Source organism: Rhodoferax sp. (assembly GCF_013297935.1).
Taxonomy (GTDB): Bacteria; Pseudomonadota; Gammaproteobacteria; order Burkholderiales; family Burkholderiaceae_C; genus Allorhodoferax.
The window spans coordinates 1-57,076 of the sequence record NZ_JAAFIX010000001.1 but is presented as its reverse complement, the minus strand read 5'-3'; the positions used below and the strand labels follow the sequence as shown (position 1 = coordinate 57,076).

Below are 57,076 nucleotides of genomic sequence, written 5' to 3'. Positions count from 1 at the left end.
GCGGCTTTTGCGGTGGAGGCGGGGCAGTCGCGCATCCTGCCCGCGTGAGGGTCAGGCGGCCAGCACTTAGGCGGCCAGTACTTCCAGCAGGCGGTCCAGGCCGCCTTCGTTGATGGCTACTTGGGCTTGCGCCCGCACTGCCGGCTTGGCGTGGTAGGCCACGGAGAGGCCTGCGGCACCCATCATGGGCAGGTCGTTGGCACCATCGCCCACGGCAATGCACTGCGCGGGGCGAATGTTCATCAGCGACGCCAACTCCAGCAGCGTGCGGCGCTTCTCGGCACCATCGCAGATGTCGCCCCAGGCCTGCTGGATCAGCCCGCCGGTGAGTGCGCCATGGTCGATTTCCAAGGCATTGGAGCGCATGAAGTCAATGCCCAGCAGCTCGCACACATGCTCGGCAAAGTAGGTAAAGCCGCCACTGACCAGCAGCACCTTGAGCCCGGCCTGCTTACAGGCGGCCACCAGCGCGGCGGCTCCGGGGTTGAGGCGCAGGCGCTGGGTTTTGACGCCCTCCAGGTCGGCCAGCGTCACGCCCTGCAGCAGCGCCAGGCGGCGGCGCAGGCTGTCTTTGAAGTCGGTAATTTCGCCGCGCATGGCGGCCTCGGTAATGGCGGCCACCTCGGCCTTGCGGCCCACCGCATCGGCAATTTCGTCAATGCACTCGATGTTGATGAGCGTGGAGTCCATGTCAAACGCAATGAGCTTGTAGTCGGCAAGCTTCAGGGCGGCGGGCAGGTTTTGGACGACAAGGCCGGGGGAGAGTTCGGTGCTGGACATGGGGTGATTTGCTATTATTTTAGTAGCTGCTTGCGCAATAAATACGAGGGCTAGAGGCTTACTTGATGCTTAAACGGCCGCTGGCTCCACCTTGGGCTGCCCCAAGGACCGCAGAATGTCGCGCACCATCTGGGCCCGGTCTTTGACCTCGGGCAGCTCGCGCTCAATGCGCAGCTTCTCGTTGCCGGCCAGTTTGATGTGCTTGTTTTTCTGGATGAGCTCGATGAGCTTGATCATCTCCACAGGCGGGTTCTTCTTGAAGGTGATGTGGATCACGCCCGGCGCGGCATCTACCTTGAGCACGCCGTAGGGCTTGGCGATCACCCGCAGGCGGTGCACGTCGATCAGGGTTTGCGCTTGCGCGGGCAGCTTGCCGAAGCGGTCCACAATTTCTTCCAGCAGGTTGTCCACCTGGTCGGTGTTTTTGGCCGTGGCCAGCTTTTTGTAGAACGACAGGCGCAGGTGCACATCGCCACAGTAGTCGTTGGGCAGCAGGGCGGGGGCGTGCAGGTTGATCTCGGTGGTCACATTGAGCGGGCTCAGCAGGTCCGGCTCCTGGCCGTTTTTGAGGCAGCGCACGGCCTCGGACAACATTTCGTTGTAGAGCTGGAAGCCCACTTCCAGCATGTTGCCGCTCTGGTTTTCACCCAGCACCTCGCCAGCTCCGCGGATCTCCAGATCGTGCATGGCCAGGTAGAAGCCGCTGCCCAGTTCTTCCATCTGCTGAATGGCGTCCAGGCGCTGTTGGGCGTGTTTGGTCAGGCCTTCCAGGTCGGGCACCATCAAGTAGGCATAGGCTTGGTGGTGGCTGCGCCCCACGCGGCCGCGCAGCTGGTGCAGCTGGGCGAGGCCGAACTTGTCGGCACGGCTCATGACGATGGTGTTGGCGCTCGGCACGTCAATACCGGTCTCAATAATGGTGGAGCACAGCAGCAGGTTGAAGCGCTGGGCCACAAAGTCGCGCATCACCGCCTCCAGCTGGCGCTCCGGCATCTGGCCGTGCGCCACGGCAATGCGGGCTTCGGGCAGCAGCTCTTCGAGCTTCTGGCGGCGGTTCTCGATGGTTTCCACTTCGTTGTGCAAAAAGTAGACCTGCCCGCCGCGCTTGAGCTCGCGCAGCACGGCTTCGCGGATCACGCCGTTACCCTCGGTGCGCACAAAGGTCTTGATGGCCAGGCGGCGCTGCGGGGCGGTGGCAATCACGCTTAAATCGCGCAGGCCTTCGAGCGCCATGCCCAGCGTACGCGGGATAGGGGTGGCCGTGAGCGTGAGCACGTCGACCTCGGCGCGCAAGGCCTTCATTTGCTCCTTGTGGCGCACGCCGAAGCGGTGCTCTTCGTCAATGATGAGCAGGCCCAGGTTGGCGAACTTGGTGTCCTGGCTGAGTAGCTTGTGGGTGCCCACCACAATGTCCACCGTGCCGTCGGCCACGCCTTTGAGGGCGGCGGTGATTTCTTTGCCGCTGCGAAAGCGGCTCATCTCGGCAATTTTGACCGGCCACTTGCCGAAGCGGTCTACCAGTGTCTGGTAGTGCTGCTCGGCCAGTAGGGTGGTCGGAGCCAGAAAAGCGACCTGCTTGCCCCCGGTCACCGCCACAAAAGCGGCGCGCAAGGCCACCTCGGTCTTGCCGAAGCCCACATCGCCGCAGACTAGGCGGTCCATGGGGCGGGGAGAGATCATGTCCTGAATCACGCAGTGAATGGCGGCTTTCTGGTCGGCCGTTTCTTCAAAGCCGAAGTCGTTGGCAAAGGTCTCGTAGTCGCCGGCGCTGTAGCGGAAAGCGTGGCCCTCGCGCGCGGCGCGGCGGGCGTAGATGTTGAGCAGCTCGGCCGCGCTGTCGCGCACCTGCTCGGCGGCTTTGCGTTTGGCTTTTTCCCACTGGCCGCTGCCCAGGCGGTGCAGGGGCGCTTCGTCGGCGCTCACGCCGGTGTAGCGGCTGATCATCTGCAGCTGGCTCACCGGCACATAGAGCGTGGCCTTGTCGGCGTACTCCAGGTGCAAAAACTCTTGCAACTCGGGCTCGCCTGCCGCGTTTTTGTTGCCCATGTCCATATTGATCAGGCCACGGTAGCGCCCGATGCCGTGCGAGCTGTGCACCACCGGGTCGCCCACATTGAGCTCGCTCAGGTCTTTGATCAGCGCTTCTACATCGCTGACTTGCTCCTGCTTTTTGCGGCGGCGGGTGGTGGGGCCGGCGGCAAACAGTTCGGTCTCGGTGATGAGGTCAATGCCCCTCTCCAGCCAGCTGAAGCCTTTGGTCAGGCCCGAGGTGGCAATGCCGATGGGCTCTTTGCTGTCCAGAAACTTCTGCAGGCTGTCAAAAGCCGGCGGGCTGAACTGCGAGGCGCGCAAAAAGTCCAGCAAGCTCTCACGACGGCCATCACTTTCGGCCAGCACCAGCAGGCGCTGCTGGGTGTTGCGGGCGTGGGTTTTCAGGCGGCAGAGCGGGTCTTCGGTACCACGCTCTACCCCCAGCTCTGGCAGGGGGCTGAGCTCAGAAAACTCGGTGCCGTCAGACTGGGCGCGCAGGGCGAGCTGGGCGTGTTCGTTGGCCTTGGCATAAAACTGCTCGGTGGCCAGAAACAGGCTCTCGGGCGGCAGCACCGGGCGCTCGGGGTCGCCGTGCACCAGGCGGTAGCGGTCTTTGGTGTCTTGCCAGAAGCGCTGAAACGCCGGCTCCAGGTCGCCGTGCAGCACCACGGTGGCGTCGGCCCCCACGTAGTCAAACACGGTGGCGGTGTCGTCAAAAAACAAGGGCAGGTAGTACTCGATACCGGCAGTGGCCACGCCCGAGCCGATGTCTTTGTAAATGCGGCTCTTGGTCGGGTCGCCCTCTAACAGCTCGCGCCAGCGGCTGCGGAACTTGGCGCGGGCCTCGTCGTCCATGGGGAACTCGCGGCCGGGCAGCAGGCGCACTTCAGGCACGGGGTACAGGCTGCGCTGGCTGTCGGGGTCGAAGGTGCGGATGCTGTCGATCTCGTCGTCAAACAAATCCACCCGGTAGGGCACCAGGCTGCCCATGGGGAACAGGTCGATCAGCCCGCCGCGCACTGCGTATTCGCCCGGGCTCACGACTTGTGTCACATGGCTGTAGCCGGCCAGGGTGAGCTGGCTCTTGAGTTTTGCCTCGTCGAGCTTTTGCTTGACCTTGAACTCAAAGGTGTAGCCCGCCAGAAAGCTGGGCGGCGCCAGCCGGTACAGGGCGGTGGTGGCCGGCACGATCACCACATCGGCCCCGTTGTCTTTGTCCCGCTGGCTGATGCGCCACAGGGTGGCCAAGCGCTCGCTGATCAGGTCCTGGTGCGGGGAAAAGGTGTCGTAGGGCAGGGTTTCCCAGTCAGGGAAGAGAGCACAGCGCAAGTCGGGGGCGAAGAATGAAATCTCGTCCATCAGGCGCTGGGCATCGCTGGCGTCCGCCGTGATCACCGTCATCGGCTTGCCCGCCGCCTTGTCGCGCGCACCGAGGCGCGCCAGCAACATGGCATCGGCAGAGCCGGTAGGGCGGGGCAGGGTGAATCGTTTGCCGGGGGTGAGCTTGGGGAGATCCATGAATCTGTGTAGTGCAGTCGGGGCAGCCAAAATAGGTGCAGCCGCCTGACGGGGCGGCTGGCATGCAAGACAACCCTGCACCGGAATAAACCGGCGAAGGGCTGGAGTGCAACCCTGAGATTTTAGAATGCTCCCTCGCACCATGAACCACACACAACCAATATCCCCCGCCCCGCCTGAAACCGCAGCGTCTCTTGCCCGGCAGCCCCGAGCCGGCGCACCGGGCCCGGCGGCAGCGTCGCCCCGTTTGTGGGGCTTGGTGCCCTGTGCAGGCAGTGGCAGCCGCTCGGGCGCTATGGGCCCGAAGCAATACACCGTGCTGGGCGCGCAAGCTTTGGTGCTCCACACCTTGGAGGCGCTCACCGCCGTAGACCGGCTGGCCGGGGTGCAGGTGGTGGTGTCTGAGGGCGACCCTTTCTTTGACACGGCACCGCCGCTGGCAGGTGCTCCTGTTTTTGTAGCTGACTGCGGAGGTTCTACGAGGGCTGGGAGCGTTTTGAATGGTCTTTCTGCGCTGCTGGAGCAAGGCGCGCAGCCTCTGGATTGGGTGCTGGTGCACGATGCTGCGCGTTGCCTGATCACCGCAGCGGATGTCCAGCGTTTGATAGATGCCTGCCAGGACGACCCGGTGGGCGGCCTGTTGGCCCTGAAGCTGCCAGACACCCTCAAACAGGAGCACGGTGGCCGGGTGGCCGCCACGCTGGACCGAAGCGACAAATGGCTTGCGCAAACCCCGCAGATGTTTCGTATCGGCGCACTGCAAGCCGCCTACCTGGCCGCTGGCGACGCCGTGACCGATGAAGCCAGCGCCCTCGAGTTTGTGGGGCAGCACCCCAAACTGGTGGAGGGCAGCGCGCAGAACTTCAAAGTGACTTATCCGCAGGACTTTGCATTGGCGGTAGCGGTGCTGGCGGCTCGTGCTAAGTCGGCCCAAGGTGCGTAAAGATGAAGTGGTTTTTCTTACTGTCTCTGTTTATGTTGGCAGCGGCACTGAATGTATTTGCGATGCAAATTGACGCAGGCTTGCTGCCTCAGATGTTTACTTTTGTCTGCGTCAACATCTTCGCACTCTCGCTTTTGTCCATCTGGGCTGGCGCTTATGTGGTGAGCGCGCGCCGACAAGGACTTTTTGTCTTTGGGCACGCCGGTGTGTACCTGGCCGGGGCTTTGGGGCTTGTCGGGCTTGGCGTGCATATCTTGTATGTCGAGTCTTGCAATTTCTTGGTCGTTGGAGCCAACGAAAGGCGTGGGCTGATAGCCCGCGTTGCTGAGTGGACTGTGGATACGCCGTGGTGTCCTGCATTGGGTGCTACTTTGATTGGCGCCGGTTTGTTGACAGGCTGGCCGAGTGTGAGACTCGTGCTTTCTTCTATCAAGGTGCGTTTTGAGCCTTGACGTCCGTTCGCTCCGTCAACTTTTCACTATTGTTTTTATAGCTAGTCGCGCAAGTTTTACATGGGCTAGAGGCATATTTCTTCTCAAACAGGTAATGCAGTATGAACATCCGCATCGGTGAAGGTTGGGACACCCATCAACTGGTCGAAGGCCGCAAACTCATTCTGGGAGGTGTCGAGATCCCTCACACCAAGGGCTTGCTGGGCCACTCGGATGCGGATGCCTTGTTGCACGCCATCACGGACGCACTGCTAGGAGCCGCGGCGCTGGGCGACATCGGCAAGCACTTTCCCGATACCGACGCGCAGTACAAGGGCGCGGACTCCACCGTGCTGCTGGCCAAAGTGGCGACTGATGTTCGGGCTCTGGGCTACCGCATCATCAACCTCGACAGTACCGTCATCGCGCAGGCACCCAAGCTGGCGCCGCACATTCTGGCTATGCGGGAACGCATCGCTTTTGTGTTGGACCTGGACATAGGCTGTGTGAACGTCAAGGCCAAAACCGCGGAAAAAATGGGGCCGGTCGGAGAAGGCCGGGCCATGGAAGCTCGGGCCGTGGTGTTGTTGGCCAGCGCCTGAAGGCGGGGCCGCCCGGTCAAAAGCGGGTAGCCCGCTGCAGGCGCAGGTTGGCAGACAGGCCGCCGGAGGTGGAGTTGGCCAACTGGAAGGTGCCGCCCATGCGCTGCATGGTTTTTTCGACAATGGCCAAGCCCAAGCCCGCTCCGTTGGCGGCGGTGCGCGCAGCTTCGCCCCGGAAAAAAGGCTGAGTCAGTTGGTACAGCTGTGAAGGAGCAACGCCCAGCCCGCGGTCGCGCACTTTCATCAAGACCCATTTGTCCCGGGCAATCGCGGTGATGGTGATTTCAGCAATGCCGCTGTGCACCGACTTTCCGTAACGGCGGGCGTTTTCCAGCAGATTGGTGATCACACGGCCGAGTTCAACTTCATCGGCGTGGACCATCAGGTCTTCTTCCATGTCGACCTTGATGTTGACATCGGGCAGCTTGCGCATGGAGTAAATGCAGCTGTCTACAACGTCGCCCAGTACGACCGGCGTCAGCGCTGTCCGGTCAGGGCGGGCGTAGTCCAGAAACTTGTCAATAATGGCATCGAGCTGGCTGATGTCCGCGGCCATGTGGGCGCGGGCCTCTTCACTGTTGACGCTCATTTCTGTTTCGAGACGAAGCCGCGCCAGCGGAGTGCGCAAATCATGGGAAATGCCGGCCAACATGAGTGCGCGGTCTTGCTCCACTTTGGCTAACTTTTGGGCCATGCGGTTGAAGCCGATATTGACTTCGCGGATCTCGCTGGTGTTGACGTGCTCGTCGAGCTGGCTGGCGCTGAAGTTTCCCTCGCGCATGCGGCTGGCGGCAAAGGACAAGTCTTTCAGCGGCCGGTTGATCAGCCCGGCAATCAGGGCCGCACCGGTGAGTGACAGCACCGCCGCCACCGCGAGCCAGATCAACCAGGTGGTTCCGCCGGCAGGGTTGAATTTAGCATGGTCGGTTTGCAGCCAGTAGTCGTCACCATCAATCACAAAGCTCACCCACAGGCCGGGCTGCCCGTTCAGGCTGCTTGCTACCAGGGTTGATTTGCCCAGCCGGGTACCCAGTTCCTGCACCACTAGGCGGCTGAAGGCGTCGTTCTCCTGCGACTCAAACGCGTCGTCCGGCTCGCGGGGCAGTATCCGCAGGCCTTCTTCCTCTTTCATGGTTTTGATGAGCGAGATGCGTGCAATGCCATCGGCGTACACCAAGGCTGCCCGGCTGAGGTTGACCTGTGAGGCGAGCAGTTGCGCTGTCTGCACCGCCCGGGGCTCAAACTCCAAGGCCCGCAGGGTTTGCAGCCAGGCAAGAATGCTGCCGATCAGCAGAATAGAGAGCAGGAAAAAGGTGCGCCAAAACAAGCTGACCTGCGAGAAAGGCTTGCGCCAGCCACTGGCCGCGTCGCCGTCGAGGTCCGCCGGGCCGCTGGCATCAAAATCCGGTATTTGGGTAGCTTGCAAAGTGCGGGTGCGCGGTGGTTGACCGCGGTTCAGGTGGTGGTTTCTTCCGGAACGAACACATAACCCACGCCCCACACGGTCTGAATAAACCGTGGAGTGGCCGGATCGGTTTCGAGGAGTTTGCGCAAGCGGGACACCTGGACATCAAGGCTGCGGTCAAACGGCTCGAACTCCCGGCCCCGCGAAAGCTGGGCCAGCTTTTCGCGCGAGAGCGGAATTCGCGGGTGCCGCACCAGGGCTTTGAGCATGGCGAATTCGCCGGTGGTCAGCGTGATTTCCTGATCCGCTTTTTTCAGGGTCCTGGCGCCCAGATCAAAGGCAAATGTTCCGAAACGGACGATCTCATGCTCACTGGAAGGTGCTCCAGGGGCCTCCTGGGTAGGCCGTCTGCGCAATACCGCATGGATGCGGGCCAATAACTCGCGGGGGTTGAACGGTTTGCCCAGGTAGTCGTCTGCACCGACCTCCAGACCCACTATGCGATCGATGTCCTCGCCTTTAGCGGTCAACATGATTACCGGGGTAAGGTCATTGGCTGCCCGCAGGCGCCGGCAGATAGAGAGCCCGTCTTCGCCGGGCATCATCAAGTCCAGAACGATCAAGTCTGCGGTTTCCCGCAACATGATGCGGGTCAGCGACTTGCCATCTTCAGCCAGAAGAACTTCGAACCCTTCCTGGGTCAGGTAACGCCGCAGCAAATCGCGGATGCGCGCGTCGTCGTCTACCACCAGGATTTTGTTGGGTCGGTTGTTCTGGGTTTGCATGGCGTCCTCTCATTTGTAACAGCGCTGATTCTGCGGTCTGCGTTAGTGAAACGCTGCACGCAGGCCACTGCTTTGACACTATGTTACAAATTCATGGGCTCCGGGGCGCGTTTGTCGGGCACTTCGCTGGAAGATGGGCGCATCGCCACTCTGAGAGCATGGATATGTGCCCCACTGGATGGATTGTCGGGCTGTTGGCGGGCGCAATGTCTGGCGCCTTGTGGGCGGCACCCCCGGCAGCTGAAAACAACGAGGTGCCTGTGCCTTCCCGGTCAGACCAAGCGGCTAACGGGAAGCGTCAGGCACTCAAGGCCGCGCTCCAAGGGGCCGGTGATAGCGTGGCCGTGACGCCGATCGGCCTGAATGCTGCGGCGCGGCAACAATTGCGACAACAATTGAAGGCCCAAAACTAGCCTCGAAAACAAGCTGAAAAGCCCCCCACGGCGCCCGGCAAGTCGACATAATGATCTGGATAAATATTCGGGGGGGGGCGACGTTTGGGTTTCCTTAACGTTTTTGGTAATCGGGGCGATCCGTGACTGGCAGTCTGGTTCAGAGTGCCGGGCTGATGCTTGCTATCAGCCTGTCCTATAGCTTCATCATCCGGTCTCTGCGGCGCAGACCCGACTGGTCCCATGCGGCAGTCGGTGCCCTGTTTGGCCTGCTCGGAATGATCGGCATGCTGAATCCTTCCACGATGTCCTCGGGACTGGCCGTCAGCACAGTTCCTGTCGTATTGACCGTGGTGGCCGCAGTCTCCAACCCGTGGAGTGCCGTTTTGTCGGCCATTTTGGTGCTGGCGATGGAGGCCCACTTGCACACGGTGACCGCTACCTCTGTGGCGATGGTGCTGATGCCGGTGTCCCTCGGACTCCTATATCGGCGTGGAGGCGCCTCCTTGCCCAAGCCTTGGCAGGCTTATGCATTGGGCGTATTTGCAGTAACGTCCCAAGGGCTGTCTGTTGGCATGATGTTCCTCCTGCAGGCCCGTGCCTCTCCCCTTTTGGAGGCTGAAGCCGTGACCGTATGGGGTGTGCATGCGTTGGCGGCCTGGGTTCTTGCGCGTATTGTTTTGGATGCTCAAGACCGCTTGAACAGCGAAAACGCCTTGCGGATGCACGAGGCCCGTTTGCGCGCCACGGTCAATGCGATTCCCGATTTGTTGTGTCTTTTGAGTCGGGATGGACATTTTGTGGAGGTGCTCAGTGGACCGGATGGCAATGTTGCCCTGCCGCACGCGAGTTTGCAGGGGCAGTCTCTGCATCAATTGCTATCGCCGGATGAGGCGGACCGGTTGGTGGAGCAGATCAGCAACACACTGCAGTCAGGTCAAACTTTGAATTTTGAGTATGAACTCCCCTTTCCCGGAGGGGGGCGTCGGTTTGAAGGACGTACCCACGCTTTGGACGGCGACCATGGCGATGAGCCTCTGGTCGTACTGCTGGCCCGGGACGTGACCCATCGACACGCTGCGGCCGAAGCCTTGCGCACCTCAGAACTACGCTTTCGCAGTTTGTTGCAAAACATGGATGCAGTAGCGGTTCAGGGATTCAGTCCAGACGGTCGTATCAGTTACTGGAATCGAGCCTGCGAATCGTTGTATGGCTACCCGGCGCAGGACGTTCTCGGCCACAACTACCTCGATGTGCTGGTGCCGGCTGAGAACCGCAGGGACATGAAGGACCTACTAGATCGCATGTTGGCGGGACAGGAGTCACTTGCCCCGAGGGAGATGTATCTTCTGCATCGCAGTGGTCGTGAGATACCAGTGTTGTCCGGGCATGCGATGGTGGATGCCGGAGGAGGGCAAAAAGAGTATTTCCGGTTCGATATCGACCTCACTGAACGCAAGCGCACCGAGGCGGAGCTGCGGGTTGCTGCCACCGCATTCGAGGCGCAAGAGGGCATGATGGTGACCGATGCACAGCGCAAAATCCTGCGCGTGAATCAAGCCTTTACCCGGATATCCGGCTACGAAGACTCGGAGGTCATCGGCCAGACGCCTACGATGTTCAGTTCCGGCTGGCATGACAACGCATTTTATGAGTCCATGAATTTGTCCCTTGCCAAGACCGGTACGTGGGAAGGGGAGATGTGGAATCGTCGCAAAAACGGGGAAATTCAGCCGCAGTGGCTCCACATCACCGCGGTAACCGACGAATCCGGTGCCGTGACGCATTTCGTAGCCACTGCCACAGACATTACCCAGCGCAAAGCGGCAGAAGACCAGATCCGGCAACTCGCCTTTTACGACCCGCTCACCGGTTTGCCCAACCGGCGGATGTTGCTGGACCGGCTTCGCTATGCCTTGGCCTCCAGCGCACGCAGCCAGCGCTGGGGCGCCTTGCTGTTCATTGATCTGGACCATTTCAAAACACTGAACGACACACTGGGCCACGACAAGGGCGATATGTTGTTGCAGCAGGTGGCCCACAGGATTCAGGATACGGTGCGGGAAGAAGACACCGTAGCCCGACTCGGGGGAGATGAATACGTGGTCATGCTCGAAGGGCTTGACAGCGAACGGGAAGCTGCTGCCTTGCAGGCCACCTCAGTCGGTGAAAAGATCATTGCCAAGCTGAACTGGCCGTACCAGTTGGCAGGGCACGAGTACCACAGCACACCCAGCATAGGGCTGACGCTTTTCAGCGGGCATGAGGTGGAGGTCGATGAGCTTCTCAAACAGGCAGATCTTGCCATGTACCAAGCCAAGAGCGCTGGTCGCAATGCCTTGCGATTCTTTGATCCGGAGATGCAACGCGCGGTCACCCAGCGCGCTGAGTTGGAGTCCGATTTACGGCTCGCCATTCTGTATGCGCAATTTGAGCTGTACTACCAAGCACAGGTGGATGCCAGCGGTCGGGTTATCGGTGCAGAGGGTTTACTGCGCTGGCACCATCCGACCCGGGGTATGGTCTCGCCGGCAGAGTTCATCCCGGTGGCAGAGGAGTCGGGTCAGATTCTTCCACTGGGCAGTTGGGTATTGGAGGCTGCCTGTGCCCAACTGGTCGATTGGGCGCGCGACCCAGAGTCTGCGGATCTGACGCTGGCGGTCAATGTGAGCGCGCGTCAGTTCAAGCAGCAGGATTTTGCCGAACATGTACTGGGGCTTCTGGATTACACCGGTGCGAACCCCACACGCCTCAAGCTCGAGCTGACTGAAAGCCTGCTTGCCGACAACCTGGATGATGTGATCGTCAAAATGTCCGCATTGCGTGCTCGTGGGGTGGGCTTTTCTCTGGATGATTTCGGCACTGGCTACTCGTCTTTGGCCTACCTGAAGCGACTTCCGCTGGACCAACTCAAGATTGACCAAGGGTTTGTGCGGGATGTCTTGACGGACCCCAATGACTCTGCGATTGTGAAGACAATTCTCGCGCTCGGAAACACGCTAGGAATGAAGGTGATCGCTGAAGGTGTGGAGACACTGGCGCAAAAGGAGTTTTTGATGGAAAACGGCTGCAATAGTTTCCAAGGGTACTGGTTCAGTCGCCCCTTGAGTGCGCAGGACTTTATGGTCTACGTGCACGGTCGGCAGGGAGCGCATACCCCGTGACCACGAGCTCTAACCTTGCCCAGCGACTGCATACCCGCCGGATCCGGATGCTCTTGTGGGTGAGTGTGGGCTTGATGGGAACCCTAGGTTGTGTTTGGTTTGTCATTTTCGGTCTGCTCGGGCGTTGGGATATTGCGTTTCTCGAACTGGGTTTGTTGGTGACCGGAATCGCAGCAGGTGTCTTGACGCACTGGCGACGCACCCGCTTGGCGTGGATGCTCGTGGTGCTGGTGGGCTACGTCACCCTGTGCCTGTTTTCTGTATTTTTTGATGCTCCTGACGCAGTGGCACCTCGAACTTCACATCTGTATTTGCTGGTACTGACCCTGGCCACCATGCTGGTGTTTCGTGACGAAGCTCCTGCTCTACGCTGGAGTTTGGTGGCCATCATGCTGATGACCTTTGTGGCTTTTAGCAGCTCCAACTGGTCCGGGTCCAGTGAGTTGTCCATTGGAAAAGACCTGCGCAAGTACGGTTCCTGGGTCAACGCTTCAACCGCCATGTTCGGGTTGGTGGCCTTGGTACACATCATGCTTACCGAGTGGGTGGAGGTCGGTTCGCTGGAGCGTGGCATTGCGCAAGCCCTCGAAAAGCAGGAGTTTTTTTTTGCTCTATCAACCGCAAGTCCATGCTGATGGCACCGTGGTGGGCGCCGAGGCCTTGTTGCGTTGGAAGCATCCCAAGCTCGGGCTGGTATCACCCGCCGACTTTATTCCGGCAGCCGAACTGTCTGGGCAAATTCTCCCGCTCGGTGCCTGGGTGTTGCAGGCGGCAGGGCAGACCTTGGCCCAATGGGCGCAGACACCGCTATTGTCTGCCCTGGCCCTGTCGGTCAACGTGAGTGCCCGGCAGTTTTTGCAACCTGATTTCGTGGATCAGGTGGCCTCCACAATGCGCCAGTTTGATATAGCCCCTCAGCGGCTCAAGTTAGAACTGACCGAAAGCACCCTGATCCACGACATGGACGATATTGTCCGGAAAATGCACTGCCTGCATGCCCTTGGCGTGGGCTGTGCCCTAGATGATTTTGGCACAGGCTTCTCGTCCCTTAGTTACCTCAAGAGGTTGCCATTGGATCAACTGAAAATTGACCAAGCCTTTGTGCGCGATGTCCTCACTGATCCGAGTGACGCGGCCATTGCGCGTACTGTGTTGCAGTTGGGGGAGAGCCTTGGCCTGTCGGTGATTGCCGAAGGGGTAGAGTCGACGGGACAACGTGATTTTTTACTGGAGAACCATTGCAGGCTTTTTCAGGGCTACCTGTTCAGCCGACCTTTGAGCCTTTCGGATTTTGAAGCCTATGTGGCCCATCGCACACCTGAGATACTTGACGCATCAGGCTTTATGCAGCGCAATTGAGCGCGCGCCTTCTGATTGACACCATGCCTGAAACCCGTACACCCTCTCCCACAGATTCTCTTCCCCGTTCGCGCCCACCCGCTGCCCAGTTACTGGGCCGGTTTGAACTTCTCAAAATTCTGGGCAAGGGCGCCCAAAGCACGGTCTGGCTCGCATTCGACCCGCGTTTAGAGCGTGAGGTTGCAGTCAAGGTGATGCGGCCCGAATCGGGCGTCGACGGCCAAGCGGTGGCTCAGTGGCTGCAAGAAGCCCGCAATGTCGGCCGCGTGACCCACCCCAATATCGTGCCGGTCTATGAGGCTGATATTCACGAAGCCCAGCCTTACCTGGTGTTTGAATACATCGCGGGCAGCACCCTCGACCAACATGTCCGCCAGCACGGCGCCTTGCCCGCAGCGCAGGCGGTAGCACTCATGATGGATGTGCTGGATGCGGTAGCGGTCGCCCATGCGGCAGGTGTTATCCACCGGGACTTGAAACCCTCCAACATCGTGATCGATGCGGGTGGCCGCGCGCGGGTGATGGACTTTGGCATCGCAGCCCGCATCCGCGACGCCCAGAGCAAAGAGCCTTACCCTGATGCGGGGGGCACTATCGGCTACATCTCGCCGGAGGCCGCCAACGGCGAGGCACCGAGCGCGTCGATGGACATTTTTTCTGCCGGACTGGTGTTGGCCGAAATGCTGCTGGGGCGCCAGCTGCTCGCAGAAGCCGACCCTTACCGCGCCATCTACCGGGTAACCCACGAGCAGCTGGAGCTTCCTAAAGTAATGCCCGCGGGCGTGGACGACCAGTTGCGCGCCATTGTGCTGCGTGCGCTGGCCAAAGAGGGGAAGCAGCGCTTTGTGAGTGCGCGGGTATTCCAGAGTGAACTGGAGCTGTGGGCCAAGTCCCTGCAGGGGGGGCCTGCGGCGAGCGAGGCTGGCAGCAATGCCACGCTGGAGTTCTTGCTCCGTCGCATGCGCCACAAGAGTGATTTCCCGGCGCTTTCGGACTCGGTGACACGTATCCAGAGCATGGCGAACTCCGACAAGGAGAGTGTGGGCAGCGTTACCAATGAGATTCTCAAAGATGTAGCACTGACCAACAAGCTCTTGCGCTTGGTCAACAGCGCCCATTACGCGAGAGGCGGCAGCATCAGCACCGTATCGCGGGCGGTGCATTTGGTGGGTTTCAACGGTATCCGCAACATGGCGCTGAGCCTGGTGTTGCTGGAGCACATGCAAGACAAATCGCACGCAGCCCAACTCAAAGAAGAGTTTTTGCGCTCGCTCATGGCAGGCTCCATTGGCGGCGAGCTGTGCCCAGTGGCCCGTGACAGCGAAGAGGCATTTATCGGTTCGCTATTCCAGAACCTCGGCCGCCTGCTGGCGCAGTTCTATTTCCCGGAAGAAGCGATGAGCATCCGCACGCTCACCCAATCTGCACGCGAACCGAAAACTGAGGCGGCGGCGTCTCTCAGCGTCCTCGGGCTGAGCTATGAGGATTTAGGGCTGGGTATTGCCAAAAGTTGGGGTTTGCCTCCCGGCATCCAGCGTTGCATGCGAAAGCCCCTGGGCGCGCCGCCACCAGCCGTACCGACGGAGGTATCAGAGCGCGTCCGCTGGATTGCTTTGGCTTCCAATGAAATAGCCGATGTGTTGCTACGCAGCGATGCCAAGGACGTGAACGACAAAGTGGCGGCAATCGCAAAAAAATACGCACAGGTCATGGGTAGCAGCAGCAAGCTGGTGCATGAAGCCACGGCCAAAGCAAGGCAAAAGCTGGTCGACCTGGCCAACGCCATGGACATTCATGTGGCACCTGGTTCAGCGGCGGCCAAGTTGCTCCAACTCCCGGTGGAGTTGGTCAGCCAGGCAGCCACATTGCGAGCGGAGACCGACGGCAATCTCGGAAGCTTTGCGCTGCAAGCCACCCAAGCAGCGCCCCTGGAGGAGCCCGGCGCGCCACCCGCCAGAAGCATGGCAGTGGCAGAAACCTTGTCCGCTGGTATTCAAGACATTACCAACGCCATGGTCGACGATTTCAAGCTCACCGACGTCTTGCGCATGATTCTGGAGACCATGTTCAGGGCGCTGGAGTTTGATCGCATTATTTTCTGCATGCGCGACGCCAAAACCGAAATGATGACCGGCCGCTTCGGGTTGGGGCAGGGGGTGGAGACCCACATCAAGGGCTTCAAGACCCACCTCAAGGCGACCACCCCGGACTTGTTCGGCGTGGTCTGCACCAAGGGCGCAGACACCATGATCAGCGATGCGGCCGAACTGCGCATCGTGCAGCGCCTGCCGGAGTGGTACCGCAAAGGCCTCAACGCCCCGGCCTTCTTGCTGCTGCCCTTGCAGATCAAAGGCGCGCCTTTCGGCCTCATTTACGCCGACAAGCTCAAACACGGCGCACTGGAGCTGGATGAAAAAGAACTGGCTTTGCTGCGCACCCTGCGCAACCAGGCGGTAATGGCCTTCAAGCAGTCGAGCTAAGGCAGCGAGCCGTAAAAACAAAAGCCCCGGCAGGTGACTGACGGGGCTTTTGCTATCAAAAGCATAGCTACTTGCTCATATAAATATTGGGCTAGAACCCGATTTGAAATAGATTACTGCGCGGTCCAACCACCATCCATGTTCCACGCTACGCCACGCACATTGTTGCCGGCTGGGGAGCAGAAGAACACCGCCAGGGCACCCAGCTCTTCGGGGGTGGTGAATTGCATGGAAGGCTCTTTTTCACCGAGCAGCTGTTTCGTGGCGTCGATGTTGCTGATGCCCTGGGCGGCGGCTTTGGCATCCACCTGCTTTTGCACCAGCGGTGTCAGCACCCAGCCGGGGCAAATGGCGTTGCAAGTCACGCCGGTGGTGGCGTTTTCCAGCGCCGTGACCTTGGTCAGGCCCACCACGCCGTGTTTGGCCGCCACATAGGCCGACTTTTCGGCCGAGCCCACCAGCCCGTGGACCGACGCCACGTTGATGATGCGGCCCCAGTTGTTGGCCTGCATGCCGGGCAATGCCAGGCGGGTCGCGTGGAAGGCGCTACTCATGTTGATGGCGATGATGGCGTCCCACTTTTCGATAGGGAAGTTCTCCACCCGCGCCACATGCTGGATGCCTGCGTTGTTGACCAAAATGTCCACGCTGCCGAACGTGGCCTTGGCGTGCTCAATCATGGCCTCAATCTCGGCGGGCTTGCTCATGTCCGCACCGTGGTAGCTCACCTGGACACCCAGCGCTGCAATTTCGGCCTTGGGGCCTTCGACATCACCAAAACCGTTGAGCACGATGTTGGCGCCCTGTGCGGCCAGCGCCTTGGCAATACCCAGGCCAATGCCGCTGGTGGAGCCGGTAACGAGGGCGGTTTTACCTTTCAACATGCTGCTTCCTTCACAAAGTGGTGGGGGGATTCCATTAGGATGTGGTCATTATCAAACGAGTGATTGCACCATGGCTGAACCTACGCTGAATTACGTACCCTGCGCTGACGCCAACGGCCCGCGCCGCATGGCGTATTGGCAGTGGGGCGCGGCAGACGCCGCTCACACCGTGGTGTGCGTGCATGGCCTCTCGCGCCAGGGCCGCGACTTCGACGTACTGGCACAAGCCTTGGTAGAGCGCGCTACCCAGCCGATCCGTGTGGTGTGCCCTGATGTGGCCGGACGCGGCCGGAGCGACTGGCTCCAAGACCCTGCAGGCTACGGCGTGCCCACCTATGCGGCCGACATGTTGGGCCTGCTGGCACACCTGAAACCGGCTACTTTGGATTGGGTGGGCACCAGCATGGGCGGGCTGATCGGCCTGGCGGTGACGGCACATGCCGCGTCCGTGGGGGCGAAGGTGCGCAAACTCGTGTTGAACGATGTGGGCCCGGTCATTCAATGGTCGTCGCTGCAGCGCATCGGGACCTATCTGGGCCGCTCGGTAAGCTTTGAGGGTGTGCAGCAAGCGGCAGACGCCATGTGGGCCATATCCAGCAGCTTCGGGCCGCACACGCCTGCCCAGTGGCTGGAGTTGTCCCGCCACATGGTCAAAACCCTGCCGGACGGTAAGGTGGGCCTGCACTACGACCCTGCCATTGCGATTCCCTTCCGCGCGGTGACCGAGGAACTGGCGCTCGCCGGCCAGGCCCAGCTGTGGCAACTGTATGACGCTATCAGCGCCGACACATTGTTGCTGCGCGGCGCGGAGTCCGACCTTTTGTCACCCGAGACGGCATTGGCCATGACGCAGCGTGGCCCCAAGGCCCGCCTGGTCGAGTTTGCCGGTGTAGGCCATGCCCCGACCCTGATTGCCCAGGACCAACAGGACGCGGTGACTTCTTTTTTGCTGGGGTAAGGTCCCCGGCCTTGTGAGTGTTTCATGAAAAGTTTGTACGCCGAGCACCAAGCTTCGGCCCTGCCGCAAGTCATTGCGGCCACCGCCGACAGCCTGCCTGAGCAGGCCGGTGCCCTGCAACGCGCGCGCGCCTTTGCAGAGCCCTTGTTGGCCACCGCCAGCCTGGATACCGGAGAAAACGTGTTGCAGCACGCTGATGCGGTCTCCGCCATTCTGCGCACCATCGGCGGATCCGAAGCCATGCAGGCGGCCGGCTACCTGGTGTATGCCTGTGAGCACCTCAATAAGCCGCATGAAGTGATAGCCAAGGCCTTTGGTGACAACTTTGCCGATCTCGCCTTGGAGACCACCAAGCTGGTGCGCTTGCAGCGCATGGCCCGCTTGGCGCACCAGTCTGCCAGCCACAGTGGCAATGCGGCCCCCATGGCGCAAACGGCCGCCGCCCAGACGGAGAGCGTGCGCAAGATGTTGCTCGCGTTTTCCAAAGACTTGCGGGTCGTCATGCTGCGGCTGGCCTCCCGGTTGCAAACGCTGCGCCATTTCGCCGCCACCAAGCTGCCGGTGCCGCCGGGGCTGGCCTCCGAGGCCTTGCAGGTGTTTGCGCCATTGGCGAACCGCTTGGGCATCTGGGAAATCAAGTGGGAGATGGAGGACTTGTCTTTCCGCTTCCTGGAGCCTGATACCTACAAACAAGTCGCAAAGCTGCTGGACGAAAAGCGGGTGGAGCGCGAAGCCTCGGTCGAGCGCCTGCGCCAGCAGTTGGCCGACGACTTGGCGGTGCAGGGAGTGCGGGCCACCGTGCAGGGCCGCCCTAAGCACATCTACAGCATCGTCAAAAAAATGCGGGGCAAGTCGCTGGGCTTCGATCAGGTGTACGACATCCGGGCGCTGCGCATCGTGGTGCCGTCGGTGCCTGACTGTTATGCCGCGCTCAGCTTGGTGCACACCGCCTTCACCCCGGTGACCGAAGAGTTTGACGACTACATTGCCCGACCCAAGCCCAACGGCTACCAGTCGCTTCACACGGTTGTGCGCGACAGTGGTGGCCAGCCCATTGAGGTGCAAATCCGCACCCAGCCCATGCACGACCACGCTGAGCACGGTGTTGCGGCCCACTGGGCCTACAAAGAGGCAGGCGCCAAGGGTTACGGCGGCAGTGTGACCGCCGCCGGCGAGTACGACGCCAAGATCGCGGTACTGCGCCAGCTACTCGCTTGGGAGCGCGATCTCTCGGGCGCCCATGTCACTGCCGAAGGGCAGGGCATGTTTGACGACCGCATTTACGTGCTCACCCCCGACGCTGCCATTGTGGAGCTGCCCCAGGGCGCCACCGCGGTGGACTTTGCCTACAGCGTGCACACCAATCTGGGCCACCGCTGCCGGGGCGCCAAGGTGGACGGCGCCATGGTGCCGCTGAATACGCCCCTCAAAAACGGCCAGACTGTGGAAGTGAGTGCCGTGAAAGAGGGCGGCCCCTCGCGCGACTGGCTCAACCCCGAGCTGGGCTATCTGGTCAGCCACCGGGCGCGCGCCAAGGTGCGGGCCTGGTTCAATGCGTTGGCGATGGGCGAAACCATGGCCAAGGGCCGCGAGGCCGTAGAAAAGCTGCTGCAGCGCGAAGGCAAAACCGCCATCAAGCTCGATGATCTCGCCAGCCAGCTGGGCTTTAACAATGCCGACGCGTTGTTTGAAGTGGTGGGCAAAGACGAGTTTTCGCTGCGCAACATCGAACTCCTGCTGCGCCCGCCCGAGCCCGCCAGCACGCAAGACGACTACATGCCGCTCAAAAAGCCGCGTGGAGTATCGGGTGGCAAGGGTGGGGTGCTGGTGGTGGGCATTGACTCGCTGATGACCCAGCTGGCCAAGTGCTGCAAGCCCGCACCGCCGGATTTGATCAGCGGCTTTGTGACCCGCGGCAAGGGCGTGAGCGTGCACCGGTCTGACTGCTCCAACCTGCGGAATATGGTGCAGCGCAGTGGCGACCGTTTGATCGAGGTGGAGTGGGGCCTGCCCCAAGGCAAAGACGGCAATGTGTACCCGGTGGATGTGGCTGTAGAAGCCAACGACCGCCAGGGCCTGCTGCGCGATATTTCCGAGGTGTTTGCCAAAGAAAAGATGAACGTCATTGGCGTGCAAACCCAGTCGGTCAAAGGCACGGCGTGGATGACGTTTACGGTGGAAGTGGCCGAGTCCGGCCGGTTGACCCGCGTCCTCAAGATCGTGAACGAGCTGAGCGGCGTGCGCTCCGCGCGGCGGCGCTAACTCAGTCCAGCGCCACTTCGTCCAAGGGTACCCCGCACAGCAAGGCCAGCCCTTGGATGGCAAAGGCATGGTCTTCCCGTTGTGGGACGCCCGATACGGTGACCACCCCGACCACGCCCACACCGCGCACGCGAATGGGCACGCTGCCACCGTGCGTGGCGTAGTCGCGCAGGGGTAGGCCTTGCTTGGCCTCCAGAGTGCTGCCTTCTTTTTCAAACTTGAGGTTGAGCGCGTAAGAGCTGGTGTGCAGCAGCTCCACCGAGTTGCGCTTGCGCCGTGCCCAGTCGGCATTAGTGGGGCCGGTGCCGGGCATGCTGTAGAAGAACACGGTGTCTTTGCCCAGGCGAATCTCAATGGCGAGCGCCACGCCAGCCTCTTCACTCAGCGCCTTGATGCGACTGCCAAGTGCCCAGGCGGTGTTTTGGTCAAAGGTGTCAAACTGCAGGCGCTGCTCCTGGAGTGCGAGGCGGGCGAGGTCGGTCTCTGTGGTCATGGTGTTTGCTATCATTTCAGGAGCTATTGGCGCATATTTTACGGGGTCTAGGTGCTTTTTTCATGATGGAAGTGCGCCTCAGGCCGCCAGCAGCTGAATGGCCATCCACAGGCAAACTACCAGCTGTACGCTCCAGAAACTGGCACGCACAAACACCTGCAGCGGGCCGGTGCCCCACAGATGCGCCAGGGTCTGGCCGATGCGGGCGTAGAGCACGAAGGGTGCGATCGTTTGAATGCTGTTGGACTTGTCCATGAGGCTGGCCGCAAGCACCAGCACTGAAAAAACCGGCAGGTTTTCCATGCAGTTGGCGTGGGCGTCTTCGAGGCGTTTGACCAGGCTGGCATCGTCCTGCGGCTTGTTGCCCCGCGGCCAGTGGTTGATGGGTGTGCCGCGCAGAAAGCGCAGCCCGCGGTACAAAAACACCAGCGTGATCAAGGCCAGCGTCCAAAGTGCAAAACCCACCAATGCTTGCAATGCAGTCATGAAATATGTCTCCTTGGTTGTGATGTGAAACCATAGCAGACCGCGCCCAAGGGGCAACCCGCATTACATGGGGGCAGCCTGGCGCGGCATGTTGCTGCGGTACTGACCGGGTGTGCTGCCGGTCCAGCCCTTGAAGGCGCGAATGAAGGAGTTGCCATCCTGAAAGCCCAGCAGCCACGATACCTCTCCGGGCGTGATGGCATCCTGGCGCAGGTAGTGCTCGGCCAACTCCCGCCGGGTGAGGTTGAGCACATCCTGAAAGCTCAAGCCTTCTGCGAGCAACTGCCGCTGCAAGGTCCGTCGGCTGGTGAGCAGTTTGGTGGCCACATCGTCCATGCCCGCGCGCCCTCCGGGCAGCAGTTCCAGCAAGGCGCTGTGCACCCGCTCTGAGGCTTTGGCCGTGTGGTCCTGATCGGTGATGCGCTTCATCAAGGCGGGCTCAAAGCTCTCCCACATGGCGTTGTCTTCGGTCAGAAACGGGTGCGCTGCGTCTTGAGGGCTGAAGGTAATGCGGTTACGGTCTGCAGCTTGCAAGGCACACCCGAAGAAGGCCTCCAGCGGGGCGCAGTCATCTGGTAACTGCACCAGCTCCACCCGCAGGGGCACCACCTGTTTGCGTGTGGCCAAGCGCGCCAGCTGGGTAAAAAACACCATTTCAGTGGCCGCCAGGCTGCGGGGCAGGTGGCCCTCATAGCCGTAGCAGCTCAAATCCGCCGAGGTGCCGTGGGAGGTGATTTGCACGTCCAGAATCATGGGCCCGATCAGGCGCTTGAAGCTGGAGAGCCGCTGCAGTGCCACATTCATGTTGGGGGCACACAGGCTGGCGAAGATGGGCGGATCAAACGCCTCTACCGATATGGCCCGGCCGAAGCGCAGGGGCAGGTCGTCTCCACCCGCTACTTGCTCTATGCCGTTCCAGAGCTTGAAGAAGTCTGCCGGGCTCAGGCTGGCATCCGGGCGCGAAAACATGTCGCCCGGCAGGCCTGCCCACGCGAGCACCTCATGGACTGGGAGCGCCATGTCGGCCAGAAGCAGCTTCCAGCCGCGTTGTATGGCAAATTTGCTGGCATGTTTCACCGGGTGCTCCTGTCGAGTGGCGATGATTACTTCATCTGGCTCATGACCGCCATGTCAAAGAAGCGGTCACCGAACCATTTGCGGATGAACATCAGTGGTTTGGCCATTTTGCCTGCCACATAACGGGTTTTGGGTTTGGGGGCGGCAATGGCTTCGGCGATCACGTCTGCAATCACGGAAGCGGGAGACGCAGCATTGGGCTTGCTGTAAGCGTCGCCAGTGGCCTTGGCCACGATGTGGGCCAACTTGGCGTAAGGGCCTTTGCCGGAGCGTTCCAGCAGCGGCCCGGTCATCACATCGCCGAACTCGGTGGCAATGATGCCGGGCTCCACGATCACCACCTGAATGCCGAAGGGCGCCAGCTCCAGGCGCAGGCAATCGCTCCAGCCCTCCAGGGCGTGCTTGGTGGCGTGGTACCAGCTGCCCAGCGGGGTGTACATCTTGCCGCCCATGGACGAGATGTTGATGATGCGCCCGCGCTGTTGGCCACGCATATAGGGCAGCACCAACTGGGTCATACGGGCCAGGCCGAAAAAGTTCACATCGAACTGGTAGCGGGCATCGGCCATGGTGGTGTCTTCCATGGCGCCGTAGATGCCGAAGCCGGCGTTGTTCACCAGCACGTCCACTCCGCCGTGGGCTGCGGTGATGTGCGCCATGGCAGCTTGCATCTGGGCTTCATCGGTGACATCCATTTTCAGCGGGTGTGCGCCCAAGGCCTGCAGGTCTTGCATGAGCTCGATGCGGCGTGCAGCGGTGTAGACCACATGGCCTTGGCGAAGCAGCAGCTTGGCGGCTTCTTTGCCCATGCCGGAAGAGGCACCGGTGATGAGGACGACTTGGGGGCGTGAAGATGTAGACATGGTGGTGACCTGTGAATGCAGAGAGGTTTGTTGACGGAATAGCTGAATCGTAGGCGGCCCCATGCGCCACGTCACTCGCCAATTGCGCCAAGGCACATACCAAGTGCGCCACCGACTGGCGCGCAGGCTGGGCGCTGTGGACTAAATGGGCGACGCGCCCAGCGTTTTCAGAAGGTGCTGCCAGTGGATAGTCTCCACCGGCGTGATGGAAAGGCGGTTGCCCTTCTTGAGAATTTGTAGATCGCTCAAAGCGGCGTCAGCCCGAAGCTGAGGCAACGTGAAGTTGCGGGTCTTGTGCACCACTTGCACATCCACCAACAGCCAGCGTGGCGCTTCGGGCTTGCTGGCCGCGTCAAAGTAGGGCGATGCGGGGTCGAACTGCGTGGGGTCCACCTTGACGCCCGACGCCACCCGTGCAATGCCAACGACACCCGGCTCCGCGCAGCTGGAGTGGTAGAACAACACGCCATCGCCCACCTGCATGCTGTCGCGCATGAAGTTACGGGCTTGGTAGTTGCGCACGCCGGTCCAGCCGATAGTGGCATCGGGCATGGCCAGCACATCGTCAATCGAGGCCTCGGCGGGTTCGGCTTTCATGAGCCAGTAGTGGGGCATGTACGTGTTACCGCGCACGGACAAGCAGAGCGCCGTGTTTTGGTTTGTTTGCAGGGTTTTGCTTCATTTTTACACGTGGCCTCACTGCATTTGTGCAAAGCCATCGGATATAAATGATGCACTTAGAAGATTTACGGGAGGAAGTTATGGGCTCATCTGGCGCTGTTCATAAGACGGTTTTCACTTTGATAACACGTTGGGACACTCAGCACGCGAGCTGAACATGTCTTTTGACAACCCACTTCTGAACGCAGTTCTGGCCGCGCTAATTGGTGTTCTCGTCACCATCTGGTTCGTCTTCGAGAACCCAAATAGCTATCGCTGGCTGCTGTATGCAGTGGCTATTGCTTGTGGGTTGCTAGGCTACTTCCATGGTCAGCCCTTCATCGAAATGCTGGTGGGCTTTCTTTGATGCTCGCCGCCAGCATCACCGTCAACCGTCGCCTAACTGTGCGTTGCAGGGGACGCTCACACGTCGCATCGATTAGGTAACACCTTTTGGGCACCCCTGAACTTGGGCTTTGAGGCTGTAAAAACACCTCTTCTGGCGTGCCCCTTGCGGCACCTCCCGCCAAGGAGATCGCCCCATGCCCCGCGGTACGGGTTGGATGCCAGTGGCCTCCAACGTAGAGCTAGTCTGAGGATCAGACAGCTAGCGCCACAACCAACCAATCCCCAGATCCGGAGGCCTCTGCGATTAGCACCCCATCGGAGCCCCATATCCCGCTTCTGCCTGCCGAGACATAGCCGCCTGATGGTCCTCCGTGGTTGGCAATCACAACGGTCATGGCGTGTTCCCGCGCATAGCTGGCCCAAAGCGGTGCTTCAGCGGCGTAGCCATTGGCGGAGGTAAGGATGCCAGCGGCATAGACCCCGGCGCCTGCCGCTGCGGCTTGTGCTGCATGGCTGGGGTAGTTGGTGTCGGCGCAGATGGCGTTGGCGAACTTTTGTCCGGCCCATTCCTGCACATGCACGGGCGCAACGCCAGCGGTGGCGAACTGTTTTTCACCCTCATGCAGGTGGAACTTGCGGTACACGCTGTGTTGACCATCCGGCCGCATGGTGATAGCGCCTATGGAGGGCAGGGCGAGGCCACTGTGCACCGGTGCGCCCACGGTGATGGCTATGCCGTTGCGGCGGGCCGCTTCGCGCAAGGGGGCCAGCAGGGCATGCGCGGGGTCGAGCACCAAGCCGGGCATGGCGGCCAGCTCGTAGCCGGTAAGCGATAGCTCCGGGAAGACCAGCCACTGCACGCCGCGCTTCGCGGCGGCTTCCACAAAGCGCAGGTGGGTCTGCACATTGGCCACCACGTCCAGTGGGATCGATGTGCTTTGTGCTGCGGCGATGGTGAATGCTATGTTTTTAGTAGCTACTTGCGCAATATTCATGAGGGCTAGAGGGTTATTTGATGTGTAAAAACGACGTGCTCGCAGGCCGTCCTGGCAAAGTCAGTGTGACGGTGCGAGCCGGTGTTTGCGCTACCAGCGTGCCTCGGCGCCAGACCTTGAGGCGGGTGGCTTTGAGGCGGAGCGCCTCGATGGGGTTTTGCGCTTGCAGCAGCACCAAGTCGGCGTGGCAGCCTTTTTCCAGCCCGTAGCCTTCGAGGTGCAGGATGCGGGCGGGGTTCTTAGTTACCGCATCAAAGCACTGCTGCATCGCCGGTTGGCTGGTCATTTGCGCCACGTGCAGGCCCATGCTGGCCACCTCCAACATGTCGCCGCTGCCCATGCTGTACCAAGGGTCCATGCAACAGTCTTGGCCGAAGGCCACGGTCATGCCAGCGGCCATGAGTTCAGGCACGCGGGTCATGCCGCGGCGCTTGGGGTAGGTGTCGTGGCGGCCTTGCAAGGTGATGTTGATGAGCGGGTTGCTCACCACGCTCAGTTGCGCCTCGGCCATGAGCGGCAGCAGTTTGCTCACGTAGTAGTTGTCCATGCTGTGCATGGAGGTGAGGTGGGAACCGGTCACGCGGCCGTGCAGCCCTAGCCGGTTGGCTTCAAAAGCTAGGGTTTCCACATGGCGCGAGAGCGGATCGTCTGACTCGTCGCAGTGCATGTCCACCAGCTTGCCTTGCTCAGCAGCCAGCTCGCACAGTAGTTTCACACTCGCCGCGCCATCCGCCATGGTCCGCTCGAAGTGGGGAATGCCACCCACCACGTCCACGCCCAAGCTCAGCGCTTTCTTCAAGTTGTCCACGCCGCCCTTGCTGCGCAGCACACCGTCTTGCGGGAAGGCGACCAACTGCAAGTCGATGTACGGCGCGACCTTCTTTTTGACAGCCAACAGGGCTTCCACCGCCAGCATGCTCGGGTCGCTGGTGTCTACATGGCTGCGGATGGCCAGCAGGCCGTTGGCGATTGCCCAGTCGCAGTAGGCCAGCGCGCGGTCCACCAGTGCGTCAAAGGTGAGGTGGGGCTTGAGCTCGCCCCACAGCGCAATGCCCTCCAACAAGGTGCCGCTCTGGTTCAGTCGCGGGAGGCCCAGGCTGAGCGTGGCGTCCATGTGGAAGTGCGCGTCCACAAACGGGCTGCTGAGCAGCATGCCGCCTGCGTCTACGACCTCAGCCGCCGGGGCGGCTTCTGGAGTGAGGCCTTGGCTGACTTCTGTAATGCGGCCGCCTTGCACCGCCACAGACATGCGGGTGCGCCCGTCGGGCAGGGTGGCGTTGTGAATGAGCAGGTCTAGCATGGTGAAAACTCCCGCACCCCACGATGCAGGGCGCTATCAAAAACCTAGCTACCCGCGCATATTCCACGGGGGCTAGTAGCTGTTTTTATTGAAAATTGATCACTGCGTACCAAAAATCCGGTCACCCGCATCGCCCAGGCCCGGCATGATGTAGCCGTGGTCGTTCAGGCCGCGGTCGATGGCAGCGGTGAAGACGCGCACGTCGGGGTGCTCTTTGTACAAGGTGTTGATGCCTTCCGGGCAGGTCAGCAGGCACAGGAACTTGATGGACTTGGGCTTGCAGGCCTTCAGGCGCGCCACCGCAGCAGCGGCGGAGTTGCCAGTGGCCAGCATGGGGTCCACCACCACGACGTCGCGCTCCTCCATATTGCTGGGCATCTTGAAGTAGTACTCCACCGCCTGCAGGGTTTTGGGGTCCCGGTACAGGCCAACGTGGCCCACGCGGGCACCGGGCACTACGCTCAAGACGCCGTCCAGAATGCCGTTCCCGGCACGCAGCACGCTGGCAAACACCAGCTTTTTACCGTCGATGACCTTGCCGGTGGTTTTCTCCAGCGGGGTTTCAATTTCCAGGTCTTGCAGCGGCATGTCGCGGCAGACTTCATAAATCATTAAACCGGCCAGTTCATTGAGTAGGCGGCGAAAGCTGCTGGTGCTGGCTTCCTTTTTGCGCATGAGGGTGAGCTTGTGCTGCACCAGCGGGTGGTCGATGAGGGTGACGTTGGCACGGGCTTCTGGGTTGATGGTGACCATATTCTTGTTCCTTGTAGTGGTTATCGCTTGCTGCCGCCCAGAATGCTGCCCAGCACTCCGCGGATGATTTGACGGCCCACTTCGCGGCCGATAGAGCTGGCCGCGCTCTTGATGAGCTGCTCGCCTACGCTGGCGCGGGAGCGGCGGGCGCCGCCGCCCAACATGTCGCCAATGCTGCCCAGCAGGCCGCCGTCGGCGGGCGCGGATTCTGCCTCGGTAGCGGGCGCTGCGCGGGCACGGGGTGCTGGCGCAGCGGCGTCTGTTTCGGCTTCTCCGGCGGCTGGCGCACGGCTTTGGGTGCGACCCTTCAGGGCCTCAAACGCAGACTCGCGGTCCACCGTTTTTTCATAGACACCGGCCACCACAGACTCGGTGATCAGTGCTTTGCGCTGCTCAGGGCTGATGGGGCCAATCTGGCTGGCCGGGGGCAGCACAAAAACGCGCTCGGTGAGGGCGGGGCGGCCTTTTTCGTCCATCAGGCTTACCAAGGCTTCGCCCACGCCGAGCTCGGTGATGGCGGTGGCTACGTCCAGACCGGGGTTGGCGCGCATGGTGTCCGCCGCGCTCTTGACGGCCTTTTGGTCGCGCGGGGTGAAGGCGCGCAAGGCGTGTTGTACGCGGTTGCCCAGTTGGGCGAGCACGCTGTCGGGAATGTCCAGCGGGTTTTGGGTCACAAAAAACACGCCCACGCCCTTGGAACGCACCAGGCGCACCACTAGCTCGATGCGCTCGATCAGCACCTTGGGTGCGTCGGCAAACAGCAGGTGGGCCTCGTCAAAGAAAAACACCAGTTTGGGTTTTTCGAGGTCGCCCACTTCGGGCAAGGCTTCAAACAGCTCGCTCAGCATCCACAGCAAAAAGGTGGCGTACAGGCGGGGGGACTGCATGAGCTTGTCGGCCGCGAGGATGTTGACCACACCTTTGCCCGAGCCGTCCGTCTGCATGAAGTCTTCAATATTGAGCATGGGCTCACCAAAGAACTTGTCGCCACCTTGTTCCTCGATCTGCATAAGGCCGCGCTGGATGGCTCCAATGCTGGCGGCGCTGATATTGCCGTACTCGGTGGTGTAGCTGGAGGCGTTGTCGCCCACGTCCTGGCACATGGCGCGCAGGTCCTTCATGTCGAGCAGCAGCAGGCCGTCGTCGTCCGCAATCTTGAACACCAGTTGCAGCACGCCAGCCTGGGTTTCGTTCAGGTTGAGCATGCGGGCCAGCAGCAGGGGGCCCAGGTCGCTCACGGTGGCGCGCACCGGGTGGCCTTGTTGCCCGAACACGTCCCACAGGGTGGTGGGGAAGGCGGAGAACGCGGGCTCTTCAAAACCGCGCTCTTTGATGATCTTGCCCAGCTTCTCTGTCAATGCACCTTTTTGGGAGATGCCCGTCAGGTCGCCTTTGACGTCGGCCATGAAAACGGGCACGCCAATGGCAGAGAATCCTTCAGCCAGCGTTTGCAGGGTGATGGTTTTGCCGGTGCCGGTGGCGCCGGTGATCAGGCCGTGGCGGTTGGATTTGTCGGGCCGCAGGAAGCATTGCACTGCAGACTGGCCTGCGTGCTGGGCAATCAGGATGCCTTCGTCGTGGATAGAAGCCATAGGTGTCTCAAAAAGTACAATCGAGGGAGTAGCGTAACGAATTTTTGAAGGGTTTCGTGTGGCAGGACATAGCAAATGGGCCAATATTCAGCACCGCAAGGGGCGTCAGGACGAGAAGCGAGGCAAGATTTGGACCCGCATCGTCCGTGAAATCACGGTAGCGGCCCGGCAAGGCGGGGGTGATCCGGCCATGAACCCGCGTTTGCGCCTCGCCATCGAAAAAGCCAAAGCCGCCAACATGCCCGCCGACCGGGTGAAATACAACGTCGACAAGGCCACCGGTTCACTGGACGGCATTACCTACGAGGAAATCCGTTACGAGGGCTACGGCATCGGCGGTGCCGCCATCATCATTGACACCATGACGGACAACAAGGTCCGCACCGTGGCCGAAGTGCGCCACGCGTTCAGCAAGCTCGGCGGCAACATGGGCACCGAAGGGTCGGTGGCCTTCCAATTCAAGCATGTGGGTCAACTGATTTTTGCGCCCGGCACCAGTGAAGACAAGGTCATGGAAGTAGCGTTGGAAGCCGGCGCCGACGACGTGATTGCCGATGACGACGGCGCCATTGAGGTGCTGACCGCGCCGTCGGAGTTTGAAGCCGTCAAGGCGGCCCTGGAGGCCGCTGGCCTGAACGCCGAGATTGCGACCGTGACCATGCGGGCTGAAAACACGATTGAACTGTCCGGTGAAGACGCTGAGCGCATGCAAAAGCTGCTGGATGTGCTGGAAGACCTGGACGACGCCCAGGACATCTTCCACAACGCTGCCCTTTAATTTTTAAGAAGACCTTTATGAACGTACTCGTAATCGGCGGCGGTGGCCGTGAACATGCTTTGGCCTGGAAGCTGGCGCAGTCCCCCAAGGTGCAAATGGTCTATGTGGCCCCGGGCAACGGTGGCACGGCCACCGACAGCCGCTTGAAGAACATTCCAATCACCGATGTGGTGCAACTCCGCAAATGGGCGCAGGACAACAAGATTACCCTGACGCTGGTGGGCCCCGAAGTGCCTCTGGCGGCCGGTGTGGTCGATGAGTTCCGCGCCCACAGCATGCGTATTTTCGGGCCCACCAAAGCCGCCGCGCAGCTGGAAAGCTCCAAGGCCTTCAGTAAAGCATTCATGCGCCGCCACGGTATTCCGACGGCTGAGTACGCCACTTTTTCGGACCCTGTAGCCGCCCACGCCTATGTGGAAAAAATGGGCGCACCCACTGTGGTGAAGGCCGACGGTCTGGCCGCAGGCAAAGGCGTAGTCGTGGCCATGACCGTGGCCGAAGCCCATGAAGCTATTGATTTCATGCTGGTCGACAACACCTTGGGCGTGGCGCACAACGACGGCGCGGACGGGGTGGCAGTGCCGCGCGTGGTGATTGAAGAGTTTTTAGAAGGTGAAGAGGCCAGCTTCATCGTCATGGTGGACGGCAAGAATGTGCTGCCACTGGCCACCAGCCAGGACCACAAGCGCCTGCAAGACGGCGACCAAGGCCCCAACACCGGCGGCATGGGCGCTTATTCGCCCGCGCCGGTGGTGACACCTGATGTGCACGCCAAGGCAATGCGTGAAATCATTCTGCCCACGGTCAAGGGCATGGAGGCTGACGGCATCCCTTTCAGCGGCTTTTTGTATGCCGGCCTGATGATCGACAAGAACGGCCAGCCCAAGACGCTGGAGTTCAACTGCCGCATGGGTGACCCCGAAACCCAACCCATCATGATGCGCCTGAAGACCGATCTGGTGGACGTGCTGATGGCCGCCACTGAGCCCGGCCCGCACGGCAAGCTCGATGAAGTCGAATTGCAGTGGGACCGCCGCACTGCGCTGGGCGTGGTGCTGGCTGCCCACGGTTACCCCATGAACCCGCGCAAGGGCGACGCGATTACGGGCATCCCTAAAGAAACTGAAGATGCCGCCGTGTTCCACGCCGGAACCACCCTGAACGATGGAGTGCTGAGCACTTCTGGCGGCCGGGTGCTGTGCGTGACAGCGCTGGCAGACAGTGTCAAGCAGGCCCAGCAGCGCGCTTACCAGGTGATTGATGAAATTGCTTTTGACGGCATGCAGTACCGCACGGACATCGGCTACCGGGCCGTCAAGGCGTAATCGCGAGAGCGCAATCAGCCTGGCAACCATTGCATGAAGGCAACTAAATGAGCGAATCACAAACCGGCGCCGGTGCAGTGCGGGCCTATCTGACAGGCCTGCAAGCCCGCATCGTGGCGGCCATGGAGGCCGCGGACGGCGGGCAATTTTTGTCGGATGCCTGGGAGAAGCCTGCTGGAGAGATCTTGCAGGGCAGTGGTGTCACGCGGATTATTGAGGGCGGGGAACTGCTGGAGCGCGCAGGGTGCGGATTTTCACACGTTCGGGGCCCCAAGCTCCCGCCCAGTGCCACCCAACACCGGCCGGAACTGGCAGGCGCGCCGTTTGAGGCGATGGGTGTCTCGCTGGTCTTCCACCCGCGCAACCCCTATGTGCCGACGGTGCACATGAATGTGCGCATGATTGCGGCCAAAAACCCGCAAGGCGAAGAGGTGTGCTGGTTCGGCGGCGGCATGGACCTGACGCCCTACTACGGCTTCGATGAAGACGCGGTGCACTTTCACCAGACTTGCAAAGTCGCTCTGGCCGATTTTGGGGAAGACAAATACCCGCGATTCAAGAAGTGGTGCGACGACTACTTTTTTTTGAAGCACCGCAATGAGCCCCGGGGTGTGGGAGGCATTTTTTTCGACGACTTTTCCGAGCTAGGGGCCGACAAGAGCTTTGCCATGTTGCGCTCCGTGGGCGACAGTTTTTTGGACGCCTACCTGCCTATCGTGGAGCGCCGCCGGCACATGGCCTACACCCAGCGTGAGCGCGACTTTCAGCTCTATCGCAGGGGGCGCTATGTGGAGTTCAACCTGGTGTGGGATCGGGGTACGCACTTCGGACTGCAATCAGGCGGCCGGACCGAGTCCATCCTGCTGTCTATGCCGCCGCACGCCACTTGGGCGTACCAACAGGTGCCGAAAGCCGGCTCGCCCGAAGGAGCGTTGACGAGCCACTTTTTGACGGCGCGGGATTGGGTTTGAACGAATCGCTCAGTGTGCCGGGTCGCATCGGCGTGTTTGGCGGGGCCTTTGATCCGCCTCACCTCGGGCACATGGCCTTGGTAAAAACTGCCATGGTGCAACTCGGCTTACAACGGCTGGTAGTCGTGCCGACAGGGCAGGCTTGGCACAAGACGCGGCCCTTGTCGGCAGCGCACCACCGGGTCGCTATGGCAGAGCTCGCGTTCGCGTCGATCCCGGGCGTTTCGGTCGATCGGCGCGAAACCCTGCGGCACGGGCCTAGCTACACGGTCGACACTTTGCGGGAGCTACAAAGCGAAATACCGGGTCAGCAGTGGCATCTTGTGATCGGTGAAGACCAGGCCCGCCGGCTGTCAACCTGGCACGAGGCGGACCAGTTACCTGCACTTGCTATAATTTGTGTAGCTGCTCGCGCAGATTCATCGGGCGCCCAAGGCCAGTTTGATGGCCTTGCCGACAACATTCCCGGTCTGACCGTGCTGAACATGCCTGCCATGGCCATCAGCGCCACCGACATCCGACAACGTGTAGCCTCGGGCGAGAGCATTGCCCCTCTGGTTTTTGAGCCGGTTGCGCGTTATATTGACCAACACCTTCTTTATCGATCCGACTGATGACTACCTCCACTGTTGCCAAAAATACCCAGAAACTCCAACGTGCCGTCATCGATGGTTTGGAGGATGTGAAGGCGCAAGACATCGTGGTGTTTGACACCGAACACCTGTCGGCGCTGTTCGAGCGCGTGATCATCGCTTCGGGTACGAGCAATCGTCAGACCAAGGCGCTGGCCGCCAGCGTTCGCGACGCTGTGCGCGAGGCTGGTTTTGCCAAGCCCCGCACAGAAGGCGAAGGCAATGGCGAGTGGATCATCGTCGATTGCAACCAGGTCGTAGTGCACATCATGCAGCCCAATTTCCGCCAGTACTACCACCTCGAAGAGCTGTGGGGCGAGAAGCCCGTTCGCTTGAAGCTAGGTGCGGCCAAGCCGGTGGTGGCAAAGGCTGCAGAAGAAGCCAAGCCCGCTGCCAAGAAGGCGGCTGCCAAGGCTGTAGAGCCGAGCATGCGCCGCTCCAGCGCTGCTAAGAAGGGTGTGGAAGAGGCGTTCCCCTCCAAGGCCGCTCTGAAGAAAGCCGCAGACAAAGCCGCCGGTGTGAAGGCTCCCGCCAAGAAAACTGCGGCCAAGTCAGCAGCAAAGCCTGCTAGCAAGACCGCAGCCAAAGCACCGGTGAAAACCGTGGTCGTCAAGCCTGAAGTCAAAAAGACTGTCGCCAAGAAAGCGGCTGTCAAAACCGTGGCCGCCAAAAAGGCGCCTGCGAAGAAAGCTGCTCCCCGTAAAGCCTGAGGTCCTGCGTGAGGCTGGTCATCGTCGCTGTCGGTCAGCGGGTACCGGACTGGGCGCAAACCGCGTGGGACGACTACGCCAAGCGCTTCCCGCATGAGCTCAAAGTAGAGCTCAAAGCCATCAAGACGGAGCCGCGTGGCTCGAAAACGGTGGAGCAACTCTATGCCGCTGAGCGCAAGCGGATTGAAGAAGCCATTCCCAAGGGCGCTCGGGTGGTGGCTCTCGACGAACGGGGTACGAATCTCCGGACGACTGCGCTAGCGGACCGGCTCAAGGAGTGGCAGCTCGGGGGGACGGATGTCGTACTGGTCATTGGTGGGCCGGACGGCCTGGACCCGGAGTTTCGAAAAGCAGCACACGAGCGCATCCGCCTGTCAGACCTGACCTTGCCACACGCTATGGTGCGGGTGTTGCTGATCGAGCAGCTGTACCGCGCATGGTCCGTGAACGCGAACCACCCTTACCACCGGGAATGAGCATGCCTTCTGCTGAATGGATTTACTTGGCCTCTCAGAGCCCGCGCCGACGTGAGTTGTTGACCCAGATCGGCGTCGGCCACGAGTTGCTACTCGCCGGCCCCGAGGAGGATGCCGAAGCGCTGGAGGTCGTGTTGCCCGGGGACACACCGATGGCTTATGTTCAGCGCGTCACTGCTCTTAAATTGATAGCGGCTCGCGCTCGTCTAACAAGGGCTGGTGGCCTAAATCGTCCTGTTTTGTGTGCTGACACCACCGTCGCACTGGGTGATACCATTTTGGGCAAGCCCGAAAACTCGGACGATGCCAAACGCATGCTTCGCGCCTTGTCGGGGCAAACGCACCGCGTGTACACCGCGATTGCCATTGCCTGGGGCGATAAGACGAGCCAAGCCTGCTGTGAGTCGCGTGTGACTTTTACTGAAATGTCCGATGAGCAAATTGCCGACTACGTGGCCAGCTGTGAGCCGATGGGCAAAGCTGGCGCCTATGGCGTGCAGGGCAGGGCAGCGGCCTACATTGCACGGATAGAGGGCTCGTACTCTGGCATCATGGGTCTCCCTTTGTTTGAAACTGCGCAAGCCTTGCGCGAGGTGGGCTTTGCATGCAACAAGACATCCTGATTAACTGGTCTCCGCAGGAGACCCGGGTGGCCATCGTCGAGCATGGCGCTGTGCAAGAGCTGCACGTGGAGCGCACCTTGGAGCGGGGCTTGGTGGGCAATGTCTACCTTGGCAAGGTTGCCCGCGTGTTGCCTGGAATGCAGTCAGCGTTCATCGATATCGGCTTGGAGCGCGCTGCTTTTCTGCACGTGGCGGATGTGTGGCACCCGCCGGCCGAAGGTGAGTCGCTGAGTGCGTCTCGAGCGTCTCAGACGCAAGTGCCGATTGAGAAACAAGTCTTTGAGGGCCAGTCCCTCATGGTTCAGGTCATTAAGGACCCGATCGGCACCAAGGGCGCCCGGCTTTCGACCCAAATCAGTATTGCGGGGCGCTTGCTGGTGTTTCTGCCGCAGGATGACCACATTGGTGTGTCGCAAAAAATTCCGACGGCGCAACGGGACGACTTACGCAGCCGCCTGCAGGCACTGGCCGGCAAAGAAGGCGGCGGGTTCATCTTGCGCACCAATGGCGAAGACGCTTCAGACCAAGAGCTGGGTGACGACATTGCTTATTTGCGCAAAGCCTGGGCACGGATCAAAGATGCGTCTTTACGCTTGCCACCTCAAAGCCTCTTGCACCAGGATTTGAACTTGCTGCAACGGGTGCTGCGTGATCTTGTCGGAGAATCGACTCAGACTATCCGCGTCGATTCGCGCGAGCAGTTTGATGCGCTCAAGGCTTTCGGGCACGAATTTATGCCAGCGGCGGCCGACAAGCTGCAGCATTACAAAGGTGAGCGACCGATTTTCGACCTTTACGCTATCGACGAGGAGATAGCTAAAGCCTTGGCGCGCCGTGTGGAACTCAAGTCCGGTGGCTATCTCATCGTGGACCAGACCGAGGCGCTGACGACGGTAGATGTCAACACCGGCGGATTCGTAGGTGCCCGCAATTTTGACGATACGATTTTTAAAACCAATCTAGAGGCCGCGCAGGCGATTGCACGGCAACTTCGGTTGCGCAATCTAGGCGGCATCATCATTGTGGACTTCATCGATATGGTGCGTGAAGACCATCGAGAGGCAGTGCTCGGCGAATTCCGCAAGCAGTTAGCACGTGACCGCGTCAAGACCATGGCGGGAGGTTTTTCCCAGCTGGGGTTGGTAGAGATGACCCGCAAGCGAACCCGCGAGTCGCTGGCCCACATGTTGTGCGAGCCGTGCCCGACCTGCGAGGGCAAGGGGATTGTCAAAACCCCCCGCAGTGTGGCCTATGACATCCTGCGCGAAATTCTGCGGGAAGCCCGTCAGTTCACGCCGCGTGAGTTTCGCGTGGTGGCGTCTCCCAAAGTCATTGAGTTGCTCCTGGACGAAGAGAGTCAGCATTTGGCCGGACTCTCTGAGTTCATTGGCAAACCGGTATCGCTGCAAAGCGAAGCGGCCATGGCGCAGGAGCAATACGACATTGTGTTGCTGTGATGGTGGCTTGTGACTGAACGTTTGCGTATCGCGGTGCTTAGCCGCAATTTTTCGGTGACCGGGGGCGGTGCAGAGCGATACTCCATCTCGGTGGTGGAACAACTCGCACAACAGCATGAGGTGCATGTGTTTGCGCAGACCATTTCGCACGATTTTCCGGGGGTGACCTATCACCAGGTTCCTAAGCCGATAGAGCGGCCACGCTGGATCAACCAGCTTTACTTTGCGTGGAAGACTTGGCGGGCCACGCGCACGGGCTTTGACATCGTGCATTCGCACGAGAACACGTGGCACGGCAATGTGCATACCGTGCATGTGCTGCCGGTTAAGCACACGCTTTTTGCCGGCAAACAGGGCTTGGCTTTGGCACTGCGTTGGTTGAAGGTGTTGACCAGTCCGCGTTTGCTGGCCTACCTGTGGCTGGAAAAGCGCCGGTATGCCTGGACATTAAAGAAACGCGTGGTCTGCGCTTCTTCCACTTTAAGGGCAGTATTGGCGGACACCTACCCCGCATCAGTCCCCATGTTGGAGGTAGTGACCCCGGGGGTGGACGCTGTGCATGACCGGGCCTCCGATGCAGAGCGCACGCAGGCTCGTAAACAGTTGGGTCTGACGGGCGAGGCCAGTTTGTGGCTGTTCGTAGGTAATGACTTTGTCAAAAAAGGGCTGCCCGCCTTGTTGCATGCACTGGCCCAGCTACCAGCTCAGGTGCAACTAGCGATAGTGGGTAAGGCAGAGAGCGAACAGGCGATGCGCAAGCTGGCCGAGCGCCTCGGGCTCGCAGCGCGCATTCATTTTCTGGGTAGCCAGAGCAATATGGGATTGGTGTACCGGGCGGCAGATGCCTTGATTCATCCCACGCAGGAAGATACTTACGGCATGGTGGTGCTGGAAGCCATGGCACATGGCCTGCCTGTGGTGGTGAGTGACACGCCCTACAGCGGCATTGCCCGGGACCTGCAAGACGGCGAGAGCGCGCTTTTGCTAAAGGACCCCAGGGATGTAGAAGAGATTGCAAGCGCCCTCCAGAGACTGCAAACAGACTCTAGCCTTCGCAATACTTTGTCTGACCACGCCTTGACTTTTGCGCAGAAACATTCTTGGGAGCGAGCTGCACAAGCTTATGAGGACATGTACCGCGACATTGCGAAGCGGTACGGACAGCGTTGGCTGGTACTCTCCCACGCATTCAATATGGATGGCCGCGCGGCCAGCCAAACTATCACGGATAAATTGCCGCATTTGGAAGCAGCTGGCATTGAGCTTGTGGTTTTAAGCGGCGTGTCCGGGAGCGCGAACCTGCAGTACGAGCATCATCAGCTTTGGCCTGCAGGAGCTGCGGGCATACGTTTTGAGATGAGGCATGTGCTGCGCAAACATTTGACGCATCCGGTTGCGTACCGGATGGTCATGGTGTCGCTGTCGATCCCGTTGCTACCGTTCATGTTGATTGAGAAGCTGCTGCGCCCTGTGGAAAGCTCGTGGTCCTGGTGGCTCAGTGCTTACCTCAAAGGACGTGCACTGGCGCGGCATCGCAAGTTTGATTTGATTTACTCGACCGGTGGTGCTTTTGCTGCCCACGTCGCTGGTTGCGCTTTAAAGCGAGCGCTAGGGGTACGCTGGTTGGCAGAAGTGCATGACCCTCTCGTGATGCCGGGCAGTGTCCCGCGCACTGCCCAAGAGCGGATGCAGGCCGAGGTGGAACGACAGATATGTACGGATGCCGATGTGGCGATCTGGTTCACGGATCAAGCGTTGGCAAGTGCCAAGCGCCGACACCCGCAATTGGGTGCACGCGGCAAGATGTTGCTGCCGGGTATTGATGCTCCTTTCAAGGTGCTCCCTCCCTATGTGCCGGGCTCCAAAATGGTGATCGGACACTTTGGGTCCCTGTCGACCACCCGCAATCTCACGCCCATCATTTCGGCGATGGAGACTTTGATAACCCAACGTCCGGACTTGAGATCTAAGCTGGAACTGCAACTCACGGGTGGGCCGCTAGATGCGATTTCCGAAGCGGCAATTGCGCAGTCACCCGTGCGGGACATGGTGCGACATTTAGGACGCATCGAAGCAGATCCGACAACTGGCTTGTCTGGCCGTGAACAAATTCTGCATCGTATGCGCAGCGCTGACGTTCTACTGCTGCTGCACGGAACAGAGCCCATATGCGCGGAGTACATTCCGTCCAAGCTCTATGAATACCTTTGGATGCAGCGTCCGATCCTAGCGACAGTGCATGACAACCCGCAGATGGCGGATTTGTTGCGGGGGCAGGGGCACAGTGTGGTGGATGTAGTAGCGAAGCCCCTTCGATTGGATTACGTCGGTGAACTTAAGGCACTCATTGAGCTCTGGATTCAAGGGAACTTGCGGGACAATAAACTGCCAAGTCCCTACACCACGTTGAGCGCGTCTGTTTCACTACTAGAGTGGGTCAGATCTGCGGGCACCAAAGTTACTTATTAATGCTAAATGCACCATGATTTTCATCTGAGCTGATTGTGACAGAAGTGGTTTTTCCTCAAATTGAAAGTATGTTTCAAGATGATTTGGAGTGCTTTGCATGAATGAATTGGGGCGTTTTTTAGTAGATTATGAAAATCCGGATGCGGGCATTGGACATTCGCTAGGGCATGTGAACAATGCAATCAAAATTTGTTTACGGCATGACTTGCAGTTTGCGTACTCGGAATCGCAGGTACTTAAATCGAGCAAGGATCAATGGGGTTGGCGACTACGCCAGTGGATCAGACGTTTGACCCTGCGGCAAGTTTATGAAACGCACGATATCGGTAACGACATAAATACTCTTTTTGCTTTCGCTCAGCACACCAAGGATCGGGATTGGGTAGAGCACCTGCTTCAAAAAGGGCAACTCAAACTTGTGCTGCTTCCTGAAACAAAGATCAGTATTCCATCCAATGCCCAGGATGATGAAGCAGCGTACGAAGCAGTAGACGCTGTAATTCATGCGCATCCGGAGGACGGCGTTGTATTCCGCTTACCCGACAAAAGAACCGGCGATTTTGAGTATCAAAGCAGCTTGTCCTGGTTTAGGCGCTGCTACGAAGCATCTGGATCAAATAAATTTCCAGAGCAATATGCTCCTGCCCAATCAGATGCGCTGAAAGTCGCCATTCATATCCGGCGAGGTGATTTATTACCCGGACGCCAATTTGATGATCTGGCGAAAAGAATGCTACCCGACGCGTGGTATCAGTGCATTCTTTCGCAGATCTTGGACCGCTGTGGCGAGAAGCACATCGTGGTGTATGTGGTTAGCGAAGGTCTAGATGGGCATTACTGTTCTGAAAAAGGTTTGGTAGTGGATTGGAACGACTTATTGCCGAAGAACCGGTGCACGGTCGTGGAGTTGATCGACAAACCATTTGTACCGTCATTCCGCGTGCTGGTCAGCGCTGACATTCTGATTGGCTCAAAAAGCGGTATGACCCATCTAGCGGGCATGCTTGGCGGTCACATCAAGTTCGTGCCGCGGATGTGGCACTCCTATCGAGGTGCTTCCAGCGTATTAGAGTTGGATGAGGAAATTGATGCGCAAACGATGACTGAGGTTGCTCGATTGACTGATACGGCGTGTCGTTTGCATTCGCTTCATCACGCCAATCGGTCCTCTTAGTTTGCGCTTTGATGGCCCTGTGCAGTAGCCCACAAGGCAACCGCCACACGCTCCAAGCGTGTAAAGATCGTGAGCCACCCATTGCGGCGGTACTGAAATTCCGCATATAACTCGCAGTTGGCCCTGAACGAAATCCTAGGAACTTTGCTGTTTATAGTTCGCATGAAGGCTATTCCTTGCGTCCACCTTCGCTCTCTAGGCATAGATTCAGGCACAACATCTTGCCCAGTGATTGCCCGAACGTAGCCGGACTGAATGCTCTTAAACGATGTATGAGCAACCTCTTTCTTAACCACACTAATTTGTCCAGGATGCAAGCGGTATGTGAGTAGCGCTTTTTTGATGTTAAAAAACCTGCCGCCGTTAACTGCGATATCGCACCAAAGACCGTAGTCTTCCGCGTGGGCATTAGCTGTGTTGTACCGGTTTTGCTGAAGGACCTTGGCACGTACACTAGTGCTCGGATTACAAATAGGACAATAGATTGTGAGTAGTGCCCGAATGTCACTGTCTGATGTTGCAGATCGGCGCGATCGCCGCTTGCCATTTTTGCTATTCAAAGAGATGTGGAATGTCCCGCATACATCGACTTCACCTCTTTCAAGTACTTGGTACTGCTCTTCCAATCGAGTGGGGTGAGCAATATCATCTGCATCCATGATGGCAATGTATTGACCTCTTGACTCGTCGAACCCTCTATTACGGGCAAAAATCAATCCATGATTCTTTTCAAGAAAAATAACCCGAATCCGTGGATCACTCTGCATAGATAAATAAGACAGAGTGGCATCGCGCGAACCGTCGTCTACCACAATTAGCTCGAAATCAGCTAAGGTCTGGTTGAGTAGACTTTGGATGCATTCTTCAATATACGCTTGGGCGTTATAGGTACAAAGGACTATGGAAAATATGGGCGACATAACGATAAAAAAACGAAAAGTACTGTTTGTCGATGAATCTGGGGGCGCTTGGCCTTGGAGTAGACAAATGAGAGAGTTAGACTCCTGGGGGCAGAGCGACTATTCATTTGACACACATTGTACGGAGAGTTATGACTGGTTGGTAGTCTACTCGGCTTGGCCAGATGTACCACTCATAACCTCAGTTCCTCTGAGTCGCCGTATCTTTGTAGCTGGCGAGCCGGCAAGCTTCCACCGTTATCAAGCACGTTTTTTGGAGCAATTTGGGACAGTGATCACCACCCAAGAGCAAACCAGGCACCCAGGGGCAATTTTCATGCAGCCGGGAATTAATTGGTTTGCTGGTGTGAAGTTCACTAGTGGAGCTGAGCGTTTCAGCGCTGGACTGGATTTTGCTGCACTTGAAGGCGAAAACCCTAAAAAAATCAAACTTTGCTCTGTTATTTGTTCGAATAATGCTGTTACAAGTGGCCATCGACGGAGAATCGAGTTTGTTGAAAAGTTAAAGGCTCAATTCGGGGAAAGAATTGATTATTTTGGTCGTGGCTATCGAGGCATGGCTGATAAAGACGAAGCCTTGGCAGACTACCGCTTTCATATCGCTCTCGAGAATTCAATTCATCGAAATTACTGGACAGAAAAACTTGCAGATCCATTTTTGAGGGGCTGCTTCCCTATTTATAGCGGTTGCCCCAATGTGGCTGACTACTTCCCTGAAGGCAGTTATGCCTCGATCAATATTGCAAAGCCACACCAAGCAATCAAAGTGATTTCTGAAATATTGCAGAGTGACATAGATAAACAAAGCTTTGATTTCCGCCAGGAAGCCAAGAGGCGGGTATTAAATGACTACAATATATTTTCCGAGCTGGAAAAAATATACATAAACCTTGAGTCGAGGGAAAAGGTCGAGTCACACCAAGCGCTAACAATCCAGGAGAGCCTGTACTCAGATCATCAATCTAAAGATTTTAAGATTAGTCGCCGTATTCGGCAGTGGGTCCGGGAGCAACTTGGAGTGTCAAACCGCTGAAGAGTGCGGTGAGGAAGAACAATAACTCAATGAAATGTCCAGTGCAGACTTCAGTTGTGAGATAGCTTATTCCAATTAAGGGTATTGTCCAAATTGCATAGGCGCCCCAAAAATCATTACGCTTTCGCGCTCTCAGGTAGCTGGAAGTTAATGGAATACAGACCATTAGTAAGCCTGGAACCCCAAAGCCCAAAGCAAAATCCAACCAGCCGCTGTGGGTAGATCCTCGATTACTCCCATCCGGTGCGTGGAAGTCGCTCCATTTTTGGATGGCTAATGCACCGAATGAGTGATTGATTAGCCCATAACCTAGTGGATTCTCAACCAACAGCTCAACTCCAGCTCGACCCCATGCTACACGCTCATAGGTACTACCGTTTACTTGCATTCCATTTTCATTAGTCGGAAGTGGTGAGACTTTATCTTTCCAGTTTTTGTGTTCAGATATTTTTACACTAATTTGAAAATCACTTACAAGGTTGGACCAAGCTGGATTCGACGCAAGGTGCTTATTAACTATGTAACCAAAGACAAAAGTCCCAGCCAAGGAAAATAGTACAAATACTACAACCGAAGACTTCGAGCGCAAAATATCATTTAACGCCACCAGCAGTCCAGCAATTACGAGAAGCAGAAACATCGCAAAACCATTCTTGGTATTTGCAAAAAAGTACATGAGTAGCGTAGCCACAAGGCCAATAAAACTATAAATGCACCAAATATAACTCGAATTACCTCGAAGTACACCCAATGCTTTTATAAGCAAAACGGGAATGAGGAGTCCCCCAAAAATAACTAATGGAGTCTTCCCAAGATAGGGGGTCATATAAAAATCTAAATGAATCCAAGAACCACTCTGCAAAACTTCATACAGATATCGAGAGATGAATATGGAGGTGGTGCCTGCTAGACCCCAAAAGAGTATGGAGTCTTTTGCGCGTTGCATGAACGACGAGAGATACTTTTTAGGTTCGTTGAGCAGGATTCCGAGAGAGAGTCCAATTATTGAAGCAAGAAAGTTTCTCAACCAATCTCCGGAGAGTTCTCGCCACTGTTCCGCCCTGTGGTCACTGGGAAGTGCGAAGTGAAGCGCGACCCAAATAAAAATTGAGAATAGTAAATAGACAGGCCATGCCTGTTTGTCTCTAAACAGTTGCAGGCTGGATTTCAATACATAGGCTGCTGCAATAAATCCCCCTAGGAGTGCCAAATGGCGCAACCCCATAGTGTTGGGCAAGGGCCAGACTGCGAGCAGTACGGCCGCAGATAAGACCAATACTGTTCCTTGATTCTTCGAGATGTTCATTATTCAGGTAACGTCAAATACGTCCTAGGTACCGCCTCAACCTGCGGCCAATTCTGGATGCGAGATTGCCACCTTCGCTGGGCCAGTCCATTTCGCGTTCCCAGGCTGACTGGTAGGTGACACCACAATAAAACTGCGAGAGCTCTTGCTCACTAAGCCCGTCCGACCGGTCTTTGCGAAGTTGCCAAGCATATGCGTACATTTTGATGAATGGCTGCGATGGTAAGAGTGGAATAGCGCCATATTTCAATAGTGCCTCGCCATACCAACGCATTTCGATCGGGTGCCGCAAAATTAGATCTGTAAAGCTCAAACCCCGTGGCTTAAGGAAATTCTCGTCTAGGCTGATCCAAACGTCTCGATGCCAAATGGGGCAGTTAGGACCAAAGTTATAAAACTTTCCCACTCGTCCAATCTCTTGTTGGACTTGAATCGATTCTTTATGAAAGTCATCAATTACTTTTTGTTTTTTTGCCGTAGCGGCGGGGATAAGAATTTCTCGACATTCATCAATGACCGTATACGGAATTCCTCGCAGATCAAGAAATTCGTTTTTATAAAAGTCACGGATAAACTGACAGTCGGAATCAAGGCATAAGTAAGCCTGAGCAAAACCTAAACGCCAAAATTCCGATTTCACGATTTGCTGGGCCAGATGTCCGGGAATTTCCTTAAATGTACTGAGAGGATGTAAAGGGTTACTTAGAACGATGTCTTCATCTGCCAGCAGTGTGACCTTCAGCTCACCGAGGTACTCCTGAAACAATGGCAGATCAGATCGTGGGCAAGAAATGAAAAATGGAATATCGTCAGCGTTAAATTTGTCCACCGTCAGAGCCAATCGTCTGGCACGCCTTACATCCACGCGGTAGCTCTTGCAATAAAGGGCAAACTCCATCATGTTTTGTTGTCTTCGTATTGAGTCAATATCTTTGTTACAAACAAAAGCGGATTAGTCGCCCGAGCCACCATAATTCGCTTGAGTGCAAAGAGGTTGTCCCCCACCTCTGCGCGACCGCGGCGTGTACTTGTCGCTGTCAAGTAGCCTGCAGCGCGCACCATATCCTCATGTTCCGGCGTGAACCAACCATACGGGTAGCAAAAATGGGCTACTTCAGCGCTCAGTATTTGCTGTAACTCTTCCTTGGACTGCACAATCTGCTGTTGGGCTGCTGCGTTCGGGAGGTCCTTTAGATTAGCGTGGGTCTGAGTGTGTGAGCCTACATCCATACCCGCCGCATGCCACGCCAACCAGTCTGCGCGCGTCATCAAGGACTTTTGGGCAACCTTCCCCTCGTCCCAAGCGTTAGTGCCGCCCACCATGCTACTCACGCCATAGCAAGTAGCGGTGAAGTTGTTCGCTTTGAGGACGGGCAAGGCGTGAACCAAATTGTTCTGGTAGCCATCGTCAAAGGTGATGCCCACCACTTTGCCTCTTAGGGTGCCCTGTAAATAGGGCTGCAGATCTCGCATAGACAGGCCTTTGTAGCCCATGAATCGAAGCATTCGCATTTGCCACGCAAAAGATGAGGGCGCCACAACGAGTCCCCGCAGTGGCGTCCCTCGAGGTGGAGGCGCGTCAATCTGGTGGTACATCAGTATCGGAATCTTCATGTTTGCAATCTCTGCAGGTTGGCGTAGTGGCCATTGTTCAGAATCAAAGTGGTGTGTTTGCCAGCCTCCACTACGCGGCCTTGATCTAGCACCACGATGTGATCGGCACGCTCGATGGTACTCAGGCGATGTGCGATTACTAACGTGGTGCGGTTGTGCATTAGCGTGGATAAAGCTTCTTGAACCACTCGTTCGGACTCTGTATCTAGCGCGGAAGTAGCCTCATCAAGTATGAGGATGGGGGCGTTCTTGAGCAACGCTCTTGCGATGGCAATTCTCTGGCGTTGTCCACCCGACAGCATGGCACCGTTTTCTCCGGTCAGGGTGTCCAACCCTTGGGGCAGTTGAGAGATAAATTCCCAAGCGTGAGCGGCAATGGCTGCGTCACGTACTTTGGAGTCGTCAACACGTCGGGTAAGGCCAAAAGCAATGTTTGCACGGATAGTGTCATTGAGCAAAACAATATCTTGGCTAACTAGTGCAATGTGTTCACGAAGGTTGGCGAGGCTCAGCGATGCAATATCAACACCGTCGATGGTTATGGTGCCAGAATCCGGGTTGTAAAAGCGGGGGATCATCGCCGCTAAGGTACTTTTCCCGCCGCCGGATGCCCCCACAAGGGCAACAGTTTGACCGCTTTGAACGTGCAAATCTATGCTGTCTAAAGCTATTTTTTCACTACCTGGGTAGCGAAAAGAGATATTCGCAAAGATTATGTCGCCGCGACATTCTTTAAGGCGCCCTGTTCCAGGGTCAGCCTCGCCCGGCGCATCCAGCACACCAAAAACACTTTCGCACGCGGCTAGGCCACGCTGCAATATCGGACTGATCGTCGTAAGCTGCTTGATAGGTGAGATAAGCAAGAGCATTGCGGTTATGAAGGAAACGAATCCACCGGCCGTCGCGTCTGCTTGCCCCATTGAACGGTTCAACGCCATGAAAATGATGAAGGCAATGGCAATCGACGCCGTCATATGCGTAATAGGCGTTAACGCGGAGGCGGGAACAGCCTCCTTCATCATGCTCCTGCGAAACCTTTCATTCACCGCATCGAATCGTTGTTTTTGTTGTTCCTGACCACCGTAAATTTTGATCACTTTGTGCGCTGCACTGGTTTCTTCGACGGTGTGCGCAATGTTTCTGAGTGCATCTAGGCTGGCTTTGCTGGCTTTTCGTATACGCTGGCCGAAACTCCGGATCAGTACTGCAATCACCGGTCCCACCGTAAGAGTGATTAATGTCAACTGCCAATCTAAATAAACCAGATAGGCGAGTAAAGCGAGCGCAGTCAATGATTCCCGTACGGCTGTCACTAAAACATTGGTTGCGGCTTGGTTGATCCCATCAACATCATTTTGGATACGGGATATCCAGTAGGAGGCGGGCTGAGAATGAGATGACTGCGTTGATGTTGTTAGCAATTTGTCAAAAATTGCTTTTCGGATATCAACAACCAATCGGGTAGAAACCCAAGTCATCAAATAGTTGGTGACGAAAGACAGGGCCCCTCGTGCCAAGAATAGTAAAACAATGCTGGCAGGAATAATCCACACCATTTTGCTATCTGTGGTTCGAAAGCCAGAATCCAACAGGTACTTCATGATCGCAGGAAAAACCGGCTCGGTTGCAGCTGTGCAAACCATACACAAAACCGCTGCTGCAAATGCCTTCCAGTAAGGGCGCAGGTACCCAATCAGCCGGTAATAAAGCGCTCGGTCTTCTTTATTCATTCAAATTGACACTTTTGGCATTGGGGGCTTTCCACTTTTCTCCTTGCTGGATTTCCAGAGCCTTTACATACCGGAAAAAAGTTCCTTCAAAATTTCCCAGTGCGATTACGAAGCCTGGCCATCCGTCAAGAAAACCCCGCTTGAAAATATAGTGCTTTGTAAAAGACCAAAGAGCATGCCCCAGCGCAGAAGACATAGAAACCTCTTTGTCTTTGATTTTTTCAGCACCTAAGCTCGAATATCGATTGGCCTTGTGCATTACCTCCGACATATCCTTAAAGGGGAATTGCCAAATAGCGCAATTCATCTCTCCGATCGGCTTGCTTGTATGGAGAACGTAACCCTCGTGGACCGGCTTAAGGTCGTAACTCATCGCACCTCGACGGAAGAGCTGGGGCTGCCTGTAGTTGGGATACCACCCGGAGTGGCGTATCCACCGCCCCATAAAAAAATTTCGCCTGGGTGTGTGATAAGCATCCAATGCTGACGGACTGCCAATTAAGCTGAGAATTTCAGCTGCCGCTGCTGGCGTGCAGCGCTCATCTGCATCTAAGCTAAAAATCCAATCCTTGGTGCAAGCGGCGATTGCCTGATTTCTTAAATCACCAAACCCTTTGAATTCCACCTGAACGACTCTGGCTCCTAGGCTCTGAGCGAGCTCGGCCGTGCCATCAGTACTGTGAGAGTCGACCAAGATGATCTCATCTGCCCAGGCAACGCTCTCAATTGCTAGCCGGACTTTCTCGACTTCGTTGAAGGCAATGATGTAAGCAGAGATTGTGGGCATGCAGTGATAACATCCTGTGGTTTTGCCTCTCGATCGGACAAGTATGTTGCGCCATAGCAGGGCGCACTTCGAGGGCGGCCTAGTCTAGTCGAAAATGCCCTGCGCTGACCTCATCTCCATCGTTATCACCACCTATAACAGGAGTGGTGCGCTTGCTTGTGTGCTGCATGCACTAGAGAGCCAAAGCGATCTGCATTTTGAAGTCGTCGTTGCGGATGATGGGTCTGCTGACGATCATCAAGCCAAGATTCAATCGCTTCAAGCGAAATCAGCACTCAATATCACTCATGTCTGGCATCCGGATGTGGGCTTTACGGCCTCTCAGGTCCGCAACCTGGGGGTCGCTGCGTCCAAAGGCAACTACATCATCCTGTTAGACGGCGACTGTGTTCCGGAGTCGGATTTTGTAGCGCGCCACCGGCTCCTCGCTGAAAAGGGTTGTTTCGTGAATGGGAGCCGAGTCCTGCTCAACAAACAGTTCACAGAAAAAGTCGAGGGCGGTCTCATTCAGCTGTTTTCCCGATCTTTTTTGGTGTGGATCTACCGGTGGATGGCCGGCCAATCCAGCAAGGCCTTAGCGAATTTCCGGCTCCCGGATATCTCAATCCGTAAGCAGGCCGCCTTCAAATGGAAAGGCATTCGCAGTTGCAACATGTCCGTCTACAAGTCGGACTACATCGCTGTAAATGGGTTTGATGAGACCTTTGTGGGCTGGGGCCATGAGGACGCTGACTTTGTGCTCCGACTCCACAATGCAGGTTTGTGCAGAAAAAACGGCTTCTGGTCAACTGAGGTCTACCACCTGTGGCACCGCGAAAGCAGCAGAGACATGGAAAACGTCAACGCTCAGCTGGTGAGGGAACGAATTGCAACCAAGCAGATCAGAGCTACAGTCGGATACGAAGAGAGTTTGACCCGGACCAACGTCCGTGTATCGTCGAAGCGATAATTGAAGAAGATGAAAAAATTTTTGGTTTCCTGTCTCATAGGTTTGCTTGCCGTACAGGCTCAAGCCCAGTTCCGCGTTGAGGTTTCGGGTGTCGGATTGACCCAGATACCTGTCGCGATTTCAACATTCCGTGGTGACGACCAATCCCCTCAGAAGATCGCGGCCATTGTGCAAGCTGATTTGGAGCGGAGTGGGCAGTTCAAGCCCTTAGACCTTGTGTCTGGCCTGGATGAATCTGCGCGACCAGACCTAGCCACTCTTCGGCAAAAAGGTGCTGATGCATTGGTAGCTGGCAGCGTAGCCAGGTTGGCCGATAGTAGGTATGACGTTCGCTTTCGGCTTTGGGACACGGTTCGGAACCAAGATCTCGGCGGACAAAGCCACGCCGTTGTTGCCGGTGATTTGCGTTTAACAGCCCACAAAATTGCCGACTTCGTGTACGAAAAACTAACAGGCGACAAGGGCGTGTTTTCCACCCGGCTCTCTTATGTCACGAAGTCCGGAAGCAACTACCGCTTATGGGTCGCCGACGCGGACGGTGAGAACGCCCAGCCCGCTTTCAGCAGCCCGGAGCCGATTATCTCGCCTGCTTGGGCACCCAATGGGAATCAGCTGGCCTATGTCTCTTTCGAGGCTCGCAAGCCTGTTGTCTACGTGCAGGACATTGATTCCGGAAAACGAAGATTGGTTGCGAGCTTCAAAGGCTCCAACAGCGCACCGGCATGGTCGCCTGACGGTGCTGCCATTGCGTTGACCCTGAGTCGTGATGGTGGTTCGCAGCTGTTTGTTATGGATGCACGTGGCGGTGAGCCTCGCAGACTGATGCAGTCCCCAGCCATTGACACCGAGCCTGTCTACGCGCCAGACGGAAGAAGTTTGTACTTTGTGAGCGATCGTGGTGGAGCCCCGCAAATTTACAAGGTCCCTGTGAGCGGGGGCAATGCTGAGCGCATCACGTTCTCCGGCAACTACAACATTTCGCCTGCTGTCAGCCCGGATGGGAAGTGGCTTGCTTATATCTCACGGGTAAGTGGCGCTTTCAAGTTGCACGTGATGGATCTGACCAGCGGGAGTGCTGTCGCGATTACAGACACTACTGCCGATGAGAGCCCGAGCTTTTCACCGAACAGCAGGCAGGTGATTTATGCAACCCTCCTGCAAGGAAAAGAAGCACTCATGACTTCCACGCTGGATGGCCGCATCAAGGCCCGACTGGCGGGACAAGCGGGCGACATCCGTGAGCCTGACTGGGGCCCGGCCCAAAAATAGACATCGATTTACTTGGAGTGAAAAATGAAGAAGTTTGTATTACTGGTTTCCGTAGCAGCAGTCCTGAGTGCGTGCGGTTCTTCTGTAAAGCTCGACAATGTTCCTGTTGAAGACAAAAGCGGGCAAGCAGTCAACGCTGGTGCGGCCAATGGGACTGCAAATGCTGGTGCTGGCGTTGCACAAAGCAATGTGGCCAGTGTTGCACTGGACAAGGCCAATCAAGACCCCGCGCTGACTGCGGCCCTCAAAACGGTCTATTTCGATTACGACAGCTTTCAGATTCGCTCAGAATTCCAAGCTACTTTGGAGTCACACGCGCGGTACCTGAAAGCCGATAAAACCCGCAAAGTGAACTTGGAAGGTCACACCGATGAACGCGGTGGCCGTGAGTACAACCTCGCGCTGGGTCAAAAGCGTGCTGATGCTGTTCGCAAAGCGTTATCCCTCCTGGGTGTTGCCGATGGTCAAATGGAATCGGTGAGCTTTGGCAAGGAAAAGCCCGCGGTTGCTGGGAATACGGAAGCGGCCCTCGAGAAAAACCGCCGCGCTGAATTCAGCTACCGTTAATGCGAGCCATGCTTCTAGCACGTTCCCTGCTACGTGCGGGCCTTTTGTCCGCCTCGCTGCTTTGCGTGGCGGGCCCGAGTTCCGCCGGGTTGTTTGATGACGAAGAAGCCCGGCGTGCAATTCTCGACCTGCGTCAGAAAATTGAGACTTTGCGTGCCGAGAGTGAGCAACGGACTGGCGATTTGCAAAAGCTCAACGCGGATGATTCTTCGCAGCTACGCCGTTCTTTGGTGGAGCTTCAAAATCAGCTGGAGGCCGGTCGTGCGGACAATGCCCGCCTGCGTGGCCAAGTTGAGCAGTTGGCCAAAGATCTTGCAGATACGCAACGAAAGCAAAAAGACACTGTCCAGATGCTGGAAGATCGTTTACGCAAGCTCGAACCCACCAAAATCAGCTGGGAAGGGCGTGAGTTCTTCGTTGAGGTAGCTGAAAAACGTGATTTCGACGCTGCGTTGGCAGTGTTCCGTAAAGGCGACTTTGCGGTTTCAGAGGCCTTGTTCTCTGATTTCTTAATCCGCTACACCGGTTCGGGATATCGGCCATCTGCCTTGTTCTGGATCGGTAGCGCTCAGTACGCCACTAAGGACTACAAGGGTGCGCAAGCAAACTTCCGCTTGCTCGTACAGCAATCCCCTGACCACGTCAGAGCGCCTGAGGCACTTCTGGCCTTGGCAAATTGCCAGATCGAGTTGAAAGACATGAGGGCCGGCCGCAAGACGCTCGAAGAACTCATGGCCTCGTACCCGACATCTGAAGCCGCGTCTGCGGCCAAAGATCGTCTTGCGCGTCTCAAGTGACTTCCACATTGCTTGTTGATTCGGTACCGGCGGACCTTGACCGCCGATTCTCCGGGATGGTCCGCCTCTATGGCCCGGAAGGGGCTCGCCGTGTTCGGGAGGCACATGTCGCAGTCATAGGCATCGGCGGTGTCGGTTCATGGGCCGCCGAGGCACTTGCCCGGAGCGGGGTCGGGCACCTCACCCTGGTCGACACGGATCACGTGTCTGAGTCCAATATCAACCGCCAGCTACACGCGCTCACAGACACGCTCGGTCAGTCAAAAATCGAGGCTATGGCCCAGCGGATTGTTCAGATCAATCCGGATTGCCGGGTGAGTCTGGTGGATGACTTCGTAACACCTGAAAACTGGCCCGAGGTCTTAGGCCTTGGCGTCGACGGGGTAATAGATGCCTGCGACCAGATCCGTGCAAAGACGGCAATGGCTGCTTGGGCCCGCCGGAACAAACGCTTGTTCATTTCGGTGGGAGCAGCTGGGGGAAAGCGATTGTCACATCTCGTTGATATTGGTGATTTGAGTACGTGTACCCACGACCCCTTGTTGTCTCAACTCCGGTACCGGTTGCGTAAGGAACATGGTGCTCCCAAGGAGGGCAAGTCTCTGGCGGTGACATGCGTGTACAGCAAAGAAGCTGTGCGCGGACCGGATGCCTCGTGCGCACTTGAAGGTGACGGCTCACTCAATTGCCATGGGTACGGCTCGATGGTCAGCGTTACCGCGACCTTTGGTATGTGTGCCGCTGGGTGGATTATTGATAAATTATCGCTACCAATTTCTACAGGCTCAAAAATCACGCTATAATTTGAGGCTTAGCAGGGTTCGATAAGTAATTAAAGAACACTGTCGGGACCATAGCTCAGTTGGTAGAGCAGCGGACTTTTAATCCGTTTGTCGTGGGTTCGACCCCCGCTGGTCCCACCAATTCAAGGGAATTTAGCTCAGCTGGTAGAGCAGCGGACTCTTAATCCGTAGGTCGAGAGTTCGAATCTCTCAGTTCCCACCACAGAATATGTGGGTCAAAACCCGCTATCGAAAGATAGCGGGTTTTTTATTGGGCGCACCGACGAGGTAGCACTCCAAAAAAAGGGGAGGGGCACAGCCCCCCCCCGATTCGCCTACCTCAAGTCTCAAGGTTAGCTGTGAGCTCCAGCCATTGCTCTTCCAGCGTTTGGAGCTCAGCGTTGACTGTCTTCAATCGTTTCCCGACTTCCGCAATTTCCGAAGGATGCGGGTTGGTCGATAGTTTGGCCTCCAATACAGCACCCTCGGTGTTGAGTGTTGCCATGCGCGTTTCCACCTGAGCCAGTTCTCTCTTCCATTTTTTAATGCTGTCGGCACTAGGGCCCGTAACCACTGCCGCCGGCGGCGTCGTGCTCTGAGCTGGTTTTGCGACAGCGCTGGCCTTGGCCTCTTCTTTGGCGAGCTCACGTTGGCGCTTCGCTTCGTCCAGAAGATAGCGCTGGTAGTCGTCCAGGTCGCCGTCGAAAGGTTCAACACCGCCCCTCGATACCATCCAGAACTCATCACACACCGAGCGCAGCAGCGCACGGTCGTGGCTCACCAGCATTACCGTGCCCTCAAACTCGTTGAGTGCCATGGCAAGTGCTTCACGGGTCGCCAGATCCAAGTGGTTGGTTGGCTCATCCAGCAGCAAGAGGTTAGGGCGCTGCCAGACAATCATGCACAGCACCAAGCGGGCCTTTTCGCCACCACTCATGCTGCCCACCGATTGTTTGACCATGTCGCCGCTGAAGTTAAAGGTGCCGAGAAAACTTCGCAGATCTTGTTCGCGGGTTTGTTGCCCGGCAATTTTTCCTGCAGCCGTCATGTCCTTGACCAGGCGGATCATGTGCTCCAGCGGTGTCTCATCTGGGCGCAACACGTCAAGCTCCTGCTGCGCGAAGTAGCCGATATTGAGTCCCTTACCCTCGGTGACTTCACCACCCAGCGTTTTCAGGTCGCGCGCTACGGTTTTCACCAGAGTAGATTTACCTTGGCCGTTGGCGCCCAGGATGCCGATGCGTTGCCCGGCCAGCACCGACTTACTCACGTTGTGAACAATCACCGTAGGCGGCGTGCCCTTGGGCGCATCGTCGGCGGGCGGATATCCAAAATTCACGCCCTGCATGGAGAGCATCGGGTTGGGGAGGTTGGCCGGCTCTTTGAACTCGAAACTGAAATCAGCCTCGGAGAGCAGCGGCGCAATCTTCTCCATGCGGTCAAGCGCCTTCACTCGGCTCTGAGCCTGTTTTGCCTTGCTGGCCTTGGCCTTGAATCGAGCGATAAATTTCTGTAAGTGGGCGATCTTGTCCTGCTGCTTTGAGAAGGCGTTTTGCTGCAGCTCCATTTGCTCGGCACGCATGTCTTCAAACTTGCTGTAGTTGCCGCCGTAGCGCACCAGCTTGCCCATGTCGATATGCAAGGTGACATTGGTGACGGCATCCAAAAACTCGCGGTCATGGCTGATGACGACCATCGTGCCTTCGTATTTTTTTAACCAGGCTTCCAGCCACACCAAAGCGTCCAAATCCAAGTGGTTGGTGGGTTCGTCCAGCAAAAGCAAATCGCTCGGGCACATCAGGGCGCGGGCCAATTGCAGGCGCATGCGCCAACCTCCCGAAAAGCTGTTTACGGGCTTGTCCAGTTCGGTTGTTTTAAATCCGAGGCCCAAGATCAAGGCTTGGGCGCGCGCGGCAGCATCGTACTCACCGGCATCATGCAAGGCGGTATAGGCATTGGCCATGCGCTCATAGTCATCCGTGGCTTCTGCTGCCGTCACCTCTGCGCGGGCGGCACCCAGTTGGGTATCGCCTTCGACCACGAAATCGGTAGCGCCTTGCTCCGTCTCAGGCATATCTTGAGCCACTTGGCCCATACGCCATTGGGCCGGAATGTAGTACTCCCCCGCGTCTTCATGCAAATTGCCATTGAGTAGCGCAAACAGGCTGGATTTGCCCGCGCCATTGCGACCGACCAAGCCGACCTTTTCGCCGGGGTTCAGGGTCACAGAGGCGCCTTCGAGCAAGACCTTGGCACTGCGGCGCAGGGTCACATTTTTCAGAGTAATCATGATGTCCATGCGGCGCTAGCCGCAAATTGTCGTACCGCGTCACGCGGACAAAGGTTTCTCTGCTCCGTGCAAGAGCAGAGGAATTCAGAGAGAGGGTCAGCGGGCCTGGAATCGACGCAAAGCGTCGTAGGTCACCAATAGCACCTGGTCTTCACCGGCACTGGTTTCCAACCAGATGACTTCCAACGCTTCAAAAGCAGCTTCAAAAAACGCCCGTTCATTGCCGATCTCCAGCACCAGAACCCCGTCTGCGGACAAGCTGTCCCCCACGGTAGCCAGCAAAGAGCGGACAAAGTCCATGCCATCGCCCGTGCCACCTGCTTGATTTCCATCGAGCGCAATAAAGGGCTCTGCCAAGTACTCAGCGGGCAATGAAGCCATGCTCTGGGCATTGACATAGGGTGGATTGCAGAGAATCAGGTCAAACTTGCCGTTCACCGCCTGCAGGCCATCGGACTGCACCAGGGTAATGCGGTCTTGGAGCGCATGCTTTTCAACGTTGATACGAGCAACGGCCAAAGCATCCGCAGAAATGTCAGCGCCAGTGACTTCCACATCCGGAAACACCATGGCCGCCAAAATGCCCAGACTGCCGTTGCCGGTGCACAAGTCCAGCACCTTGCGGGTTGTTTCTTGTAGCCAGTAGTCAATACCGCCGTAGACCAGCAGCTCAGCAATCAGCGAGCGCGGGACAATGACACGCTCATCGACATAAAACGACACTCCTTGTAACCAAGCCTCTCGGGTCAGGTAGGCGGCTGGCTTGCGCGTGGCGATGCGCGCTCCTAAAAGCGTAGCAGCTTGCGCTTGTTCCACCTGGGCTACAGGCCGTTTTGATGCTTCATCATCGTCGCCCAGCGGGGTATCGAGTGGCAAACCCAAGGCATGCAAGACCAACCAAGCGGCTTCATCCCGGGCATTGGTGGTGCCGTGCCCGAATGAAACACCGGCGTCTTGCAGCTGGCGGGCAGACTCTTCGACCAATTGCGCCAGATTCATAGGGCACCTGCTTGGCTCAAATTGCCCAATACCCGGCGGTAAATATTCTTCAGCGGTTCAATGTCTGCGACTTTCACGTGCTCATTGATCTTGTGGATGGTGGCGTTCGGTGGTCCCACTTCCACCACCTGGGCACAGACTTGCGCAATAAACCGGCCATCGCTGGTGCCGCCTGTCGTGGAGAGCTGGGTTTCCAAACCCGTCTCTGCGCGGATGGCTTCGCGCACCGCATCGACGAGTGGGCCGGGTGTTGTCAGAAACGGCAGGCCGCCTATCGTCCAGACAAGGTCATAGTCCAACTCATGCTTGGCCAACACACTGGCCAGACGCTTCTGCAGAGTGTCGGGAGTCGATTCGGTGGAAAACCGGAAATTGAAGTCAATCACCACATGGCCGGGAATCACATTGCTCGCACCGGTGCCTCCATGCATATTGCTCACCTGCCAAGTGGTGGGTGGGAAAAAGGCGTTGCCCTGGTCCCATTCGATACCCACCAACTCCGCCAGCGCAGGCGCCACGAGGTGAATCGGATTTTTGGCAAGGTGCGGGTAGGCGATATGCCCTTGCACACCCTTCACGGTGAGCTTGCCGCTCATGGTGCCACGACGCCCGTTTTTGATCATGTCACCAGTGCGCTCTACGGAGGTGGGCTCGCCTACGATGCAATAGTCCATGACCTCGCCGCGGGCTTGCAGCTGCTGGCAAACCACGACGGTGCCATCGAGTGCCGGGCCTTCCTCGTCGCTGGTCAGGAGCAGCGCAATGTTCAGATCCGGGGCAGGGCATTCGGCCAAAAATTCTTCGATCGACACCACGAAGGCTGCCAGCGAGGCCTTCATGTCGCTGGCACCCCGGCCGAAAAGCTTGCCGTCGCGGTGGCTGGGCACAAAGGGCGGGGTGTCCCACTGGGACTGTGGGCCGGTGGGCACCACATCGGTGTGACCGGCGAAAACCAGTGTTTTTGCTATTGGTCTAGTAGCGTCCGGCGCAGTTCTCGCATGCCCTGCAGGCCTTTTTGCCCATAAATTGGTCACCCGGAAGTCCTCCGGGCCGCTCACAATAGTTTCGCAAACAAAGCCCAGCGGGCGCAGTCGTTCGGCAATCAAGGCCTGGCAGCCACCGTCAGAAGGCGTCACCGACGCCATGGATATCAGTTGCTCGGTGAGCTGCAGCGTTCTCGTCATCAGTGTTTTACATCCAGGGTAATTTCGGTGAAGGACGCTTCGTCGTCTTCTTCCGGCACGGCGGCAGCTTTTGCGGCCTTGGTGAAATCGTTTTGCAAACGCCACATCAGGTTGGTCGGGGAGTCCGCATGAGCCAAACCTTCTTTGCGATCCACCAGTCCGTCTTGAATCAAGCGGGCAATATCTGCCTCAAACGTTTGCGACCCCTCCGCCATGGATTGCTCCATGGCTTCGCGCACTGCAGAGAAGTCGCCTTTTTCTATGAGTTCGGCCACCAGTTTGGTGTTGAGCAAGACCTCGGCCGCAGGCGCTCTCAGGCCAGACGTGGTGCGCATCAGGCGCTGGGACACGATCGCCCGCAGTGCAGCGGCCAAATCACCCAGCATGGTGGGACGCACCTCGACCGGGTAAAAGCTCAGAATCCGGTTCAGCGCCTGGTAGCTGTTATTGGCGTGCATGGTTGCCAGGCACAAGTGCCCGGACTGGGCGTAGGCGATGGCAGCGGACATGGTTTCTTGATCGCGAATTTCACCGATGAGGATGACATCCGGCGCTTGGCGCAGCGCGTTTTTCAAGGCGACCTGCAAAGACGCTGTGTCGGTACCGACTTCACGCTGGTTGACCACCGACTTTTTGTTTTTAAACAAAAACTCAACCGGGTCTTCAATGGTGAGGATGTGGCCCGAAACACTTTCATTGCGGAAGTCCAACATCGAGGCGAGCGTGGTGCTTTTACCCGCACCCGTGGCGCCGACCATGAGCAGCAAGCCGCGTTTTTCCATGATCAGGTCGGCCAGAACCGGTGGCAACTGCAAACTGTGCAATGGCGGCACATCCACACTGATGTAGCGGATGACCGCTGCAATTGTCCCGCGCTGGCGCATGGCGCTCACACGGAAGCGGCCCACACCGGCCATCGGAAAGCCGACATTGAGTTCACCGGAGCGCTCCAGCTCCTCCATTTGCTGGGGTGTCAGCACCTCAGCCAGTAAGTTTCTGGGCGCCTCAGAGGGCAAGGTCTGGCTGTTGATCGGGACGCACTGCCCGTTGATCTTGATCAGCGCCGGCGCATGGGCGGAGAGGTAGACGTCAGACGCTTTCTTCTCACTCATCAAGCGCAAGATGCGCTCCATCGTGCCTGCGGGTTGCGCGGTGCTGGTCGTGGCCATAGTTGCCTCCGGGTGGGTGCGTTCAGTCGCGCAACAAGTCGTTCAAGCTGGTGGTGGAGCGAGTTTTCGCGTCCACCTTCTTGACGATGATCGCGGCGTACATGCTGTATTTTCCGTCGCCCTTGGGCAGGCTTCCGCTCACCACCACCGAGCCTGCAGGCACGCGGCCGTAGCTCACTGTGTCGGTGGCGCGGTCGTAGATCGGGGTGCTCTGGCCGATGTAAACGCCCATCGAGATCACCGAGTTTTCTTCAACGATCACGCCTTCCACCACCTCAGAGCGTGCGCCCACGAAACAGTTGTCTTCAATGATGGTGGGGCCGGCTTGCATAGGCTCCAGAACACCACCGATACCCACGCCGCCCGACAGGTGCACATGCTTGCCGATCTGGGCGCACGAGCCGACGGTGGCCCAGGTGTCGACCATGGTGCCTTCATCCACGAAGGAGCCGATGTTGCAGTAAGAAGGCATCAGGATCACGCCCTTGCCCTGAAAGCTGCCAC

53 protein-coding genes and 2 tRNA genes (1 of these 55 cut by a window edge) are annotated in these 57,076 nt (G+C 57.9%); 30 read left to right on the top strand and 25 right to left on the bottom strand.

Annotation, left to right across the window (positions count from 1 at the left end; genetic code table 11):
- Nucleotides 1-48, top strand: the end of a protein-coding gene (locus QZW03_RS00275) for an alkaline phosphatase D family protein (RefSeq protein ID WP_296507261.1). 1,554 nt of this gene lie to the left of the window's left edge; the window shows 48 of its 1,602 coding nt (coding positions 1,555-1,602); the start codon falls outside the window, past its left edge; the stop codon is at nt 46-48.
- An 18-nt stretch (nt 49-66) separates the two neighbouring features.
- Here QZW03_RS00275 and serB read toward each other — a convergent pair whose 3' ends face one another.
- Nucleotides 67-780, bottom strand: coding sequence for a phosphoserine phosphatase SerB (serB, locus tag QZW03_RS00270; protein WP_296507259.1), 714 nt, complete (start codon nt 778-780; stop codon nt 67-69).
- 69 nt (nt 781-849) lie between these two features.
- Nucleotides 850-4,329 (bottom strand): transcription-repair coupling factor, encoded by a 3,480-nt coding sequence (mfd, locus tag QZW03_RS00265; protein WP_296507257.1) that lies wholly within the window; start codon nt 4,327-4,329, stop codon nt 850-852.
- Between the two features lie 142 nt (nt 4,330-4,471).
- Here mfd and ispD point away from each other — a divergent pair, with 142 nt between their 5' ends.
- From ispD to ispF, 3 genes are all read left to right on the top strand, one after another.
- The gene (gene ispD, locus QZW03_RS00260; protein WP_296507256.1) at nt 4,472-5,272 is read left to right on the top strand and encodes a 2-C-methyl-D-erythritol 4-phosphate cytidylyltransferase; all 801 of its coding nucleotides are present in this window, start codon (nt 4,472-4,474) and stop codon (nt 5,270-5,272) included.
- 2 nt (nt 5,273-5,274) lie between these two features.
- Complete coding sequence (locus tag QZW03_RS00255; protein ID WP_296507255.1) at nt 5,275-5,724, top strand: hypothetical protein; 450 nt, start codon at nt 5,275-5,277, stop codon at nt 5,722-5,724.
- Nucleotides 5,725-5,825: 101 nt separating this feature from the next.
- Nucleotides 5,826-6,305, top strand: a complete 480-nt coding sequence (gene ispF / locus QZW03_RS00250; RefSeq protein WP_296507254.1) for a 2-C-methyl-D-erythritol 2,4-cyclodiphosphate synthase — start codon at nt 5,826-5,828, stop codon at nt 6,303-6,305.
- 16 nt (nt 6,306-6,321) lie between these two features.
- Here the strand turns inward: ispF and QZW03_RS00245 are convergent, their stop codons facing one another.
- Nucleotides 6,322-7,632 (bottom strand): ATP-binding protein, encoded by a 1,311-nt coding sequence (locus tag QZW03_RS00245; RefSeq protein ID WP_296508287.1) that lies wholly within the window; start codon nt 7,630-7,632, stop codon nt 6,322-6,324.
- A gap of 128 nt (nt 7,633-7,760) precedes the next feature.
- Nucleotides 7,761-8,495 (bottom strand): two-component system response regulator OmpR, encoded by a 735-nt coding sequence (ompR, locus tag QZW03_RS00240; RefSeq protein WP_296507253.1) that lies wholly within the window; start codon nt 8,493-8,495, stop codon nt 7,761-7,763.
- 158 nt (nt 8,496-8,653) lie between these two features.
- Between ompR and QZW03_RS00235 the strand changes: the two genes are divergently transcribed.
- From QZW03_RS00235 to QZW03_RS00215, 5 genes are all read left to right on the top strand, one after another.
- Complete coding sequence (locus QZW03_RS00235) at nt 8,654-8,908, top strand: hypothetical protein (RefSeq protein WP_296507251.1); 255 nt, start codon at nt 8,654-8,656, stop codon at nt 8,906-8,908.
- A 122-nt stretch (nt 8,909-9,030) separates the two neighbouring features.
- The gene (locus tag QZW03_RS00230; RefSeq protein ID WP_296507250.1) at nt 9,031-12,051 is read left to right on the top strand and encodes an EAL domain-containing protein; all 3,021 of its coding nucleotides are present in this window, start codon (nt 9,031-9,033) and stop codon (nt 12,049-12,051) included.
- Nucleotides 12,048-12,686 carry a hypothetical protein gene (locus QZW03_RS00225; protein WP_296507248.1) on the top strand — a complete coding sequence of 213 codons (639 nt, stop codon included), beginning with the start codon at nt 12,048-12,050 and terminating at the stop codon, nt 12,684-12,686. The genes QZW03_RS00230 and QZW03_RS00225 overlap by 4 nt, the downstream gene beginning before the upstream one ends.
- Nucleotides 12,658-13,410: an EAL domain-containing protein gene (locus QZW03_RS00220; protein WP_366481294.1), complete on the top strand. Its 753-nt coding sequence runs from the start codon at nt 12,658-12,660 to the stop codon at nt 13,408-13,410. Before QZW03_RS00225 ends, QZW03_RS00220 begins: the two co-directional genes overlap by 29 nt.
- Before the next feature lie 23 nt (nt 13,411-13,433).
- Nucleotides 13,434-15,890 carry a serine/threonine protein kinase gene (locus QZW03_RS00215; protein ID WP_296507246.1) on the top strand — a complete coding sequence of 819 codons (2,457 nt, stop codon included), beginning with the start codon at nt 13,434-13,436 and terminating at the stop codon, nt 15,888-15,890.
- 113 nt (nt 15,891-16,003) lie between these two features.
- On the opposite strand, the gene QZW03_RS00210 is transcribed toward QZW03_RS00215, so the two are convergent.
- Nucleotides 16,004-16,774, bottom strand: a complete 771-nt coding sequence (locus QZW03_RS00210; RefSeq protein WP_296507245.1) for a 3-hydroxybutyrate dehydrogenase — start codon at nt 16,772-16,774, stop codon at nt 16,004-16,006.
- Nucleotides 16,775-16,844: 70 nt separating this feature from the next.
- Here QZW03_RS00210 and QZW03_RS00205 point away from each other — a divergent pair, with 70 nt between their 5' ends.
- Entirely contained in the window at nt 16,845-17,732 is an 888-nt protein-coding gene (locus QZW03_RS00205; protein WP_296507244.1) for an alpha/beta hydrolase, read from the top strand.
- A 24-nt stretch (nt 17,733-17,756) separates the two neighbouring features.
- Nucleotides 17,757-19,994, top strand: a complete 2,238-nt coding sequence (locus QZW03_RS00200) for a bifunctional (p)ppGpp synthetase/guanosine-3',5'-bis(diphosphate) 3'-pyrophosphohydrolase (protein WP_296507241.1) — start codon at nt 17,757-17,759, stop codon at nt 19,992-19,994.
- Nucleotide 19,995: 1 nt separating this feature from the next.
- Here QZW03_RS00200 and QZW03_RS00195 read toward each other — a convergent pair whose 3' ends face one another.
- The 5 genes from QZW03_RS00195 to QZW03_RS00175 all read right to left on the bottom strand — a co-directional run bounded on the left by QZW03_RS00195 (nt 19,996) and on the right by QZW03_RS00175 (nt 23,528).
- Nucleotides 19,996-20,487: a heme-degrading domain-containing protein gene (locus tag QZW03_RS00195; protein ID WP_296507240.1), complete on the bottom strand. Its 492-nt coding sequence runs from the start codon at nt 20,485-20,487 to the stop codon at nt 19,996-19,998.
- Between the two features lie 78 nt (nt 20,488-20,565).
- The gene (locus QZW03_RS00190; RefSeq protein ID WP_296507239.1) at nt 20,566-20,973 is read right to left on the bottom strand and encodes an MAPEG family protein; all 408 of its coding nucleotides are present in this window, start codon (nt 20,971-20,973) and stop codon (nt 20,566-20,568) included.
- A 63-nt stretch (nt 20,974-21,036) separates the two neighbouring features.
- Entirely contained in the window at nt 21,037-22,050 is a 1,014-nt protein-coding gene (locus QZW03_RS00185; protein WP_296507238.1) for an AraC family transcriptional regulator, read from the bottom strand.
- Nucleotides 22,051-22,076: 26 nt separating this feature from the next.
- The gene (locus QZW03_RS00180) at nt 22,077-22,913 is read right to left on the bottom strand and encodes an oxidoreductase (RefSeq protein WP_296507237.1); all 837 of its coding nucleotides are present in this window, start codon (nt 22,911-22,913) and stop codon (nt 22,077-22,079) included.
- 141 nt (nt 22,914-23,054) lie between these two features.
- Entirely contained in the window at nt 23,055-23,528 is a 474-nt protein-coding gene (locus QZW03_RS00175; protein WP_296507236.1) for an EVE domain-containing protein, read from the bottom strand.
- 223 nt (nt 23,529-23,751) lie between these two features.
- On the opposite strand from QZW03_RS00175, the gene QZW03_RS00170 reads away from it, so the two are divergent.
- Nucleotides 23,752-23,940 (top strand): hypothetical protein, encoded by a 189-nt coding sequence (locus tag QZW03_RS00170; protein WP_296507234.1) that lies wholly within the window; start codon nt 23,752-23,754, stop codon nt 23,938-23,940.
- A 232-nt stretch (nt 23,941-24,172) separates the two neighbouring features.
- Here QZW03_RS00170 and QZW03_RS00165 read toward each other — a convergent pair whose 3' ends face one another.
- From QZW03_RS00165 to QZW03_RS00150, 4 genes are all read right to left on the bottom strand, one after another.
- Nucleotides 24,173-24,916 carry a carbon-nitrogen hydrolase family protein gene (locus tag QZW03_RS00165; RefSeq protein ID WP_296507232.1) on the bottom strand — a complete coding sequence of 248 codons (744 nt, stop codon included), beginning with the start codon at nt 24,914-24,916 and terminating at the stop codon, nt 24,173-24,175.
- A gap of 13 nt (nt 24,917-24,929) precedes the next feature.
- The gene (locus tag QZW03_RS00160; protein ID WP_296507230.1) at nt 24,930-26,216 is read right to left on the bottom strand and encodes an amidohydrolase family protein; all 1,287 of its coding nucleotides are present in this window, start codon (nt 26,214-26,216) and stop codon (nt 24,930-24,932) included.
- A 99-nt stretch (nt 26,217-26,315) separates the two neighbouring features.
- Nucleotides 26,316-26,969, bottom strand: a complete 654-nt coding sequence (gene upp, locus QZW03_RS00155; protein WP_296507228.1) for a uracil phosphoribosyltransferase — start codon at nt 26,967-26,969, stop codon at nt 26,316-26,318.
- Between the two features lie 20 nt (nt 26,970-26,989).
- A complete protein-coding gene (locus QZW03_RS00150; RefSeq protein ID WP_296507226.1) occupies nt 26,990-28,561 on the bottom strand; it encodes a helicase HerA-like domain-containing protein in 1,572 nt (523 codons plus the stop codon).
- Between the two features lie 58 nt (nt 28,562-28,619).
- Between QZW03_RS00150 and QZW03_RS00145 the strand changes: the two genes are divergently transcribed.
- The 10 genes from QZW03_RS00145 to QZW03_RS00100 all read left to right on the top strand — a co-directional run bounded on the left by QZW03_RS00145 (nt 28,620) and on the right by QZW03_RS00100 (nt 39,176).
- Complete coding sequence (locus QZW03_RS00145; protein WP_296507224.1) at nt 28,620-29,339, top strand: YebC/PmpR family DNA-binding transcriptional regulator; 720 nt, start codon at nt 28,620-28,622, stop codon at nt 29,337-29,339.
- Between the two features lie 17 nt (nt 29,340-29,356).
- Nucleotides 29,357-30,664, top strand: a complete 1,308-nt coding sequence (gene purD, locus QZW03_RS00140) for a phosphoribosylamine--glycine ligase (protein WP_296507222.1) — start codon at nt 29,357-29,359, stop codon at nt 30,662-30,664.
- 47 nt (nt 30,665-30,711) lie between these two features.
- Entirely contained in the window at nt 30,712-31,635 is a 924-nt protein-coding gene (gene hemF / locus QZW03_RS00135; protein WP_296507220.1) for an oxygen-dependent coproporphyrinogen oxidase, read from the top strand.
- Nucleotides 31,632-32,249 carry a nicotinate (nicotinamide) nucleotide adenylyltransferase gene (nadD, locus tag QZW03_RS00130; RefSeq protein WP_296507218.1) on the top strand — a complete coding sequence of 206 codons (618 nt, stop codon included), beginning with the start codon at nt 31,632-31,634 and terminating at the stop codon, nt 32,247-32,249. Before hemF ends, nadD begins: the two co-directional genes overlap by 4 nt.
- Nucleotides 32,249-32,977, top strand: coding sequence for a ribosome silencing factor (gene rsfS / locus QZW03_RS00125; protein ID WP_296507216.1), 729 nt, complete (start codon nt 32,249-32,251; stop codon nt 32,975-32,977). The genes nadD and rsfS overlap by 1 nt, the downstream gene beginning before the upstream one ends.
- Nucleotides 32,978-32,985: 8 nt before the next feature.
- On the top strand, nt 32,986-33,453 hold the full coding sequence (gene rlmH, locus QZW03_RS00120) for a 23S rRNA (pseudouridine(1915)-N(3))-methyltransferase RlmH (protein WP_296507214.1): 468 nt from the start codon (nt 32,986-32,988) through the stop codon (nt 33,451-33,453).
- A gap of 2 nt (nt 33,454-33,455) precedes the next feature.
- Nucleotides 33,456-34,076: a Maf family protein gene (locus tag QZW03_RS00115; protein ID WP_296507211.1), complete on the top strand. Its 621-nt coding sequence runs from the start codon at nt 33,456-33,458 to the stop codon at nt 34,074-34,076.
- Nucleotides 34,058-35,533, top strand: coding sequence for a ribonuclease G (gene rng / locus QZW03_RS00110; RefSeq protein ID WP_296507208.1), 1,476 nt, complete (start codon nt 34,058-34,060; stop codon nt 35,531-35,533). The genes QZW03_RS00115 and rng overlap by 19 nt, the downstream gene beginning before the upstream one ends.
- A 9-nt stretch (nt 35,534-35,542) precedes the next feature.
- On the top strand, nt 35,543-38,002 hold the full coding sequence (locus QZW03_RS00105; RefSeq protein WP_296507207.1) for a glycosyltransferase: 2,460 nt from the start codon (nt 35,543-35,545) through the stop codon (nt 38,000-38,002).
- 97 nt (nt 38,003-38,099) lie between these two features.
- Nucleotides 38,100-39,176 carry a hypothetical protein gene (locus QZW03_RS00100; protein WP_296507205.1) on the top strand — a complete coding sequence of 359 codons (1,077 nt, stop codon included), beginning with the start codon at nt 38,100-38,102 and terminating at the stop codon, nt 39,174-39,176.
- Here the strand turns inward: QZW03_RS00100 and QZW03_RS00095 are convergent.
- Entirely contained in the window at nt 39,173-40,096 is a 924-nt protein-coding gene (locus QZW03_RS00095) for a glycosyltransferase family 2 protein (RefSeq protein ID WP_296507204.1), read from the bottom strand. The genes QZW03_RS00100 and QZW03_RS00095 overlap by 4 nt on opposite strands.
- A gap of 67 nt (nt 40,097-40,163) precedes the next feature.
- On the opposite strand from QZW03_RS00095, the gene QZW03_RS00090 reads away from it, so the two are divergent.
- Nucleotides 40,164-41,129, top strand: a complete 966-nt coding sequence (locus tag QZW03_RS00090) for a glycosyltransferase family 10 (protein ID WP_296507201.1) — start codon at nt 40,164-40,166, stop codon at nt 41,127-41,129.
- On the opposite strand, the gene QZW03_RS00085 is transcribed toward QZW03_RS00090, so the two are convergent.
- From QZW03_RS00085 to QZW03_RS00065, 5 genes are read right to left on the bottom strand one after another with little or no spacing between them, the layout of a single operon-like run.
- A complete protein-coding gene (locus tag QZW03_RS00085) occupies nt 41,074-42,435 on the bottom strand; it encodes an O-antigen ligase family protein (protein ID WP_296507199.1) in 1,362 nt (453 codons plus the stop codon). The genes QZW03_RS00090 and QZW03_RS00085 overlap by 56 nt on opposite strands.
- A gap of 13 nt (nt 42,436-42,448) precedes the next feature.
- Nucleotides 42,449-43,336, bottom strand: a complete 888-nt coding sequence (locus QZW03_RS00080) for a DUF6492 family protein (RefSeq protein WP_296507197.1) — start codon at nt 43,334-43,336, stop codon at nt 42,449-42,451.
- Entirely contained in the window at nt 43,333-44,049 is a 717-nt protein-coding gene (locus QZW03_RS00075) for a polysaccharide deacetylase family protein (protein ID WP_296507195.1), read from the bottom strand. The genes QZW03_RS00080 and QZW03_RS00075 overlap by 4 nt, the downstream gene beginning before the upstream one ends.
- Nucleotides 44,046-45,779, bottom strand: coding sequence for a lipid A export permease/ATP-binding protein MsbA (gene msbA / locus QZW03_RS00070; RefSeq protein ID WP_296507194.1), 1,734 nt, complete (start codon nt 45,777-45,779; stop codon nt 44,046-44,048). Before msbA ends, QZW03_RS00075 begins: the two co-directional genes overlap by 4 nt.
- Nucleotides 45,772-46,566, bottom strand: coding sequence for a glycosyltransferase family 2 protein (locus QZW03_RS00065; RefSeq protein ID WP_296507192.1), 795 nt, complete (start codon nt 46,564-46,566; stop codon nt 45,772-45,774). Before QZW03_RS00065 ends, msbA begins: the two co-directional genes overlap by 8 nt.
- Before the next feature lie 94 nt (nt 46,567-46,660).
- On the opposite strand from QZW03_RS00065, the gene QZW03_RS00060 reads away from it, so the two are divergent.
- The 7 genes from QZW03_RS00060 to QZW03_RS00030 all read left to right on the top strand — a co-directional run bounded on the left by QZW03_RS00060 (nt 46,661) and on the right by QZW03_RS00030 (nt 51,153).
- On the top strand, nt 46,661-47,515 hold the full coding sequence (locus QZW03_RS00060; protein ID WP_296507190.1) for a glycosyltransferase family 2 protein: 855 nt from the start codon (nt 46,661-46,663) through the stop codon (nt 47,513-47,515).
- A gap of 9 nt (nt 47,516-47,524) precedes the next feature.
- Entirely contained in the window at nt 47,525-48,784 is a 1,260-nt protein-coding gene (gene tolB / locus QZW03_RS00055; protein ID WP_296507188.1) for a Tol-Pal system beta propeller repeat protein TolB, read from the top strand.
- Between the two features lie 24 nt (nt 48,785-48,808).
- Nucleotides 48,809-49,351 (top strand): peptidoglycan-associated lipoprotein Pal, encoded by a 543-nt coding sequence (gene pal / locus QZW03_RS00050; RefSeq protein WP_296507185.1) that lies wholly within the window; start codon nt 48,809-48,811, stop codon nt 49,349-49,351.
- 8 nt (nt 49,352-49,359) lie between these two features.
- Nucleotides 49,360-50,148, top strand: coding sequence for a tol-pal system protein YbgF (gene ybgF / locus QZW03_RS00045; RefSeq protein WP_296507183.1), 789 nt, complete (start codon nt 49,360-49,362; stop codon nt 50,146-50,148).
- Nucleotides 50,149-50,204: 56 nt separating this feature from the next.
- Nucleotides 50,205-50,951: a tRNA threonylcarbamoyladenosine dehydratase gene (locus QZW03_RS00040; protein WP_296508285.1), complete on the top strand. Its 747-nt coding sequence runs from the start codon at nt 50,205-50,207 to the stop codon at nt 50,949-50,951.
- A 44-nt stretch (nt 50,952-50,995) separates the two neighbouring features.
- Nucleotides 50,996-51,071: transfer RNA gene (locus QZW03_RS00035), tRNA-Lys, on the top strand.
- Nucleotides 51,072-51,077: 6 nt separating this feature from the next.
- Nucleotides 51,078-51,153, top strand: a tRNA-Lys gene (locus tag QZW03_RS00030).
- A 117-nt stretch (nt 51,154-51,270) separates the two neighbouring features.
- On the opposite strand, the gene QZW03_RS00025 is transcribed toward QZW03_RS00030, so the two are convergent.
- The 5 genes from QZW03_RS00025 to QZW03_RS00005 all read right to left on the bottom strand — a co-directional run.
- Nucleotides 51,271-53,220 (bottom strand): ATP-binding cassette domain-containing protein, encoded by a 1,950-nt coding sequence (locus tag QZW03_RS00025; protein ID WP_296507181.1) that lies wholly within the window; start codon nt 53,218-53,220, stop codon nt 51,271-51,273.
- Nucleotides 53,221-53,316: 96 nt separating this feature from the next.
- Nucleotides 53,317-54,219 (bottom strand): 50S ribosomal protein L3 N(5)-glutamine methyltransferase, encoded by a 903-nt coding sequence (prmB, locus tag QZW03_RS00020; RefSeq protein ID WP_296507179.1) that lies wholly within the window; start codon nt 54,217-54,219, stop codon nt 53,317-53,319.
- Nucleotides 54,216-55,403: a succinyl-diaminopimelate desuccinylase gene (gene dapE, locus QZW03_RS00015; RefSeq protein ID WP_296507177.1), complete on the bottom strand. Its 1,188-nt coding sequence runs from the start codon at nt 55,401-55,403 to the stop codon at nt 54,216-54,218. The genes prmB and dapE overlap by 4 nt, the downstream gene beginning before the upstream one ends.
- Complete coding sequence (locus QZW03_RS00010) at nt 55,403-56,572, bottom strand: PilT/PilU family type 4a pilus ATPase (RefSeq protein ID WP_296507175.1); 1,170 nt, start codon at nt 56,570-56,572, stop codon at nt 55,403-55,405. The genes dapE and QZW03_RS00010 overlap by 1 nt, the downstream gene beginning before the upstream one ends.
- A 22-nt stretch (nt 56,573-56,594) precedes the next feature.
- The coding region (locus QZW03_RS00005) for a 2,3,4,5-tetrahydropyridine-2,6-dicarboxylate N-succinyltransferase (RefSeq protein WP_296507173.1) at nt 56,595-57,076 on the bottom strand (482 nt) is incomplete at its 5' end.

Coding starts and splice junctions, on each gene's coding strand:
- serB (WP_296507259.1), bottom strand. CDS start 780: ATGTCCAGCACCGAACTCTCCCCCGGCCTTGTCGTCCAAAACCTGCCC.
- mfd (WP_296507257.1), bottom strand. CDS start 4,329: ATGGATCTCCCCAAGCTCACCCCCGGCAAACGATTCACCCTGCCCCGC.
- ispD (WP_296507256.1), top strand. CDS start 4,472: ATGAACCACACACAACCAATATCCCCCGCCCCGCCTGAAACCGCAGCG.
- QZW03_RS00255 (WP_296507255.1), top strand. CDS start 5,275: ATGAAGTGGTTTTTCTTACTGTCTCTGTTTATGTTGGCAGCGGCACTG.
- ispF (WP_296507254.1), top strand. CDS start 5,826: ATGAACATCCGCATCGGTGAAGGTTGGGACACCCATCAACTGGTCGAA.
- ompR (WP_296507253.1), bottom strand. CDS start 8,495: ATGCAAACCCAGAACAACCGACCCAACAAAATCCTGGTGGTAGACGAC.
- QZW03_RS00235 (WP_296507251.1), top strand. CDS start 8,654: ATGGATATGTGCCCCACTGGATGGATTGTCGGGCTGTTGGCGGGCGCA.
- QZW03_RS00215 (WP_296507246.1), top strand. CDS start 13,434: ATGCCTGAAACCCGTACACCCTCTCCCACAGATTCTCTTCCCCGTTCG.
- QZW03_RS00210 (WP_296507245.1), bottom strand. CDS start 16,774: ATGTTGAAAGGTAAAACCGCCCTCGTTACCGGCTCCACCAGCGGCATT.
- QZW03_RS00205 (WP_296507244.1), top strand. CDS start 16,845: ATGGCTGAACCTACGCTGAATTACGTACCCTGCGCTGACGCCAACGGC.
- QZW03_RS00200 (WP_296507241.1), top strand. CDS start 17,757: ATGAAAAGTTTGTACGCCGAGCACCAAGCTTCGGCCCTGCCGCAAGTC.
- QZW03_RS00195 (WP_296507240.1), bottom strand. CDS start 20,487: ATGACCACAGAGACCGACCTCGCCCGCCTCGCACTCCAGGAGCAGCGC.
- QZW03_RS00190 (WP_296507239.1), bottom strand. CDS start 20,973: ATGACTGCATTGCAAGCATTGGTGGGTTTTGCACTTTGGACGCTGGCC.
- QZW03_RS00180 (WP_296507237.1), bottom strand. CDS start 22,913: ATGTCTACATCTTCACGCCCCCAAGTCGTCCTCATCACCGGTGCCTCT.
- QZW03_RS00175 (WP_296507236.1), bottom strand. CDS start 23,528: ATGCCCCACTACTGGCTCATGAAAGCCGAACCCGCCGAGGCCTCGATT.
- QZW03_RS00170 (WP_296507234.1), top strand. CDS start 23,752: ATGTCTTTTGACAACCCACTTCTGAACGCAGTTCTGGCCGCGCTAATT.
- QZW03_RS00165 (WP_296507232.1), bottom strand. CDS start 24,916: ATGAATATTGCGCAAGTAGCTACTAAAAACATAGCATTCACCATCGCC.
- QZW03_RS00160 (WP_296507230.1), bottom strand. CDS start 26,216: ATGCTAGACCTGCTCATTCACAACGCCACCCTGCCCGACGGGCGCACC.
- upp (WP_296507228.1), bottom strand. CDS start 26,969: ATGGTCACCATCAACCCAGAAGCCCGTGCCAACGTCACCCTCATCGAC.
- QZW03_RS00150 (WP_296507226.1), bottom strand. CDS start 28,561: ATGGCTTCTATCCACGACGAAGGCATCCTGATTGCCCAGCACGCAGGC.
- purD (WP_296507222.1), top strand. CDS start 29,357: ATGAACGTACTCGTAATCGGCGGCGGTGGCCGTGAACATGCTTTGGCC.
- hemF (WP_296507220.1), top strand. CDS start 30,712: ATGAGCGAATCACAAACCGGCGCCGGTGCAGTGCGGGCCTATCTGACA.
- rsfS (WP_296507216.1), top strand. CDS start 32,249: ATGACTACCTCCACTGTTGCCAAAAATACCCAGAAACTCCAACGTGCC.
- QZW03_RS00115 (WP_296507211.1), top strand. CDS start 33,456: ATGCCTTCTGCTGAATGGATTTACTTGGCCTCTCAGAGCCCGCGCCGA.
- rng (WP_296507208.1), top strand. CDS start 34,058: ATGCAACAAGACATCCTGATTAACTGGTCTCCGCAGGAGACCCGGGTG.
- QZW03_RS00100 (WP_296507205.1), top strand. CDS start 38,100: ATGAATGAATTGGGGCGTTTTTTAGTAGATTATGAAAATCCGGATGCG.
- QZW03_RS00095 (WP_296507204.1), bottom strand. CDS start 40,096: ATGTCGCCCATATTTTCCATAGTCCTTTGTACCTATAACGCCCAAGCG.
- QZW03_RS00090 (WP_296507201.1), top strand. CDS start 40,164: ATGAGAGAGTTAGACTCCTGGGGGCAGAGCGACTATTCATTTGACACA.
- QZW03_RS00085 (WP_296507199.1), bottom strand. CDS start 42,435: ATGAACATCTCGAAGAATCAAGGAACAGTATTGGTCTTATCTGCGGCC.
- QZW03_RS00080 (WP_296507197.1), bottom strand. CDS start 43,336: ATGATGGAGTTTGCCCTTTATTGCAAGAGCTACCGCGTGGATGTAAGG.
- QZW03_RS00075 (WP_296507195.1), bottom strand. CDS start 44,049: ATGAAGATTCCGATACTGATGTACCACCAGATTGACGCGCCTCCACCT.
- msbA (WP_296507194.1), bottom strand. CDS start 45,779: ATGAATAAAGAAGACCGAGCGCTTTATTACCGGCTGATTGGGTACCTG.
- QZW03_RS00065 (WP_296507192.1), bottom strand. CDS start 46,566: ATGCCCACAATCTCTGCTTACATCATTGCCTTCAACGAAGTCGAGAAA.
- QZW03_RS00060 (WP_296507190.1), top strand. CDS start 46,661: ATGCCCTGCGCTGACCTCATCTCCATCGTTATCACCACCTATAACAGG.
- tolB (WP_296507188.1), top strand. CDS start 47,525: ATGAAAAAATTTTTGGTTTCCTGTCTCATAGGTTTGCTTGCCGTACAG.
- pal (WP_296507185.1), top strand. CDS start 48,809: ATGAAGAAGTTTGTATTACTGGTTTCCGTAGCAGCAGTCCTGAGTGCG.
- ybgF (WP_296507183.1), top strand. CDS start 49,360: ATGCTTCTAGCACGTTCCCTGCTACGTGCGGGCCTTTTGTCCGCCTCG.
- QZW03_RS00040 (WP_296508285.1), top strand. CDS start 50,205: ATGGTCCGCCTCTATGGCCCGGAAGGGGCTCGCCGTGTTCGGGAGGCA.
- QZW03_RS00025 (WP_296507181.1), bottom strand. CDS start 53,220: ATGATTACTCTGAAAAATGTGACCCTGCGCCGCAGTGCCAAGGTCTTG.
- prmB (WP_296507179.1), bottom strand. CDS start 54,219: ATGAATCTGGCGCAATTGGTCGAAGAGTCTGCCCGCCAGCTGCAAGAC.
- dapE (WP_296507177.1), bottom strand. CDS start 55,403: ATGACGAGAACGCTGCAGCTCACCGAGCAACTGATATCCATGGCGTCG.
- QZW03_RS00010 (WP_296507175.1), bottom strand. CDS start 56,572: ATGGCCACGACCAGCACCGCGCAACCCGCAGGCACGATGGAGCGCATC.